The 57,671-nt window shown below is 42.9% G+C and carries 44 protein-coding genes and 1 tRNA gene (1 of these 45 only partly in view); 9 read left to right on the top strand and 36 right to left on the bottom strand.

Annotation, left to right across the window (positions count from 1 at the left end; all coding sequences use genetic code 11):
- Nucleotides 1-43 precede the first annotated feature (43 nt).
- The 12 genes from R8G66_32490 to R8G66_32435 form a co-directional block, all read right to left on the bottom strand.
- Nucleotides 44-403: a VanZ family protein gene (locus R8G66_32490; protein ID MDW3197142.1), complete on the bottom strand. Its 360-nt coding sequence runs from the start codon at nucleotides 401-403 to the stop codon at nucleotides 44-46.
- A complete protein-coding gene (gcvH, locus tag R8G66_32485) occupies nucleotides 400-774 on the bottom strand; it encodes a glycine cleavage system protein GcvH (GenBank protein MDW3197141.1) in 375 nt (124 codons plus the stop codon). The genes R8G66_32490 and gcvH overlap by 4 nt, the downstream gene beginning before the upstream one ends.
- A 93-nt stretch (nucleotides 775-867) precedes the next feature.
- A complete protein-coding gene (gene sprA / locus R8G66_32480; protein ID MDW3197140.1) occupies nucleotides 868-8,127 on the bottom strand; it encodes a cell surface protein SprA in 7,260 nt (2,419 codons plus the stop codon).
- A gap of 10 nt (nucleotides 8,128-8,137) precedes the next feature.
- The gene (ruvA, locus tag R8G66_32475; protein MDW3197139.1) at nucleotides 8,138-8,731 is read right to left on the bottom strand and encodes a Holliday junction branch migration protein RuvA; all 594 of its coding nucleotides are present in this window, start codon (nucleotides 8,729-8,731) and stop codon (nucleotides 8,138-8,140) included.
- Nucleotides 8,728-11,007 carry an NADP-dependent malic enzyme gene (locus tag R8G66_32470; protein MDW3197138.1) on the bottom strand — a complete coding sequence of 760 codons (2,280 nt, stop codon included), beginning with the start codon at nucleotides 11,005-11,007 and terminating at the stop codon, nucleotides 8,728-8,730. Before R8G66_32470 ends, ruvA begins: the two co-directional genes overlap by 4 nt.
- A 49-nt stretch (nucleotides 11,008-11,056) precedes the next feature.
- A complete protein-coding gene (locus R8G66_32465) occupies nucleotides 11,057-12,121 on the bottom strand; it encodes a DUF4837 family protein (protein MDW3197137.1) in 1,065 nt (354 codons plus the stop codon).
- Between the two features lie 235 nt (nucleotides 12,122-12,356).
- Nucleotides 12,357-13,772: a LysM peptidoglycan-binding domain-containing protein gene (locus tag R8G66_32460; protein MDW3197136.1), complete on the bottom strand. Its 1,416-nt coding sequence runs from the start codon at nucleotides 13,770-13,772 to the stop codon at nucleotides 12,357-12,359.
- Nucleotides 13,773-13,795: 23 nt separating this feature from the next.
- Nucleotides 13,796-15,226 carry an Asp-tRNA(Asn)/Glu-tRNA(Gln) amidotransferase subunit GatA gene (gene gatA / locus R8G66_32455; protein ID MDW3197135.1) on the bottom strand — a complete coding sequence of 477 codons (1,431 nt, stop codon included), beginning with the start codon at nucleotides 15,224-15,226 and terminating at the stop codon, nucleotides 13,796-13,798.
- A 73-nt stretch (nucleotides 15,227-15,299) separates the two neighbouring features.
- Nucleotides 15,300-15,500: a twin-arginine translocase TatA/TatE family subunit gene (tatA, locus tag R8G66_32450; protein ID MDW3197134.1), complete on the bottom strand. Its 201-nt coding sequence runs from the start codon at nucleotides 15,498-15,500 to the stop codon at nucleotides 15,300-15,302.
- Between the two features lie 118 nt (nucleotides 15,501-15,618).
- Nucleotides 15,619-16,239, bottom strand: a complete 621-nt coding sequence (locus R8G66_32445; GenBank protein ID MDW3197133.1) for a trimeric intracellular cation channel family protein — start codon at nucleotides 16,237-16,239, stop codon at nucleotides 15,619-15,621.
- Nucleotides 16,240-16,311: 72 nt separating this feature from the next.
- A complete protein-coding gene (locus R8G66_32440) occupies nucleotides 16,312-16,845 on the bottom strand; it encodes a hypothetical protein (GenBank protein ID MDW3197132.1) in 534 nt (177 codons plus the stop codon).
- Nucleotides 16,846-16,850: 5 nt separating this feature from the next.
- Nucleotides 16,851-17,354 (bottom strand): hypothetical protein, encoded by a 504-nt coding sequence (locus R8G66_32435; GenBank protein ID MDW3197131.1) that lies wholly within the window; start codon nucleotides 17,352-17,354, stop codon nucleotides 16,851-16,853.
- 204 nt (nucleotides 17,355-17,558) lie between these two features.
- On the opposite strand from R8G66_32435, the gene R8G66_32430 reads away from it, so the two are divergent.
- Nucleotides 17,559-18,521, top strand: coding sequence for a hypothetical protein (locus R8G66_32430; GenBank protein ID MDW3197130.1), 963 nt, complete (start codon nucleotides 17,559-17,561; stop codon nucleotides 18,519-18,521).
- Nucleotides 18,522-18,556: 35 nt separating this feature from the next.
- Here R8G66_32430 and R8G66_32425 read toward each other — a convergent pair whose 3' ends face one another.
- From R8G66_32425 to R8G66_32400, 6 genes are all read right to left on the bottom strand, one after another.
- On the bottom strand, nucleotides 18,557-19,699 hold the full coding sequence (locus tag R8G66_32425) for a peptidoglycan DD-metalloendopeptidase family protein (GenBank protein ID MDW3197129.1): 1,143 nt from the start codon (nucleotides 19,697-19,699) through the stop codon (nucleotides 18,557-18,559).
- Nucleotides 19,700-19,727: 28 nt separating this feature from the next.
- Nucleotides 19,728-20,456: a DUF4292 domain-containing protein gene (locus tag R8G66_32420; GenBank protein MDW3197128.1), complete on the bottom strand. Its 729-nt coding sequence runs from the start codon at nucleotides 20,454-20,456 to the stop codon at nucleotides 19,728-19,730.
- The gene (locus tag R8G66_32415) at nucleotides 20,449-22,173 is read right to left on the bottom strand and encodes a tetratricopeptide repeat protein (protein MDW3197127.1); all 1,725 of its coding nucleotides are present in this window, start codon (nucleotides 22,171-22,173) and stop codon (nucleotides 20,449-20,451) included. Before R8G66_32415 ends, R8G66_32420 begins: the two co-directional genes overlap by 8 nt.
- Nucleotides 22,174-22,253: 80 nt before the next feature.
- Complete coding sequence (locus R8G66_32410) at nucleotides 22,254-23,750, bottom strand: lipopolysaccharide biosynthesis protein (protein MDW3197126.1); 1,497 nt, start codon at nucleotides 23,748-23,750, stop codon at nucleotides 22,254-22,256.
- Between the two features lie 3 nt (nucleotides 23,751-23,753).
- Nucleotides 23,754-24,539, bottom strand: coding sequence for an enoyl-CoA hydratase-related protein (locus R8G66_32405; GenBank protein MDW3197125.1), 786 nt, complete (start codon nucleotides 24,537-24,539; stop codon nucleotides 23,754-23,756).
- 62 nt (nucleotides 24,540-24,601) lie between these two features.
- Nucleotides 24,602-25,543 (bottom strand): NAD-dependent epimerase/dehydratase family protein, encoded by a 942-nt coding sequence (locus R8G66_32400; protein MDW3197124.1) that lies wholly within the window; start codon nucleotides 25,541-25,543, stop codon nucleotides 24,602-24,604.
- 180 nt (nucleotides 25,544-25,723) lie between these two features.
- On the opposite strand from R8G66_32400, the gene R8G66_32395 reads away from it, so the two are divergent.
- On the top strand, nucleotides 25,724-26,803 hold the full coding sequence (locus R8G66_32395) for a cadherin repeat domain-containing protein (protein ID MDW3197123.1): 1,080 nt from the start codon (nucleotides 25,724-25,726) through the stop codon (nucleotides 26,801-26,803).
- Nucleotides 26,804-26,884: 81 nt separating this feature from the next.
- Here the strand turns inward: R8G66_32395 and R8G66_32390 are convergent, their stop codons facing one another.
- The 6 genes from R8G66_32390 to truA form a co-directional block, all read right to left on the bottom strand.
- Complete coding sequence (locus R8G66_32390) at nucleotides 26,885-27,217, bottom strand: hypothetical protein (protein MDW3197122.1); 333 nt, start codon at nucleotides 27,215-27,217, stop codon at nucleotides 26,885-26,887.
- A gap of 118 nt (nucleotides 27,218-27,335) precedes the next feature.
- Entirely contained in the window at nucleotides 27,336-27,506 is a 171-nt protein-coding gene (locus R8G66_32385; GenBank protein ID MDW3197121.1) for a hypothetical protein, read from the bottom strand.
- A complete protein-coding gene (locus R8G66_32380) occupies nucleotides 27,469-27,777 on the bottom strand; it encodes a hypothetical protein (GenBank protein MDW3197120.1) in 309 nt (102 codons plus the stop codon). Before R8G66_32380 ends, R8G66_32385 begins: the two co-directional genes overlap by 38 nt.
- A gap of 21 nt (nucleotides 27,778-27,798) precedes the next feature.
- Nucleotides 27,799-27,987 carry a hypothetical protein gene (locus R8G66_32375; GenBank protein ID MDW3197119.1) on the bottom strand — a complete coding sequence of 63 codons (189 nt, stop codon included), beginning with the start codon at nucleotides 27,985-27,987 and terminating at the stop codon, nucleotides 27,799-27,801.
- Between the two features lie 182 nt (nucleotides 27,988-28,169).
- Nucleotides 28,170-29,939 carry an ABC transporter ATP-binding protein gene (locus R8G66_32370; protein MDW3197118.1) on the bottom strand — a complete coding sequence of 590 codons (1,770 nt, stop codon included), beginning with the start codon at nucleotides 29,937-29,939 and terminating at the stop codon, nucleotides 28,170-28,172.
- Between the two features lie 4 nt (nucleotides 29,940-29,943).
- Nucleotides 29,944-30,687, bottom strand: coding sequence for a tRNA pseudouridine(38-40) synthase TruA (truA, locus tag R8G66_32365; protein ID MDW3197117.1), 744 nt, complete (start codon nucleotides 30,685-30,687; stop codon nucleotides 29,944-29,946).
- A gap of 110 nt (nucleotides 30,688-30,797) precedes the next feature.
- Between truA and R8G66_32360 the strand changes: the two genes are divergently transcribed.
- The 4 genes from R8G66_32360 to R8G66_32345 all read left to right on the top strand — a co-directional run bounded on the left by R8G66_32360 (nucleotide 30,798) and on the right by R8G66_32345 (nucleotide 35,188).
- Nucleotides 30,798-31,292 (top strand): DUF4293 domain-containing protein, encoded by a 495-nt coding sequence (locus R8G66_32360; GenBank protein MDW3197116.1) that lies wholly within the window; start codon nucleotides 30,798-30,800, stop codon nucleotides 31,290-31,292.
- Nucleotides 31,293-31,612: 320 nt separating this feature from the next.
- On the top strand, nucleotides 31,613-33,505 hold the full coding sequence (htpG, locus tag R8G66_32355; GenBank protein MDW3197115.1) for a molecular chaperone HtpG: 1,893 nt from the start codon (nucleotides 31,613-31,615) through the stop codon (nucleotides 33,503-33,505).
- A 107-nt stretch (nucleotides 33,506-33,612) separates the two neighbouring features.
- The gene (locus R8G66_32350; protein MDW3197114.1) at nucleotides 33,613-34,707 is read left to right on the top strand and encodes a Gfo/Idh/MocA family oxidoreductase; all 1,095 of its coding nucleotides are present in this window, start codon (nucleotides 33,613-33,615) and stop codon (nucleotides 34,705-34,707) included.
- Nucleotides 34,708-34,807: 100 nt separating this feature from the next.
- Nucleotides 34,808-35,188: a YraN family protein gene (locus tag R8G66_32345; GenBank protein ID MDW3197113.1), complete on the top strand. Its 381-nt coding sequence runs from the start codon at nucleotides 34,808-34,810 to the stop codon at nucleotides 35,186-35,188.
- A 118-nt stretch (nucleotides 35,189-35,306) separates the two neighbouring features.
- Here R8G66_32345 and R8G66_32340 read toward each other — a convergent pair whose 3' ends face one another.
- The 7 genes from R8G66_32340 to R8G66_32310 form a co-directional block, all read right to left on the bottom strand.
- Nucleotides 35,307-35,810, bottom strand: a complete 504-nt coding sequence (locus R8G66_32340) for a DUF456 domain-containing protein (protein ID MDW3197112.1) — start codon at nucleotides 35,808-35,810, stop codon at nucleotides 35,307-35,309.
- 27 nt (nucleotides 35,811-35,837) lie between these two features.
- Nucleotides 35,838-36,596 carry a DUF1223 domain-containing protein gene (locus R8G66_32335; protein MDW3197111.1) on the bottom strand — a complete coding sequence of 253 codons (759 nt, stop codon included), beginning with the start codon at nucleotides 36,594-36,596 and terminating at the stop codon, nucleotides 35,838-35,840.
- 127 nt (nucleotides 36,597-36,723) lie between these two features.
- Complete coding sequence (locus R8G66_32330; protein ID MDW3197110.1) at nucleotides 36,724-37,890, bottom strand: AIR synthase-related protein; 1,167 nt, start codon at nucleotides 37,888-37,890, stop codon at nucleotides 36,724-36,726.
- Between the two features lie 332 nt (nucleotides 37,891-38,222).
- Nucleotides 38,223-40,214 (bottom strand): OmpA family protein, encoded by a 1,992-nt coding sequence (locus tag R8G66_32325; protein ID MDW3197109.1) that lies wholly within the window; start codon nucleotides 40,212-40,214, stop codon nucleotides 38,223-38,225.
- 94 nt (nucleotides 40,215-40,308) lie between these two features.
- The gene (locus tag R8G66_32320) at nucleotides 40,309-40,794 is read right to left on the bottom strand and encodes a hypothetical protein (GenBank protein ID MDW3197108.1); all 486 of its coding nucleotides are present in this window, start codon (nucleotides 40,792-40,794) and stop codon (nucleotides 40,309-40,311) included.
- Nucleotides 40,795-40,895: 101 nt separating this feature from the next.
- Entirely contained in the window at nucleotides 40,896-41,687 is a 792-nt protein-coding gene (locus R8G66_32315; protein ID MDW3197107.1) for a (Fe-S)-binding protein, read from the bottom strand.
- 110 nt (nucleotides 41,688-41,797) lie between these two features.
- Entirely contained in the window at nucleotides 41,798-43,123 is a 1,326-nt protein-coding gene (locus R8G66_32310) for a (Fe-S)-binding protein (protein ID MDW3197106.1), read from the bottom strand.
- A 178-nt stretch (nucleotides 43,124-43,301) separates the two neighbouring features.
- On the opposite strand from R8G66_32310, the gene R8G66_32305 reads away from it, so the two are divergent.
- Nucleotides 43,302-43,377, top strand: a tRNA-Phe gene (locus R8G66_32305).
- A gap of 1,571 nt (nucleotides 43,378-44,948) precedes the next feature.
- Here the strand turns inward: R8G66_32305 and R8G66_32300 are convergent.
- The 3 genes from R8G66_32300 to R8G66_32290 form a co-directional block, all read right to left on the bottom strand.
- Nucleotides 44,949-45,149 (bottom strand): hypothetical protein, encoded by a 201-nt coding sequence (locus R8G66_32300; GenBank protein ID MDW3197105.1) that lies wholly within the window; start codon nucleotides 45,147-45,149, stop codon nucleotides 44,949-44,951.
- A gap of 281 nt (nucleotides 45,150-45,430) precedes the next feature.
- The gene (locus R8G66_32295) at nucleotides 45,431-45,907 is read right to left on the bottom strand and encodes a hypothetical protein (GenBank protein MDW3197104.1); all 477 of its coding nucleotides are present in this window, start codon (nucleotides 45,905-45,907) and stop codon (nucleotides 45,431-45,433) included.
- A gap of 1,682 nt (nucleotides 45,908-47,589) precedes the next feature.
- The gene (locus tag R8G66_32290; protein MDW3197103.1) at nucleotides 47,590-49,812 is read right to left on the bottom strand and encodes a hypothetical protein; all 2,223 of its coding nucleotides are present in this window, start codon (nucleotides 49,810-49,812) and stop codon (nucleotides 47,590-47,592) included.
- Nucleotides 49,813-50,400: 588 nt separating this feature from the next.
- Between R8G66_32290 and R8G66_32285 the strand changes: the two genes are divergently transcribed.
- Entirely contained in the window at nucleotides 50,401-53,910 is a 3,510-nt protein-coding gene (locus R8G66_32285) for a hypothetical protein (GenBank protein MDW3197102.1), read from the top strand.
- Between the two features lie 107 nt (nucleotides 53,911-54,017).
- Complete coding sequence (locus tag R8G66_32280) at nucleotides 54,018-55,928, top strand: hypothetical protein (protein MDW3197101.1); 1,911 nt, start codon at nucleotides 54,018-54,020, stop codon at nucleotides 55,926-55,928.
- Nucleotides 55,929-56,482: 554 nt separating this feature from the next.
- Here the strand turns inward: R8G66_32280 and R8G66_32275 are convergent.
- A complete protein-coding gene (locus R8G66_32275; protein ID MDW3197100.1) occupies nucleotides 56,483-57,148 on the bottom strand; it encodes a HupE/UreJ family protein in 666 nt (221 codons plus the stop codon).
- A 12-nt stretch (nucleotides 57,149-57,160) separates the two neighbouring features.
- Nucleotides 57,161-57,671: the 3' portion of a DUF4198 domain-containing protein gene (locus R8G66_32270; GenBank protein ID MDW3197099.1), read on the bottom strand. The gene runs 458 nt beyond the window's last position; the window shows 511 of its 969 coding nt (coding positions 459-969); its start codon lies off the right edge, out of view; its stop codon occupies nucleotides 57,161-57,163.

Here is a 57,671-nt window from a genome sequence, read left to right as displayed (position 1 = left end):
ACGATCCGGGATTATAAACGAACGGTAGGTGATATTGAGGCAATTATTTCCTGTTGAAGATCAGTTGGAAGGCTCCTAAACCGGTGAATACTCCAATGACATTGAACAGGAAATCGTACCAATCTGAGGACCTGAAGGGTACATAGTATTGAATGGGCTCAGTGATACTTGCAAAAATTAAGCCCGTGATAATTGCTATTCTTATGGCCCTTGACGTTTGTAATTTCCAATCAAATGTCATGGCCAGTATAAATAGTGAAGTCAGTCCGCAGAACAAACCCAAATGAATGAGTTTATCGTCTCCGGGAAAGAACCAATAGGATTCCGCATTGGGATTACCTGGCTTGAAAATTCCATAGGACATCAAGAGCACCCAGGTAATCAGTCCAATTGTATATCTCAACCTCCGATCAGTGAATTATATTCTTCAGCGGAAATCAATGAAGATCCCATGTCGTCGACTTTCACTTTGATCATCCAACCCTCTCCATAAGGATCAGAATTGACTAGTTCGGGATTTCCTTCAAGTGCTGAATTGAATTCTAATATTTCTCCGGAAACCGGCATAAACAGGTCAGAAACTGTCTTTACCGCTTCTACGGTACCGAATACATCACCTTCACCGATTGTTTCGCCTTCAGTTTCAATTTCTACATAAACGACATCACCTAATTCGCCTTGCGCAAAATCAGTAACGCCTACAGTGGCCGTATCGCCATCAATTCTGACCCACTCGTGTTCTTTAGTGTATTTGAGTTCTTCGGGAATGTTCATGTTGATTTCATTTAAAGGCCCAAAAATAAGTCTTCGCAATTGAAATCTGATGACCTGAAAATGAAATGTACTTGACTGGGTAAATGACTGTCGTTATTGGGCAAAATTCAGACGTGTCTGGATACCAAATGCAGTGGTCGCTCGTCTGAACGAACCGACCTGTGGATTCGTGATCGTTCTTTCAAAATACATGGTCAGGTCCAGTTGGTCGTTAAGTTTGTACCCAATCGTTGGCCGCATCTGAAAATTGGCATTACCATTGGTGATCGTATTTTCTCCTTCCAGGTTTCGCTGAATGGTCAATGCATCCCGGATGCTCAGATTCATACGGAAAGTTACATCGTTCTCGATGGTGATGGTCCGGCCTCTGGCCTTCCATGGCAACTTGAGATTATCTTTCACAAAGCCAAAATCGAAGGATATTTCATTGTTCTTTGTTTCTGTTACCTGGGCATTGGACAAGTTCAACGACAAGTTTCGGTCTCTTTTAAACTCCAATCTTGACGTCAGGTTGGTCTTGGTTCGAATATTGATCCCAATCAGCGGCGCAAACTGTTCCGAAATAGTTACTTGCTGGATATTGTAAACCGGCACCAGGTTTCCACTGTTTTCATCCACCACGGAAGCCAGAGGATAGTCAATGATATTATTCTCCAAACCAACACCCTGATCATATCTCAGTGAGTTCGTATAATTATTCACACTGAAGACACTGCGATAGCCATGGGTAATGTTGACAGAAGAAAAGATATCACTCAAGCCTGGAAGCTTCGACAATCCAGCATAGTCCACTCGCCAGTTAGGTATCGGTATCTTCGGAAATGGTGAAGTACGCGCGGTATTGGCATCCTGATTACTATAAGCCGCAACGAATGCGGGGATCAAAATGTCCTGAGACAGGGTGTCATAGGAAGCTCCCAAGCCTGCCAATTCTGCTTGTCGGTTCAGACGATCTCGCATGATTGCGATGTTATCCGCAAACTGAAGGAAGGCATCAGATATATCATTTTCCTGTTTCTCAAAGGCAGTATTGATAGAAAGGAAAGAGATGTTATAACTACCGCCCCTTGAAGGCGAAAGCGATCGGAAATTGTTGGAGGTGGTATCAAAACTAAAGATTTCCTGAAAGTTTGAGGTATTCGTCCGTTTCGCATCCAGCTTAATTTTCAAATCACGAATAGGTTCCACATTTGCCGAAATCGTCAGGTCCGTACTAATATTCTGCTCAAATGGATTTGTCAGCGCCGGGTTGGTGGTTAACCAGCCTCCATTGGCCGCACGTTGGCGGATATCAGAATTTTGACTTCCCAAAAGGAATTCCCAACCGGGCGCATTGAATCCACTATCCAATCCGAATAAATAGAGATTTGGCAGGAACCCAGGCAGCGTTGTGCCTTCCCGAACATTGTAGTTCACATTAATAGACCGGACGGACATCAACAGACGGACCAGCCCATTGACAGCTTTGTTATCACCTGATTTTTTCTCCTCTTCCTCCTCATTTTGCTGATTCCCGCGATTGGCTTGTGCCCGGCTTCTTGAGCTGCTTCGGGTACGGGTGGGACCATTCAATTTTTTGAGGTAACCCCACTTGTTATACAATTTGACCAAATCAAATTTTCCAGTGAGTGCCTGGCTTCGGTTATTACTGATGAAGTTTCCGAAGAAGTTAGGGTCATTAGCATCTGGTGGTTCATTGCTAAATCCATCCTGTCGGTTCACAAAACCAGCTGTCCAGTTGTAGCCTACCGAATACCTGAAATCCCCACTCATCCAATCCGTAATGGGCAGCTTATCCAGTGGCAACTTGTAATTCAATGAAATATCTTGCTGGAAATTTTTCATCCGCCCAAAATTGGCAATCTGCTCCCAAATGAATTGTCGTTCCAGTCGGGTATCGATATCCCCCTCAATTCGGTCATCGGGCTCATCAATGACAGCATTAGCTCTGGCGCTGTAATCCAGTCCCAGGCCGCGGAAGAGGTTCCATCGCAAATTGTAAGCGCGCTGAAAGGTGAAAAGGCGCTCATAAAACGGTTCAATTCCCTCAATGGTCAGCTGATCGTTGTACAATTGTGTCTGCCGGAAACTTCTGTTCAGATCTGCCCTAAAGGAAAGGTTAGATGGGAACGGTGAAAAATTGATGTCTTTGATCATTTTCAGAAAAGGACTTTCAGCCCATTTGGCCTTACCAAAAGGTTCCACGCTCAGCGCAGGGGGCGAATAATTGTAGGCAAGTCCTCCGGATACGGTTTTCTGAATAAAGGATTGCTGATTGACGCTGCTCGAAACAATGTCGCTGTAAGCATAGGAGAAAGTGAAATTCTCAATATCATAAATATTACTACCCGCTTCCGGATTGACTTTTTGCTTCCGGACATTGGTAAAGTTCAAGCTTCGGCTTGTCCGACGATCTTCGACCAGTCGTTTGTATTCATTCCGCTCTTGTTCCGTATCAAAACTTTCCAGCGCTGCTTCTAATCTGGTGTCAGGATCGAGGGGATCAAATTGTGGTGTGACCCTGGATTGTTCGTAGCTCGCAAACATCGGGATCTTCAATCCTGTTTTTTCCGGCCATAGGAATTTTTCCACGTTCACGGAAGTCGATACATCATATTGGATAGACTCAGCACGGGTTCTTTCAGATATCTTTTGCTGAATGGTCCCGTAACCGATGGATGTGTATCTGGTGGATGCTGAAACAGTTGCCAGGTCTGCAAGTTTTACACTCAGTCTTGCGTTGGCCGCCCAGCCTTTTCTGGAATCAAAGTCGGTAACACGCAATTCATTCGCCCACATACAGATAGATCGTGCTTCCCGATCTTCAGAGCCGGGATTTCGCACCCCAATCAGCATGGTAGTGATGTTACTGATGTCCGGGTTACCTTTTACTGTCAATACAAATCGGCCATCGTCTGTAGGTTCTGAGAAAGGAATCCCCACATCGGCTTCCGATCTCGTACGGTTCCTTTTGGATTTCAAGGCCAGAATTTCAAGGATTGAAACATCAATTTCATTGGCCTCGGGCCATACGGCCCTTCGAAGCATGTCTCCAGTCACACCAGGATTACCCGGCGTTACTTTGAGCGGAACTTCAATTTCATAGTAGTTTTCATTCTCATCTGATCCTAGTCGCAAGAAACCAACCAGTTGATCGTCTTGTAAACCTGAGCCACGATAATCCTGTGCATGCAAGAACATTTTGATGCGACCGTAGTTGATCAAGTCATAATTCAGATTGGTCTTGAAAACGGCACGCGCATCCCGATCTGCCAGTTCTTCAACACAAAGCTGCAAGGATTGCTCATTGACTCGACGGTTAATTGCCGTGGTATTATCGCGATCTCTGTCTAATCCAGGAGGAATCACATAACGAATGCCTTCACCACCGCCACCATTTTCTTCAATGTTCACCACCGAAACATCAAAATCACTAGTGGTCGTTTCGGGAAGCTCATTCAGTCCCAACTCGTTCAAAGCCGTGGTAGATTTTCTCCATTGGCTACCCACTAGCTGGAATTTCGCCATTCGCAGCACGACAGGCTGATCGAAGTTGGTCATGAACATCCGTACATATTTGATATTGTTGAATGTAGGCGTTCCTACGATTCGATAGTTCTGAGGATTTCTTATAGGAATTCTGAACTGATACCACATCACTCCGCCTCGACCTTCCACCGCATCAATGATATTGTTGGTACCAACTTGTAAGGAGCCTGGATTCAGAGAAACGCGATATTCATAATATTCCTCCAGATCGGAAATCGTATTGTCTTCATTCAGATCCTCATTGTCTGGGAACTGCGTGGATGCCGGGGTAAAATTGCCGCCACTACTGACTGGTGAGTTGCCCTCTGGCCCGTTAAAACTTTTGTATCGTTCCAGAATTTTAGCATCTCGTACGTTGAGGTTGTCACCCAGGTAATACTGGAAATTGTCCCCCGCAGGATCTTCCACCTGATCGTTGGTGTATATGGAAGGAAGAGGCCCCACCATGGAGTAGTTAAAGTCATCACGCTCTGCGGCATCATTGAGCCCATCTAAACCAATGTCCTGATTTGCTCGGGCGTTACCGTCATTGACAAAGGCATTCGTCAGGAATTGACTGTTCGTAACGCGTCCCCAGGCTGATGTGGTCGTGTTTTCAATCGAACCATCCTGAGGCAGCCCGTTTTCAAAGGCATGACGTCCATCCCGCATGATGTCTTCTGATACGCTTCCCAGGTTGAAATACAGGTCTCCACCTCGCGTGTTATTTGTCGGCGAAGGCGAGCCATCATTCACCACACCTAATGGACCATCGATGAACGGATCCAGCAACCAAAATTCCAGGTATTCGATGTTGGTCGCCACAAAGTCAACATTTGTAGTGATGGCCCGACTGATCCCCGCCCAGTTTTCGCGATCTCCCGGGATATTGAATTCTGTATGATCACTCTGAGAACGAGTGGCCATTGGGTTGAAGTTGTAGGGGCCTCTTTCGGAAGGGTAGTAGGCAATATCGAAGATTGGCTCGTTGGTGGTGACGAGCTCGGCATCTCGCTGAGTGAAAATCTCCTGTGGCAGTACAAACCTCACATAGTGATTCTCCAGGTCATCTTCATTGATGTTGGGGGGTCGGTTGACGCCCGTAGCCCGATAAAAAATAGAATTATCAATGGTATACCACGCCATCTTCGCCCGATTGTAATTCAATTCACGGCCGTTGAAATCGCCAAATCGCTCTCTGGGAGTCGCTGCCAAACGCCAGGCGGGCCAGTTGCCCAAATTCAGGGGAGTGGTCGCATTCTCAAAATCATCAATATAGGAAGTTCCTGTTCCCTGTACGATATTGGATGTACCCGGCACCAGCTGTGCCAACTCTGCGCTGAACGTGATATTGGAAGGTTCTTTGGTACTGACAAGAGGCAAGGCATCTACCAGCTTGGTCAGGAATAAGGACTCCTCCTGCCAATTAATATTGAAACCGTACTTGGTATTTCTAGTGGGTTCATCTCCAATGGCAAATCGGGAAATTCCACCAGGTCGCTCGTTGAGACGAAGTACCGTCGCTCCAATGTTGAAATTATCATTGACGCGGTAATCAAAATGAGCACCAGTCAGCCATCGGGTTTGAAAGTTGAACAGGTCCGCCTTCTCATAAGCCACACTGATGGCTTTGCCTGATTGTAAAATTGCATCATCCCTAATCCGGACCTGTCCGAGATTATAATCCACATCATAGTGCAGGCCTTCCGTCAGTAAGGTTCCTCCCGCAGTTACGGTCACGGAGCCTGGAGCAATGTTGAATCCGTCCAATGGGATCACATTCGATACACTTCCCGAGGAGCTACCTAAAATGATGTACTTGTTGAGGGCGGATACTAGTTCGGCATTGGCCTTTGTCGTTCGATAAAGGGTATCATATACGAATTGATCCACCAGATTGCCTTCATCGGGATCGAAGAAACTGGCTAATCGGCTACCAAACGGTTCAAGGACCGGAAAAATGACGTTACCATTCCTTGTATCAATCGTCACTCCCGGCACAAAGTCAAAATTTCCATCACGCTGACGGTCACCATTTCTGTTCAGTTGGTCCAGCCCCATTAATTCGATCAGTGGCTGATCTTTCGTTCTTCGACCCAGGTGGAGTGAAGGGTTATCCTGACCTGTTCTATCGTCTTTATAATGTATTCGTAACGAGAATCCATCTTCCTGAACTTGTGTGGTTCTCAGGTTATAGATGTTTTTCATCATCAGGTCCCAGGTCGGAATCTCTGTGTCAATCTGGTTGGGACGCAACATTTTGAGGATGATGGCATCATCGTCTGGTCTGCCTTGATAGTTTTCTGTAAGCTCACCTACCTGATATCGCTGACCGATCTCCGTATACTCATAAGATACCGCAAGTACTTCATCGTTTTGTAGCCGTCGCAATAAGGTTACATAACCCAACTTCTCATTGACAATGTATTCGGAAGGATCCAGTTTTCTTGCCGTATTGATCGTAACAAAATCAGTACTTTCTTCAAATCCCTGATCGTTCAGGAAACTACGGAGATCTGCTGGATCTCGTGAGCGGTTTCTCAGGTTATCATAAAGTTGGTTCGCACTATTATCCGTTTGCGCCCGACTTGAAAGGTTGCCAACCAGGGCATTGCCATCTCTGAATACCCGGTTAGGGTTGCTTTCTCCCAGGTCCATTAAGGCGATAAAATTTCGTGTCGTCCGGGTATCGTTGTTCCGATTGATCGAATAAACCTCTACTCTTCGAACCTGTACCCCGGAATTAATTTCAGGTAGGTTGCTGTGCCAGCGTTCATAGTTGTCACGGAAATAATGCCCAAGAAAGAAGTGCCTGTTCTCGTCATACTCCGATGCCTGGATATTGATGTTATCTCCTTGATTTCGGCCACCTCTACCGGACGTGTTATTGGTAATTCCCTGACCACCACCGACCGTGATCACTTCACTCCTTCCCTGCTGTCGGGAAGCAATGGTTGTCACAAACAGTTTACCGAATTGTAATTGGGTCTTTACTCCGAACAGGCTCTGGGCACCCGTTAATAAGCTGTTTTGGACCGGCATACTTACGTTACCGATCTCTATTTTCTTGATGATATCTTCTTCGTACCCTGTGTATTCTACCTTCAGCTGGTTTTGAAAATCGAACGTATTGTTGTTGTCGAAGTTGAAGGTTACTGCAAGCTTTTCACCGATCTTTCCCACCACATTGGTACTCAATTGCATATTGAAATTGAAGCCTCCGTTTCGGCGTTGCCGCTGCGGAACCTGCGGGTTGTCCACGAATTGCCATCGGCCTCCGAAATCAAGGTTAGCAAACCCCGTAGGCTGAATATCAATATAGCTTCCGCCGAAGATGCGATCAAAAACCGGACTGATGTACAGTTTCGGGATGAGTCTACGACCACTGACGGCACTCTCTCCGTCCAGTCCGGCAGACCGGTCTTTCCAGTATTGTCGATTGATCTGACTGGTGGTGTACCGGTCGAATTCTCCAAAAGACATGGAAGTAGCGGGTCGGAAATTGACCTCACTCAGTTTTTCGAAAATCGAATAATTGACGCCACTTGTATCGAAATCTACCCTAAAATCCAGCTGAGACGGGTCATTGAGCAATAACGGCGACTGACTGGTTCGATTAGAAAAAGGATCTCCGAAGCGATACTGTGGACGATAGGTTGGTGTTTTTGAAGGTTGATAAGGCTCCACGATCGTCGTGTCCTGTCTCGTTGTATCCTGTTCTTGCCGAAACAGGAATGCCGAAGCAGGGATTGTGCCCAACACTCCAAGGAATGTCAGCAACAAAACGATTGGGAAACGTCGCCTTATGTCTAATGTTCTCTTCAAAAAAAGTAGGTCAGGCTCTTTTAAGCGCTAGTTTAATCAATTCTTCCAGACGGATGTCAGAACCATACTCTTTGATGATCATATTGATGGTCTTTTCCGCAGCTGGCTTACCGATGCCAAGTGTCATCAGGGCGGATAACGCTTCTTTGGCTAAACTATTGTCGGTTTTTAATGGAATCTTAATGTTTTGTTCTAAAAGCCCTTCTTTCTTCATTTTGTCCTTGAGCTCGAGCACAATCCTTTGTGCGGTTTTCAGGCCAATACCTTTCACACCCTGGATGGTTTTCACATCCTCCTGAACGATTGCAGCCTGTAGTTCTTCCGCAGAAAGCGAGGACAAAATCATGAGAGCAGTACTGGGACCAACGCCATTGATCGAAAGCAGGTCCAGGAACCGTTTCTTCTCCGAAAATTGACTGAAGCCGAACAGGGTTTGAGAATCTTCTTTGACACTAAAATGCGTGAATAATTTAATGTGCTCCGCTTCCTTGAGATCCGAATAGGTGATCAACGAAATTTTTACCTCATAGCCAAGGCCTCCCGTATCAATGATCACATGAGTAGGGTATTTCTCACTGATCTTTCCTTGAATGTACGCGATCATAGTGTGGTTCTCTTGTCTTTATTCTGGGCATCCACTACAGCTACTGCCACCATATTGAAAATTCCTCGGATGCTGGTTCCCTGCTGCAGTACGTGCACGGCCTTGTTCATGCCCATCAAAATAGGGCCGGTCGCTTCCGCACCTCCAAGCTCCATCAGCAATTTGTAGGCAATGTTGCCAGCTTCCAAATCTGGGAAAATTAATGTGTTTGCCGGACTTTCTGCCAACGTACTGAAAGGATAATGTTCCTGAAGCAGATCTTTATTGAGTGCGACGTTGGCTTGCATGTCTCCGTCAATGACCAGGTCAGGCCATTTTGCTTTCGCCATTTGCACAGCTTTAGCCATTTTCGTTGGCACGTCGCCTTTGGCAGAACCAAAGTTGGAATAGGACAAAGCGGCCATTCGTGGTTCGTGATCAAAGAACCGGACCACTCTCGCAGTGAGGCCAATGATCTCTACCAGTTCTTCCGCTGTTGGATTCAGGTTCACAGAAGTATCTGCAAAAAAGAAGTTGCCCTTTTTATTGGAGATGATGTACAAACCAGCCACACGATTGACACCTGGTTCCACACCTATGATTTGCAAAGCGGGAAGAATAGTCCTGGGATAATCATTTGACAATCCTGAAATCAAAGCGTCGGCCTCTCCAAGCTCCACCATCATGGAGCCGAAATAGTTTCTACTTTGCAATGACTTTCTGGCCATTCGCTGGTTGACACCCTTGCGTTGACGTTTTTGGAAGAATATTTCCGCGTATTCGGCTACTTTATCTTTCTCTTCCTGCGGATTGATGATCCGCACATCACCCAGATCAAGATCATTTTCTTTGATCATGGCCAAGATCTTCTCTCGGTTACCCAACAAGATAGGCTCTGCAATTCCTTCGTCTTTGGCCATTTGTGCCGCCTGAAGGATGTTCACATCATCGGCTTCTGCAAAAATGACACGCTTTGGATCTCTCCGTGCAATCTCCACGATCCTTGTCATGAAGCGGCGATCAGAACCAACCCGCTCTTCCAGTTCAATTTTATAGGCTTCCCAATCTTCGATATTGATCCGGGCCACACCAGACTCCATGGCTGCTTTGGCCACTGCCGGAGAAACAGCCGTGATCAGTCTAGGATCAAAAGGTTTAGGGATCAGGTAATCCTTCCCAAATTTCAATGACTTGGCACCATAGGCTTTCAATACCACCGGAGGGACTGGTTGCTTTGCCAGCACAGTCAATGCCTTTACGGCAGCCATCTTCATTTCTTCATTGATAGCCGTGCTGCGGACATCCAGGGCACCTCGGAAGATGTATGGAAATCCCAGAACATTATTTACCTGGTTAGGATGATCAGATCGTCCAGTCGCCATGATCACATCCCCACGTGTATTAATGGCGAGATCATAGGCAATCTCAGGATCGGGATTAGCGAGCGCAAAGACGATAGGGTCATTGGCCATGGTCTTCAGCATGTCGGGCGTCATGATATCCGCAACCGACAGACCCAGAAACATGTCTGCATCAACCAAAGAATCCGCCAATTCATGGCAATCTCTGTCCGTCGCAAACTTGGCTTTTGAAGGCGAAAGGTTTTCACGATCCTTACGGATCACCCCTTTGCTATCCAGCATGATGATGTTTTCCCGCCTGGCACCAAGCAAGATGTAGAGCTCAGTACAGGCCACTGCCGCGGCACCAGCACCACTCACCACCACTTTTATCTCATCGATCTTTTTTCCATTCACTTCCAATGCACTCAGTAGGGCCGCGCTGGAAATGATCGCTGTACCGTGCTGGTCATCGTGCATGACCGGAATGTTCATCTTCTCCCGTAGCTCCGTTTCGATCTTGAAGCTTTCAGGGGCTTTGATATCTTCCAGGTTTATCCCACCAAAAGTCGGTTCCAAGGCTTTGACGATCTCTATGAATTTATCGGGATCGGTTTCATTGACCTCAATATCAAAAACGTCAATCCCAGCGAATTTCTTGAAAAGTACACCTTTCCCTTCCATCACTGGTTTTGAAGCTTCGGGGCCAATGTTGCCGAGACCTAATACTGCAGTACCATTACTGATAACCGCAACCAGGTTTCCCTTAGCCGTATATTTATAGACCGCATCTGGCTCTTCGGCAATGACATTACAAGGCTCTGCCACTCCTGGGGAATAGGCCAGGGCCAAATCACGCTGACTACTAAGGGGTTTGGTGGCTGTAACTTCTATTTTACCAGCAGGTTTGGACTCATGAAAGTCCAGGGCTTCACTGGCTCTTACTTTTGCACTCATGTGGGTTGGTATGGTTGGTTGCCGATGGGCTGAGAAAAATCCAGTACGCTTAGTTACCGGTCTTGAAGGTAGAAAGGATCGCGTCCACTTCTCTCACAAAATTCTTCTTACGTCCCGCCGGAGCATATACGTATCCTTCGATATAATAAAGTTTTTGGCTGGCTTCGTCCACAATCGTGTAGCTGATGAACGGTCCACCTCCGGAATTATCACTGATCTTCCAAAGCCCGCGTGCTTTCTTTGCATAATTACCCTGGAAGTTCACGGCTTCCTGAAAGACTGGTACAATTTCTTGTCGCATGATGTATAGCTCTGGTTTCTCGCTATCTCTCAAAAACTGCCCTGTGATTTCGTCCCTAAGACCGGGTAAGTCATTAAAGACACTTTGTGAGGTATATGGCTGCTGATGAATGAAAATATCCATTTCACGATCTACTTCCAGAAATCTGATCCAGGAGAAATTTGGCAGGTTTTTCGCCAGGTCCCATCCGAATGGTACCTGAATACTTACGCCTTGTGATTCAGCGATCGCTTTCTCTACTTCTGTTGCACGTGAAGCGTACAATTTCTTTTTGATCCTTTTCTGTTCTACCGACTCAAAAAACGCCCGCAGCCTGCCTTTGTTCTCATCCAGTTTTCTGACCAGGGTAGCTTCGTCCTTCGCGAAGAGATATAGTGCCACCTGCCCCTTGGCAAACTCATCATTCCGAATGGTCATCCACAAACTGGTGTCCTGTTGGATCTTGTTCAGTGACTGATTGGTGAAATATCGTCGAACCGTTTTGCTTTGATCCGTTTTGCTGTCGAGGGTCATCACAAAAACCATGTTCGTGGCTGTCTTAAGCAAATTGTTGAGCTTTCGTGGATTGACTTTATTTACCGAGAACAAAGGTTCATCCTGCGGCAACCCGATCATCGGTTCACGAAAGGCCTCTTTCAACTCATCGCCTATTGCGCCTTTCCATTGTGCCGAGTCAATAACCAGGATCATTTCCCCGATCTCACCACCAGCAGTAGGGAGCATTTCCTCCTTCAATTTCTCCGCAGCACCTTCGCAGCCAATGAGTAATACTACCAGTGCTACAAAACTCCAGGTCTGCATTCTTTTCGTCATGATCAAATAAAGATTAGTCATAGTTTATCTTGAGGTGAGAAGGCACGGAAGATTGAAAAAACCTCACAAAACAACCGCAAATTTATGTTGAATACTTGAATTTATCGGGAGAGTCAATGGACTGTTTCCCATACGTCAATACATGATCTGCCGGAAAGTCACATTTTTGACAAGATGTGAATTCCAAACCATGTAGAAATATCCTCGCGTCCAGAGGCAAATCTCTGATCCAACCTTACTTATCAGAACCGATGATCAAGGCCTGTCCAGGTTTTATGTTATTGGATTTCAGCTGATTCAACTCCTTGATGGTTTCAATTGATTGGTTGGTACTTCTGGAAATGCTCCAAAGTGAATCCCCTGATTTTACACGGTAAACTTTCTTGCCCGCCAGATCAGGCTGCCCATTCGTGCGTGCCGCATTGGTTCGCGCCGTGGTAGCATAGAGATTTTTGGTTTGGCTATTGTATGTGGGTAACACCCAAATGGCCAAACGTTGACCAACCCTGATCAGGTTCGAACGCAAATTATTCCACTTTTTGATATCACTGACTCGCACATGGTACCTGCGGGCAATTGTACCCAGTACATCCCCACTTCGCACCCGATACACTTGTTTTTGGCGACCGTAAGTACTGCCCGGCATGTTTCGCGCAAGGTATTCCAATTCTTTTTTGCCCACCTTACTTGCCGTATCGTATAGGAAAGTTCGGTTGGCCACAATGGTATCCTTCAGATCGGAAGGCACTTTCAACGCATAATTGAGGGTTCCTTCGGGTAAAGCCCCACGTTTGATGTCCGGGTTCAATGCCAGCAGATCATCCAAACATAGGTTCAGTTGATTGGCAAAAGTCTCCAAGTGAAAGTACTGGCTTACCATTACTGTGTCCCAATCCATCTGATATTCAACTTCCGTTGGAAACAGGTTGTGGTTCGCAGCGTGGTTCATGACATAAACCATTGCCACAAACTGTGGAACATAACCTCGGGTCTCTCTGGGTAGGTAACGGTAGATCTCCCAAAATCTCTTTTTGTAACCACTTCGGCGAATGGCTTTTCTCACATTGCCAGGGCCACAGTTGTAAGCAGCCATGGCCAGCTCCCAGTCGCCAAACATGTTATAGAGGTCCTGTAAGTGTCGGGCTGCCGCATCGGTTGCCTGATATGGGTCCATGCGATCATCTGTATACCAATTGCCTTTGAGGCCATACATTTTACCCGTGGATGAAATGAATTGCCATAGACCTACGGCATTGGCCCTGGAAATTGCATTGGTACGTAAACCTGACTCCACGATAGACAGATATTTGAGCTCATCGGGCATGTCGTATTTCGCCAGAATGGGCTCGAATACTTTGAAGTAGCGCTCTTTTCTATTCAGCACTTCGACGGTATAGTCCCGGTTTTTGATGGTGAAGTAGTCGACAAAACTCTTGACTCGATCATTAAAGACCAGGGGAATCGTGTTTTCCAAACAGGCCATTCGGTCCGCGATCTCATCATAAGTGACATCCGGCATGGCATCGTACTCAAACCCGCCTATTTCAGGAGCGACTACCTTAATTTCCTGCGCGACCATCACCTCCATAGAGCAAGCAATCACAGCAAGCATCACTGCCAACCGGTTCCAATTGAAGGTCTTTCCATTCATACACATATAGTAACGACTCATTCTTAGCTTAATGATACGATTTCATTTGAAAAAGACAATAACTCTCCTTCATTAAATGCACTTCCCATCACCTGAACGGCAATCGGCAATCCATCTTTGTCTGTTCCGATGGGAATAGATATGGCCGGGATGCCTGCCAGGGAAGCTAACACGGTAAAAATATCCGCCAGGTACATTTCTAAAGGCCTCTGCGTGTTCTGCCCCAGTTTAAATGCAGATGTAGGCGTCGTAGGCGACAATAAAAAATCATAGTCCTCAAGTAATGATACTGTCTGATTCCTGATCAATTGTCTTACTTTCTGTGCCTGATTAAAGTACGTCTCATAGTAACTGGCCGAGAGCACATACGTCCCCAGTAAAATTCTCCGAAGTACCTCGTTTCCAAATCCCTCGGTGCGAGTTTTCTTGTACATCTCTTCCATTGTTGCTACATCCTCTGATCGATGACCATAGCGCACTCCATCATACCGTGACAGGTTGGAACTGGCCTCTGCCATGGTAAGGATGTAATGGGTGGGCAAGAGATAATGGAGGTAATCAAATGATACTTCTTCAACCTTGTGACCTTGTCCTTCCAAACGCTCAATCAATTGCTCCGTTCCTGCTTTGATATCAGGATCAAGGCCCGGAGCATCCAGAAACGCCGAAATGACTCCTATTTTATTTGGAGCGTACTCGTTTGAAAGCACCTCCATATAGTCGGCTACCGGCTGACGAGATACCGTGCTATCGTAATCATCCTGACCTGCGATTACTCCCAGTACCTTAGCTGCATCTTCCAGGCTCTTGGAAAGCACACCTATGGTGTCAAAGGAACTGGCATAGGCCACCAGTCCATGTCTGGAAACACGTGAGTAGGTAGGCTTCAGGCCATAGACACCACAAAAAGCAGCTGGTTGCCGAACAGAGCCTCCTGTATCACTCCCTAGTGCCACCTGACACATATCCATTTGGACAGCTACTGCCGATCCGCCGGAAGAACCGCCTGGTACCCTTTCAGGGTCAATACCATTCTTCACTGGTCCATAAGCGGAATGCTCATTGGAAGAACCCATACCAAACTCATCACAGTTTTGCCTGCCGATGATGATCGCATCTTCCGCCAGGAGTCGCTTTACCGCAGTTGCAGAAAATTGTGAAATGAAACCTTTCAGAATCTGACTGCCACCAGTCACCACATGATCTTTATGGCAGATCACATCTTTGATCCCCACAACCAGTCCGGCCAGTTTTCCGGCCTTGCCATTGGCCAATTTCTGATCAATCAACCTAGCCTGAATCAGGGCTTCTTCTTCATAAACTTCCAGAAAGGCATTTAATGACCGATTGGCCTCTATGTTTTTAAGATAGTGGCTAACTAATGCTTCTACGGTGATCACACCACTCCTTATATCCTTCCGAATATCGGTAAGGGTAGTATAGTTATGTTCCACTAGTGCTGTTGGATGCAGACTGGTTGTAGTGGGATTGTCTAAATCCGATGATTATAAAAAATGAAGAAGGGGATCAGTCTTTCTTTACCTCGTTCGTTGTGTCTTCGATCTCGGTCTTGATTTCCTTGGTCGCATCTTTAAATTCTCTGATTCCTTTACCGAATCCTCGAGCAATTTCAGGGATCTTTTTAGCGCCAAAGAAAATGATGATGACAAGCACGATCAGTATCCATTCCGGGCCGCCAGGTAATCCTAATGCTATTACATTTTCCATTTTGACCTTGTTTTTGTCTTCAAATGAAAATCAAAGATAGTTATTAAATCATATCCGAATAGCCCTCAATGGATTTTTAACGGCTTTTGTTACGTAATCGGTAAGAAGGAGCAAAAGATCAGTTGTTAGAATCCGATTCGTGCTGTCCGTTTAGTTGCCAATTGAATCTGACTGCCAGTAAACGGAAGGTCACGATGAAAGCCACCGTGATCAGTACGTTCCAAAACTGCATGATGTCCAATGCTCGCAAAGCGACATACAAAATACCACCACTCAAGCAGGTAAGGGCGTAAATCTCTTTTCGGAAAATCAATGGGATTTCGTTACAAATGATGTCCCGGATCACCCCGCCAAAGACGGCACTGACCATCCCCATCATGGTTGAGATGAAAGGATCGATCCCAATCCCAAGGGCTTTTTGTAAGCCCAGGACCGTAAATACGGAAATACCAATGGTATCGAAAAGGAAAAAGGTGCGTCTCAGGTTTTGAATGTGTCGGGAAAAAACCAATGCCATGATGATCCCTATCCCTATAATGAGGATATACGAGAGGTCCAGCATCCATCCAACTGGTGTACTCCCGATAAGGATGTCACGGATCGTGCCGCCTCCGATAGCTGTAACGAAACCAACAGCCGCAATTCCAAAGAAGTCCAACTTTTTGTCAGCAGCAGTCAGCGCACCCGAGATCGCAAAGACCATCGTTCCAATGATATCAATGATGTACAAGAGGTTCACGTCGCGAAAATACATCGCAGCAGTGAACCTTTGTACTCAACCAACCAGCAGTGAGTCTATTTTCCGGTCAGCTTAAAAAGTCTTTCCTATTCCGACACTTAGCCCCATGGTTCCACCAGTGACCTTTGCGATGAATCGTTTTGCGGGGTTTTCATATCGCCAACCCATTTCAATCAACAGGGGATTCAAGCTCCTGGCCTCACCTCCGTAACCCATTGATTCCTGGGCAATGATCCTGCCTCCACTCATCAAAAATCGATTTTTTCCTTTTCCAAAGATCATGTTTGCTCCTGCTAGTACACCACGGAGGGCATAGTAATCACTTCCGTAACTAAATCCCGTACCAACGCCTATGCGCGCATTCAGACGGAATCCATCGGAGGCAGCCCTCAGTAGTTCACGTTCATAGTTCAGGGTCAAAACACTGGCAATCGTCCAGGTACCTAATTCAGCATAAACTGCGTTTTTATAAGTTTTCTTCTCCTCTGGAGTTTGGCTCCAGGAAACCTGATATGAAAAGCACCATATGGCCAGGAGAAGGCAAGTTCTTTTAATGATTTGCATGTTGTTTTTCAGAATGATGTGGTAATAAATAATGATGGTCATAGCGGCTAAAAAGCATAGCCTATTCCCACACTCAGTCCGAGTGTTCCTCCGGCGATTTTATAGGTCACGCCACCGGTAGGTTTTTCAAATCGCCAACCCATCTCCATCAGCGGTGCAGTCCCGAGTCGATCAAACTGCACGGATATATCATCAATTTCGTTGAAATTGTCGCTTAGAATCATTCCTGTGCTTAACAAAAAATGATTGTTTCTTTTGCCAAAATCCAGGGTAACGCCACCCAATACTCCGGAGATGCCATGGTTGCCATCAAATCCCAGCACAAAGCCTAAACCCAGGCCCATCCTTCCATTGATCCTGAAATTCTGTGCATCACTTTCAAAAAGTGTAGGCTCATAGTTTAGGGTTAGTGAATTCACAAATAGGTAAGAACCTAATTCCGCGGACACCCGATGTTTTGATCGCGGAAGCACCTCTTGATCTTGCGCGTGAACCATCATCGGAAGAATCGTCCCAATGATCAGTAAGCATATTAATATTTTATTCGTCATGTGGATTTCTATATGGTGGCTAAACTAGAAGGCCTGTGAGCAGTGATAATAAGGAAAAAAGCTACACCGTTACGAGCATATTGCATAATTCCGTAATGAATTAAGTCTGGCACGAAATTTTCAAATAACCGATCAATACCATGTTTTAACTGAAAGTCATTAGCTTCACTTTTTTTTCGCCTGACTTCTATCCGCTTAGCAATCATGATTGCCAGACAAAAGCAAGTATTGTTTTTCGAGAACCTGATTGAAAAAATCGGTGACAAGAACAAATTCGTCAATTCCTTATCAGAAACACTCTCCATCAGCAGAGATGGGGTCTATCGTAGGTTGCGAGGAGAGACTCCTCTAACCATTGATGACCTGGAGTTACTCAGCCGAGAATTCCATTTTTCGGTGGATGAGATGCTGCAGGATAATAATCCGGGTCTGCTCACTAAATATGAAGCCTTCGAAACATTCGATTGGGAGCGCTTTTTGCAAGGTGTAAAATCCTACTTTAATCACCATGATAGCCGTGACGAATTTCATGTTTATTACAATGCGAAGGAGATTCCCATCTTCTATTTGTTTCAGTTTCCTGAATTGATGGCTTTCAAATGCTATTTCTGGGATTACACATTTTTTGCGGACAAGCCTTTGCCTCCATTCAATCCTAATTCCTTATCCATCACCGAAAAGTCGTTGGGGAGTGAAATCCTGAAGAACTATGGCAAAATTCCCAGCGATGAGTTATGGGGAAAAGAAATGCTCAATGCCACGTTGAAGCAAATCGTGTACTTCTACGAAATCGAAGAGATCCAAAAACCACAAGTGCTCTTGCTCAAGGAGCGGTTACTCGATCTCGTTGATTTTCTGGAGGGCATTGCCGAAGCGGGCGAAAAAAATTGGGTGGAGGACCCGGCCAAGGTCAACATCTACCTGAATGAACTTTTGATTGGAGACAATACACTGATTGCCAAGAATCAAAATCACTTACGAGCGTATTTATCCCAAAATATCATCAGTTCGGTCATTGTGGAAGACGAGCAGTACTGTGCTCAGACCTTGAAGACGTTTCAAACCATCGGGAAAAAGTCAACACTGATCAGCGGTAGCTCTGAGAAGGTTCGTAAAAAGTTTTTTAAGGAATTGAGGAAGGAGATCGAAAGTAACCTGATCGCTTGAGCGAGTTGAAAGTAATCAGATTACTAGCGCTGACGCTAGTTCCTTAACCACTTCTCTGGATCGAGTTTGGTGGTGTCTTTCCAAACTTCAAAGTGCAATTCGGAAATGCCTTCATTATCTGTGTAAACTTCACCGATCTCATCCATGGCCTGAATGGTTTGACCTTTCTGGACCGAAACGTTTTTCAATCTCGAGTAGACCGTGAAATAGGTGCCATGCTTAACCATCACAAAGTTATTCATGCCCTGTAGGTAGCCTACCATTTTGACCTCTCCATCAAAGACCGTACGTACAGTCTCTTGTTCATTGGTCTGAATATCCACACCATTATTTTCTGTACGGATACGCTTCAGAACGGGGTGTGGTTGATTGCCAAATTTTTTTGAAATGAACCCCGATGCAACTGGCCAATCCAGTTGGTTTTTTCGTTGCTCAAAAGAAGTCGTTACTTCTTCCAAACTTAAGGAAGCCACAGAAGAAGGCGCGTTATTGCTTTCCAATTCCCTTCTCACGATTTCAGCAATCGTAGCATCGAGCCGATCGATGGCCTTTTTACGATTGGTTACCTCTTTCCGCAATTGCCCTTCTTTTTTGGTCAATTCGGCCACCAGGCTACTTTTCTGATTTTTCAGTGCTTGAAGCTTCCTGCTTTCCTTCAACTGATAATCCAACAAAACACTTTGTTCATCCCGCTTGATTTCCACCTCACCACGTTGCTGGTTCAATTCCTCTGTTACCACCTGGATCTGCTCTACCTGTACTTGCCTGGCATCCGAATATTGCTCCAGGTATTTCAGCCGCATGTACAATTGATTGAAGGTTGCCGCCGAAAAAAGGAAGGTTAGGATATTGAAGCCACTGTTGGCCTTGTAGGAGGCATAGATCATCTCCGCATACTCATTCTTCAAGTCCTTTAAGTCTCGCTGGAGAGCCGTCACCACGATGCTCAGGTCCTGGATCTCACCATCGAGCAGGCTGATCTCTTCGGTCAGGCCACTGATCAAGGACTCGCGTGCTTTGATCTGCTGATTGAGGGCTTGCAACTGCCCTACGTTAGCTTTCTTTTCAGATTGTGTCTCCGTTAGGATCTTCTCTGCTTCTGCAATTTTTCGCAGGTTTTCTACTTTTTCCTTTTCAAGCTGAGCTTTATTCCGCTGCGCGGAAGAGAGCAGGGGCAAAAAAAGAAAAGCAACGAGAATAAGAAGCTTAGAAGCGACGATATTTCGAAGGAGTACTAAATGGGAATCGGAGCGGCTCTTCAGCAATTTCCGCTTTACTAAATCCGATATTGATTGCGATGTTCTGACGTGTTTTTTCCACATAATTGATGGATGCTGCAATCGTAAAAGGAAAGATTTCTGCATTGACCTCCTTAAAATCACCGTAATTTACTGAAATCGTACTTTTTGTATCTACGTCCTCCACCAGCAATTTTTCAAGTTTACGTGTATCGACGCCTATGTAGTTGTTAAAGAGGAAATTGGCCAGTCTTTGATCATAATACAGGTATTCTTCTGAGCTCTCCAGCCGTTCACGCTTATAAGGATAGATCAGATTGCCTAGAATGACCGATTCGATGAGATTGTAATTGATCTCAAAATCAAACTGCTTACTCAACGCATCAAATCCCTGTTTGGAATATCGTTTTTTCAGCCGGTCGAGAACGAACAAAGAATCTTTAGTGATGAGAATTCGTGCCGCTTCCACACGCACTTTGGAAACAGACATCCAAATAAGGCTGTCTTTCTTAATTCGAATATTGGCTGTAGCCGCCAGGTTCTGCCGGGCATCCTTATAGTTGATCTTGGCCTTGGCCGTCATGTAGTCAAAGGTGAAATAATCTACGGTCAGGTCCCGATTATAGTTGACCAGTTTGTCCTTGCAAGAAACTAACGCGAATCCTAAGCAAAAAAGAATGACAAGATGCTTATTCATAGATCTGACGATCATTGATTTTCTGTTCAATTTGATCAGAAGCTTCATCCGTACGACTTGCTTTTTCCCACTGGATCACAGCCTCGGCCACCTCACCCAGTCGAAAGAGCACATCACCATAATGTTCTAGGACTGTGCCATCGGAATCGTCCAATTCGACGGCTCTTTTAAGGTACTTTTTAGCTTCCTTATATTCTTCAGAAACGTACAAAACCCATCCATAAGTATCCAGATAAGTAGGATTATCCGGCTGTAACTTCAACAAGCGTTCGCACATGGAAATGGCCAATTCGAGCTTCTCCTTACGCAAGGAAAGGAAATAACTGTAATTATTTAGCACATGATCATTCTTCGGGTTTCTTTCCAGCGCTGCTTCATACGACTCATCGGATTTCTTGTGGTTTTGTAATGCGTTGTACGCATCGCCTAACTGACCGTAAAACTCACCCAATAAACTGGGGTCCGAGGTATACTTCTTACCGGTTTCCAATGCATTTACCGCCGCCCGATAATTCTTCTGAACGTAATTACCCAGTCCGTTAAAGAAGTAGAAAATGGCCTGATTCGGAAAGTATTCCAGAGCAGTCTCGGAATGAGCGACCATACTATCAAACTCCGAAAGTTGAAGCTCCAAATTGATCACATTCTGCCAAACCGAGAAATTACCAGGACTCAGCTTAATCGCTTTCAGGTAATAACCAACGGCACTTTCTTTTTCATCTATTTGGTAGAGTACATCACCAGCAAAAGCCTGTGCCTGGTATTCTTCAGGATACTTTTCAGCCAGGATTCTGGTGCGATTCATCAATTCCTTTTCTACGTCTTCATTTGGGAGATAACTCAGAAACCCTCCCAGTAATTGAAGTTTTCTGGAAATGGCAATGTCCGAGCTCTCCAGCGGCGTTTCCAGCAGATTGAGTGACTGGGGTAGATTCCCTTGTTTCCGCTCGATTTCAGAAAGCAGTAAGTCAACCTGTGCCACTTTAGATTCATCGTTCCGGACAATCAGTAAGCGTTCCCGGGCCTGCTCATATCGGCCATTGGAGATCAGTATCTCAGCCACTTTGAATCGGTACCGGTATTCGGTAGGTGCTTCTTTGATCAGTTCATCCCAATCAGAAACCAACTGGTCCAGGTTACCTTGTTTCAAATAGATCTTTTGCTTCTCGTATAAAACAGCCTCTGACAAACCATAATAGCCCTCTGCCCTTTCATAGGCTTCCAGGGCTTTCGCAAATTCATTTTGATATTGATAAAGCTGGGCCAACTCATACAGGTACTGTTGCGTCCCTTCAATCTTGTTTACCAGATCCTCATAAATCTCTGCAGACTTCTGCAGGTTCCCCATGCTTTTGTGGATCTCTGCTGCCAAGAGGTGGTAGTATTTATTTTCAGGATCGATATCGCGGGCTTTTTCCGCATAAGGCAATGCCTTTTCAGTTTCGCTGGTTTTTACCAACACTTCAGCCAGTTTATAGTGAATCGCGGCACTGGAAGGATTGAGCTCCAGGGCAACTAAAAACAATTCGTAAGACTTGGTGTAATTTTCGAGTATAAGCTGCTTTTCTGCTTCGATCAAGGCGCTTTCAGCTTTCAGGTCAGAATTTTCCGTACGGTCCCGCAAAGTAGTTTTCTTACCCTTCTTCCCTTTCTGAGCAAACGAAACGGATACGGCTACAAGCAAAACGCATACGAACAGACTGAGCTTTTTATGCATATCAGCAGATTGAAACTTCAACTAATGCTTAACGTTCATTGACGTTTTTAGTTGATACAATTCTTTGGCAAGCTGCAAATTTACGAGAGCCGACGCAGATTCAAGACATCTTTTAGATTCTCTAGTCTGAAAACCACGAAAAAGTAAACAATCACGACAATTCCGCCTAACAGATAGCGCATCCATACTGAAAGCGGAAAAAACGTAAAAAACATAACCACCAGGAATGCTAACCCCAAATACAGGACCCCTTTCCCAACCTCATAGGGAATTGGATAGTGTTTTCTACCCATAAAATAACTGGCAATACTCATGGACAAGAATGTGATGAATGCCGCCCAGGCACTGCCATGATATCCCCATATGGGAATCAATACGACATTGAGTATGATCGTTGTAAATGCTCCTCCAATGCTTATCATAGCTCCCAGCCAATTGTTATCGGTTAGCTTGTACCATACAGACAAATTATAAAAAACACCCAAAAAGACACCTCCTCCCAATAATATGGGTACAATAGACAGGCCTTCCAGATAATCAGGCCTCCTTAGAAAGATGGGTGCCAGTTCCGGCAAAATAATCGTAAGTAAAATCCAGCTGATGCACGTGAAGTAGATGAAGCCCGTCATCACTTTGCTATTCATCCGTTTTGAATCAGCATCTGCGGCCTTTTTAAAGAAAAATGGTTCATAGGCATATTTGAAGGCCTGAACTGCGAGTGTCATAAAAATCGACAGTTTATATACTGCTCCAAATATTCCTAAAGCCGCCAAATTGGTACGACCTTCATAAAAGCCCTCCGGCAAAATGTATTTCAACAATGCCCTGGAAAGCATTTCATTCGTAACACCTGCCAGGCCAAGTACCATGATTGGTAGGGCATACTTCACAACAGGGGTGAACACTTCCGTTGAAAAGGAAAATCGGAACTGAATCCAGGTAGGGATAAAAAAGAGCAGGAAAAATCCATTTGCGATGAGATTCGCCAGAAACACATATTCTATTCGCCACTCAGGCTTGTAAATCCATTGAATACTTTCTGCTGATACAATTTCATGTTCCAACAATGCCGGAATAAGTACAAAGTAGAAGACATTAATGCCCACATTCAGCAAAATACTAGCTATTCGGAATGTTGCAAATTGTTTGGCTTTACCCAATAATCTCAGCCTCGCAAACGGGATGGCTACAATCGTATCAATGCACAGGATCAAGATCAGCCACCTAACCACATTTAACTGCTCCGGGTATCCCAAGGAATTGGCGATCCCGAAACTGGAAAAATATAGTGCCAATCCTCCGATTAGCGTAGTAATAAAAATTGAGGATTGCGCCAGATTAAAATACTGGGCAAGCTTTTCTCTTTCTTTAGTGGCGTATCGAAAGAATGATGTCTCTAAACCATAGGTGAAAATAACATTGAGAAAAGCGATATAAGCATATAATTCGGTGAAGGTGCCGTATTCACCTGGCGGAAAGAACTTCGAATGAATTGGAACCAAAACGTAGTTCAATGTACGGCCCAGAATGCTACTCAACCCGTAGATTGCCGTATCACCGAGTAGCTTTTTTTGCATGACTTATTTACCCTGAAAATTCGGCTTTCGCTTTTCAATGAATGCTGCCGCTCCTTCTTTGAAGTCCTCGGTGCCACAACATTTTGAGAATGCCTTGGCTTCTGCCTGATAGCCGTCTTCTCCGTCTTTGTAATAGGCGTTGATGGATTCAATCACCATTTCAATGGCAATTGGTGCTTTCTGAGCAATTTTCGCGAGAATTCCCTGCGCAATTTGCATGGCTTCCTCTTTACCAGCTCCCACATGGTTGACCAGTCCCCAATTCAGGGCCGTATCAGCATCGATCATGTCACCGGTCATGGAATATTCCAGGGATTTACCTTTGCCAATAAGTTGGGTAAGTCTTTGGGTCCCTCCATATCCTGGGATGATCCCAAGATTGACTTCCGGCTGGCCAAATTTTGCAGCTTTGGACGCTACTCTCATGTGACAGGCCATGGCCAATTCACATCCGCCACCAAGGGCAAAACCTCCGACCACTGCGATGACCGGCGTATGACACGCTTCAATCATTTGGAAGATCTCCTGACCAGCTTCAGAGAATTTACGGCCATTCACTTCATTGACACCCTGAAATTCAGAAATATCAGCACCTGCAACGAACGCTTTTTCACCAGCTCCTGTGAGGATGACTCCTCTAATATCATGATCTTCATAAATCCCCTGAAAGGCTTCTTTCAACTCGGCCAGGGTCTCCTGATTAAGGGCATTTAATTTGGATTCACGGTTAATGGTGATGGTCAGCAGTACACCTTCTCTTTCGAGCAACAGGTTTTTATATTCTTCCATGTAGTCCGGTTATTGGTCGGCACCAATATAGTGTAAAATAGGATTCTGACAACTGAGATTGATCAGGCAACCTCAACTTTTAAATGTTCCAGGATGTCTTGCGTCATGCGACTAAGGTCAAATTGCGGAGCCCATCCCCAGTCTTTGCGCGCTTCTGAATCGTCAATGGAATCAGGCCAACTATCTGCAATCGCCTGACGGAAATCAGGTTCATACGCAATCTTGAATTCAGGTACTTGCGCCACAATAGCTTCGTACAATTCCTCCGGGCTAAATGACATGGACCCCATGTTGTAGCTCGTTCGGATTTTCACGTCCGACTCGGGTGCATCCATTAAATCAATGGTACCTTTTACGGCATCATTCATGTACATCATGGGCAGTCTGGTCCCCGACGACAGAAAGCATTGAAATGTTTCCCCTTGAAGAGCTTTCCAAAAAATATCCACTGCATAGTCGGTGGTTCCACCTCCTGGTTTTGATTTGTAACCAATCAAACCAGGATAGCGCAAACTCCGCACATCTACCCTATATTTTTCATGGTAATAGGCACACCACTGCTCTCCGGCCTGCTTGGAGATGCCATAAACCGTGGTTGGGTTCATGACCGTATGTTGTGGGGTTTGTTCCTTGGGCGTATCAGGTCCAAAAACAGCAATGGAGCTAGGCCAATATATTTTCAAGCCATAAGTTTTGCCAGCCTCCAACACATTCAGGAGTGAATTCATATTAAGGTCCCACGCAAATTTGGGCGAGGACTCCCCTTTTGCTGATAAAACGGCCGCCAAATGATAAACCTGACCAATATCATAAGATTCAATCAGGCTATTTAATGCGTTAGCGTCCATGGCGTCCAATATGGTCGTGGGCCCGGCCAGCAACACACCAGAAAGGGGTCGTATATCTGTTGCAAGTACTTGATCAGCGCCAAATTTTTCTCTAAGGGCGAGGGTTAGTTCAGAGCCCAGCTGGCCACCGGCTCCAATGATGAGAATACGCTTCATAAGAGGGTTAATGTTGTGATTCGCAAAATAAACGGAATTTTCGTCAACCTGAAAGATATTTTTATAAGCCAAACACAATAATCTTCTTTCAGTGTTACAATCGCCAAATAAAAATCTTTTCGGATCAAAGCAAACCTTCTGTAAGCCTTTCTTGTAATGTATACTAAATAAGATGCCCTCATGTTAACGAAAAAATTAAGAATTGCGCTGATTTTAAGCTTGTTGGTCCTCGGATTTAGTTGTTCGGAAGAAGAAGATCCGGCGCCAACAATCACTGTCAGTATTTCTGAATTTACTGGAAGCATTGACGAGAATCCGGAAAATGGTGCTTCTCTTGGAACCGTTTCTGCGTCTACTAATAGCGGTTCTGTTACATATGAAATCGTATCCCAGACACCAGCCGGAGCGGTAGCCATTAATGCCACGTCGGGTGCATTAACCGTGGCCGACGCTTCCTTATTTGTGGCTGCGGATAATCCGACCATTACGGGGACGATCAGGGCAACAAACGGTGATGTATCTGAAGAAGGGAATTTCACAATTACAGTAAATGCAGTTGTCGTTGAAGTATCCATTGATGACTTTCAAGCAAGTATTGATGAAAATCCCACGAATGGAGATGTGATTGGTACCATCACCGCTTCTACAAACCAGGGTGAAGTATCCCTGGCAATTGCCTCGCAAACTCCGGTAGGAGCAGTAGCCTTAGATGCTACTACTGGTGTACTAACAGTAGCCGATGCTTCCTTATTTGTAGCTGCGACTAACCCTACCATCTCGGGGACAATCACTGCTACCAGCGGTGATGTGACGGCAGAAGCTTCTTTTGAAATCACCGTGAATTCTGGCGATATCAATGATGGATTTACTGTTTACGCGGGCGATATCATCACCTTCACCAAATCGGATGGTGCAGATCCGACAGAAGAAGCCAATCAGGATCGCATTACGGACAATGTATGGATCACTAGAGGTAACACGGGTGGGCAGATCTACAATGCAGCAACAGAGAGCATGTCTGATAAAGATAACAGCCCGGTAGATACAGAATGGGCTCTCGGAACAACCGAGCAAGGCATTGCAAATTTAACTTTCGATAAATTCAGAACTACGGTCAAACCTAAAGAAGTAGTAGACAAAAACATGGTGCTTCACCTGATCACCGATGATGTTTACATTGACATCAAATTCACCTCCTGGAGCGAGGGTAATAATGGAACAGGCGGAGGATTCAGCTACGAACGTCGTTCCGCTGAATAAAGAAACATTTTAGATTTGGTTAGCAAAGAGCCATCCATAAGGATGGCTACTTTTTTATTCAAGACTTCAATCTCGTAGGATTTAGTTGAATCTGGGAACTTCAACTTCAATTGGACCTGTGATGAGGAACGAGTAATTAACACCAATATTATTCAAGCCAGGAACTCCATATACAACGCGGTGACTGCTTTCGATTGATCTGCGATTCCTTCTGGAAACATTGTCCCGATAAACGCTCCACTGAAATCCCGAAACAGTTGTGGTAACATGGGTAAATCCGACAGCTTCCACGAATGGTACCACGCCGGGATTGCCATTGAGAAATCCGGACCCTCCTCCAAATGGTGTAACCCACTGATTATGAATGAAATTTCCATAAGTATCAAGATCCCTTAATTGCAGAGTCGTCCCCATTTTAGCTCTTGAACCAAATCGGGTATACTCTTCATTAAAAACAATCAATCTGAGCCAAATACGTGCAGGAGTATTTAAGAAAGGAGCAGGAATATATTGGAACTCTTGCGCTAAATATTCACGGGGAGCTATCCCCCTGAACGTTTCTTCTTACGATGGGAATAACGAAGCCATCGTAATCTTCCAATCGACCATTTTCGCCTGCATTGGACATGCCTTCATATAATGCAATAGCCGACGGGTTTTTGAATTCATATGCTTCTAACAATTCCAGCTGACCAAAATTCATCGACCATTGCCGTTTCCTTTAAACTAGCATCGCCTTCAATGCCATAATATTCAGAAATCTCCCAATTACCCGTTTCATCCGCAATAAAAAGTGTGGTGTTAGTAGCCTTAAATTTTTCATTTTCTACTTCAATTTCTCCACCATTATCGAAAAGACTAATTTCAAAAGGAGTAAAATAATGACTCGACCTCTGGTAAAGGTCCTTATTCAAGGTTATGGTGCCTTCTGTTTCAACGGCAATTAATGCTACCTCTTCGTCATACTCCTCCAATGTGTTGAAGGATCTGAACTCTTATTCTATGTTGTTTCTTAATTGTACGATGATGGCGTTTCCCTCCTCATCAATGTAAACCACTTCCGAATCAACATCGCTATAAATAGTGGGAACTTGTTCATTACAACTTAGGAGGACGGTACTCAGAATAATGCATAAATACGCATTCTGAAGGACAAGAATCCTCCAATTTTTAATTGAATTCATGATTTTGATATTTTAGTTTCCTATTGGTTGCATCATGAATTCAATGGTAATCAGTAAATAAAAAGTTTATTTTCAAATGACTAATCACATTGAAATTAGGGTCAATTAAGGGGTTATAGAAGCATAAATTCCATGGATCCGTCAGTGTATTTGAAACCAATAAAATTGAATCTACGCCAGGTTCAACTGGCTAGCACTTCCCGGTACTGCATCTGGTGCAGTTGATGATAATGCCCCTTTTGCTTCAGCAAGGCCTCATGATTGCCACTTTCAACAATCTCACCTTTATCAAGTACCAGAATATTGTGGGCATTTTGGATCGTCGAAAGGCGGTGTGCAATGACAATAGATGTACGTCCAGTCATCAGCTTTTGAATAGCTTTCTGGATCAATTCTTCCGTTTCACTATCAACGGACGAAGTAGCTTCATCCAGGACGATCAACTTGGGATCGTAAACCATGGCGCGCACAAAAGAGATCAGTTGTCTTTGCCCAACCGATAAGGTAGCCCCACGTTCCATCACATTGTAATCAAACCCTCCAGGTAGCCGCTCAATAAACGTGCGCGCTCCGACCAACTCTGCAGCTTCGATCACTTGCTGCCTGCTAATGTCAGGATTTTTCAAGGTAATGTTATTGTAGATGGTATCGGAAAACAGGAATACATCCTGCAATACCACGGCAATGTGACTTCTTAGATTATCCAGGTCATACTTGGTCACATCCACACCATCCACCTCGATCTTCCCTTTATTGATCTCATAAAATCGATTTAGCAGATTGATGATGGAAGACTTTCCAGCTCCGGTTGCCCCAACAATGGCCAGGGTTTCTCCTTGCTTAACACTGAAATTGATGTTTTTTAGTACCCAGTCTTCTTCTTTGTAAGCAAACCAGACATCATTGAAGGTCACCTCACCTTTCAGGTTTGCAACAATGTGTTTTCCTTCATTCGGAATGTGATCATTATTATCCAGCAGGTCCAAAATTCTGTTGGAAGAAACGATCCCCATTTGCAGTGTGTTGAACCGGTCAGCAATCATCCGTATGGGTCGGAAAAACATTTGAATCCACATGATGAATGCGATCAACACGCCAGTCTCCACCACATTGTCAATAACTAAACCGGCCCCGTACCAGACAATCAGACCGATGGCAACCGCTTGCACCACTTCCGACACTGGATAGTACACGGAATAATACATCACCGACTTCAGGTTGGATTTGCGATGCTCTTCATTGATCTCTTTGAACTTTCTGTGTTCTTCCTGTTCGCTATTGAAGATCTGTACAATGTTCATACCCGTCACATGTTCCTGCACAAAGGAATTGAGGTTGGATACAGCCGTTCGTACCTCGTTGAAAGAAGCTTTGATCTTCTCTTTAAAAATGTAGGTAGCAATGACCATCACTGGGATGGTTGACATACTGATCAACGCCAATTGCCAATCAACGGCGAACATCCAGATCATGATTGCCAATAATTGTAACAGGTCACCAATGATCATCGCTATGCCCTGGCTAAAAACTTCAGCCAGGGTCTCAATATCCGAGACATTTCTTGTAACCAATCTACCTATAGGCGTATTGTCAAAGAAAGTTAGTCTCAATTTCTGCAGGTGTCGGAACAATTTGATTCTTAGGTCACGGATCACATATTGCCCCAACCAGCTGGAAAGAAACGTATGAGAATATCGCATGAATGACTGAATGATCAATAAGACCACCAAAATGATGATCATCATCAACATTCCCTGATAATCTCCGGAAGCAATTTCTTCATCGATCGTCAGCTGGATCAGGAATGGACGCAGCGGTACCACGATGGCCATGGACACGGTCAGGAAGATCAGAATATAAAATTGCTTCATGTAAGGCCTGGCGAATGTGAAAAGTCGCTTCAGAATCTTAAAATCAACAATATTGCCGCTTATTGCTTTTTCTTTTTCCAAAATGCTATAGATATATGTCGTTTGGATAAATCACCGATGAAAGAAAAAGACCTTGTGGCGGTACCGATCGGCTCGCCGCTCGACGGTCCTTCTTTTCCAAAATAGTGACCAACTGGCCGGGAGTTAGTTTGCCGATCCCAATGTCCAACAATGTCCCCACCATAGCTCTAACCATTCCACGAAGAAAACGATTCGCTGAAACAAAGAAAATATATCCGTTGGACTCCATTTGCCACTCAATTTCGAAGATCTCACAATTAAAATGGTTCACTTCCGTCTTCACTTTACTAAAAGACTCGAAATCGGTCCATTGTTTAAATATTTTGCAGCCTTCTTCAATGCTTGCTAAATCCAACGCATGTGGAAAGAAAAAGGACTGATCTTTTTTGAAAGGGGTCTTTTTCGCATGCAGATAGTAGTGATAGCTTCTTTTGGTAGCGTCAAAACGTGCGTGGGCCTCTTTATTTACTGCTCGAATTGCATTTGCAGCAATGTCTTCAGGTAAGACCGCATTGAGTTTGTAAAGAAAACGGTCAAGGTCCAGAGTTTCTTCTGCATCAAAATGGATGATCTGTTGTTTCGCATGAACACCGGTATCTGTTCTGCCACTACCCACACATTTCGTTTCGGTCCTAAGCAATTGCGAAAGCTTGTCATTGATCACCTGCTGCACCGTGATCGCATTGTTTTGCTCCTGCCAGCCATGGTAGACCGTCCCCTTGTATGAAATGTCGACAAAGAACCGCATTGGAGTGCAAACTTAAGGGTTCAATCACCGAATGAATCACCCTTTTTTATTCGGATCAGGAAAATTTCGCACTATTCCCTAATTTTGCCCTCCTTAAAAATCCACAGCGAATGATCCAGCGAGTACAATCCATCTTTTTGCTAGTAGCCGCCATCCTTTTGATCGCTGCTTTGTTTTTTCCTTTCTGGTCAGAAACAGACACCCAAAAGCAAGAAAGAGCTGAGCTCAACGTGTATGAGCTGCGCTATGAAAAAATCAATGCAGATGGTTCCAGAGGTGAATTGATCAATGTGAAGCAGACGTTTTATCTGTCCATCTTTCTGTTTGTAGGAGCTGGCATCGCTTTGTTTTCTATCTTCCAATACAAAAACAGGCTCAGACAAATCCAATTGGGCGCACTCAATTCATTGGTGATCGCTGCTTCCTTTTTGGTTGCTTTGTTCGTCTATATCAGTAAAGCAGAACTTTTGGTAAATCAAGAAGCCAGAGGAGAATATGAGATCGGATTTTACCTTCCTATTGTTGCCCTGATCTGCAATTCTATTGCCAACCGGTTCATCCGGAAAGACGAAAACCTGGTTCGTAGCGCGGATCGATTGAGGTAGAATCCCAGCTGTACTTGCGTTTTTTGACCATCAACTATAGCATCTTCCGTTCCTTCGACAGTAATAGTGCCGTAGAGGACTAATGCGATCATTTGAGTCCTCTAAAACGTTCTTAATCCTACTTCAATGCAAGTTTGTGAAGACACAAACTTAGGCAACTTATTATCTCCCAATCCAGCCACAATGTAACCCACAAAACAGGTTTTCGACATTTTGTCATCCTGACAGGACCGTTGCAAACTGACAAAAAGTCACTTTTTCGCTGATGGAACAGTATTTGGTGAGCAGGAAACCAAATTCAAGCAATCCAATCAAAAGCGATGAAAGAAAAAGGTTCGATTTCTATACACACGGAAAATATCTTTCCGATCATCAAGAAATTCCTCTATTCCGATCACGAAATCTTTTTAAGGGAGTTGGTTTCCAACGCCGTTGATGCCACACAAAAAATCAAACGCCTTGCTTCCCTCGGTGAATACCAGGGTGAATTGGGTAACCTGACCGTTGATGTGAAGGTCGACAAAGACAAGAAGACCATCAAGATCATTGATAAAGGCATCGGTATGACTGCCGAAGAGATCAAAAAATACATCAACCAAATCGCCTTCTCAGGAGCCACCGAGTTCCTGGAGCAGTACAAAGACAAAGGTGAAGACCAGCAGATCATCGGTCACTTTGGACTTGGTTTCTACTCTGCCTTCATGGTAGCGAAAAAAGTAGAAATCAAAACGCTTTCTCATAAAGAAGGCGCTGAAGGTGCCAAGTGGGTTTGTGATGGTAGCACAGAATTTGAAATTTCTGCGGTCAAAAAGAAAACTCGTGGAACGGAGATCACCCTCCACATTGCCGACGACAGTGAGGAGTTTTTGGAAGATCACAGAATTCAGGGCATCCTGGATAAATATTCCAAATTCATGCCTGTGCCGATCCGCTTCGGAACCAAAGACGAAAGCGTAGAAGATGGCCAGGATGAAGAAGGCAAGCCTAAATACAAGACGGTCAAGAAGGACAACATGGTCAATGATACCGAGCCTATCTGGACCAAGTCTCCTAACGACCTGAAAGACGAGGATTACCTGAAGTTCTATAAGGACCTGTATCCTTTCTCAGAAGATCCATTGTTCTGGATCCATCTGAATGTCGATTATCCATTCAACCTGACGGGAATCCTGTATTTCCCTAAGTTGAAAAAGGATTTCGAGATGCAGAAAAACAAAATCCAACTGTACTCTCGTCAGGTGTTCATCACCGATGAGGTAAAGGATGTTGTTCCTGATTTCTTGCAATTGCTGCACGGAACCATCGATTCTCCGGACATTCCTTTGAACGTATCCCGAAGCTTCCTGCAAGCCGATGGTAACGTGAAAAAGATCAATGGCTACATCACGAAGAAAGTAGCGGATAAGCTGGTCGAGTTGTTCAAGAAAGACCGTGAAGGGTATGAGAACAAGTGGAATGACATTGGTTTATTCGTAAAATACGGACTGATCTCTGAAGAAAAATTCCAGGAGAAAGCCAAAGATTTTGTCTTATTACAGAACATCGATGAGAAGTTTTTCACCATCGAGGAGTACAAAGAACATATCAAAGCCACGCAGGTAGATAAGAGCGAAACTTCGGTCTTCTTGTACACGAACGATCAGGCGAAGCAGCACACCTATGTGGATGCGGCGAAGAAACGAGGATACGATGTGCTGGTTCTAAACGAAGTTTTGGATAGTCACTTCATCCAGAATGTAGAGCAGAAGTTTGAGAAAGTAACTTTCAAACGAGTAGATTCTGATGTTATTGATAAACTGATTGATAAAGGCGAGACGCAGGAGTCTGTATTAAGCGATGACGAAAAAACCAGCGTGAAAGAGCTGTTTGAAAAAGCGATCAACAATACAAGCAACATGGTAAGCGTAGAAGCGATGGCTACTGATGACCTACCCGTTGCGGTGACTTTGCCAGAATTCATGCGACGTATGAAAGACATGCAGGCAACTGGCGGTGGCGGACCCATGATGTTTGGAGATATGCCTTTGAACTTGTCTGTAGCGGTGAATGCGAACCACGCCATTACCCGTAAAATCATCGATGCTGAAAATGAAGATGATAAAGTGGCCCTGGCCAAGCAGGCCTATGACCTTGCACTGCTTTCGCAAGGCATGCTGGATGGAGAGAGCCTGACCAACTTCATCAAAAGAAGCGTCGACTTAGCAGCGAATTAAATTTTGTTTACATAAATGTCTTAAAAATCCCGGCTCATAGTCGGGATTTTTTATTTGGAAGCAACGTTGATTTTGAAGGATCACAACTAGCCTTTAGATTGCTAATTATGATCCGATTTTTTTTACCCCTCTTGATGCTCCTGAGCATGGTTAACCTGAATGCTCAAAACAAAAAACCATTAAAAGTTGGTGTTGTAGGACTTACCCATACACACGTTCATTGGATTCTCGGCAGAGAAGACCGTGGCGACATTGAAATTGTCGGGATTGTGGAACCGAATCAGGACCTGGCACAACGATACATGAAACAACACAATATGTCGATGGACCTGGTCTATCCAACGATGGAAGTCATGGTTAAGGCAGTGAATGTAGAAGCCGTAACTGCATTTGGTTCCATTTATGAGCATTTAGAAGTGGTGCAATTCTTCGCACCCCGAGGTATCCATGTGATGGTGGAAAAGCCTTTGGCAGTAAGCATGGAGCATGCCACAGAAATGGCCCGATTGGCCAAGCAGCACAATATCCACTTACTCACGAACTACGAAACTTCCTGGTACGCTACAAATAAGGAAGCCTATGAAATGGTCCGGGCTGGCAAACTTGGCACACTTAGAAAAGTAATTGTCAGAGATGGACATGAAGGTCCGATTGAAATAGGTGTCAATCAGGAATTCCTCGATTGGTTAACGGATCCCGTACAAAACGGAGGCGGAGCTGTAACGGATTTTGGATGTTACGGCGCGAATCTGACGACCTGGCTCACACAGGGCAAAAGACCTGTTTCAGTGACGGCCATCACTAAAACTTACAAGCCTGAAAAATATCCCAAGGTCGATGATGAAGCAGTGATCCTGCTCGAATATGAAGACATGACGGCCATTTTGGAAGCTTCGTGGAACTGGCCTTTTAACAGAAAAGACATGGAGGTGTATGGCGCCACCGGATATGTCATCAGTGACAATGGCTCAGATATGCGCGTAAGACTGGCCGGCGAGGACCGGGCAACGGCCATGAAAGCCGATCCTTTACCCGCAGCAATCAATGATCCTTTTGCTTTGCTCACCTCCGTAATCAAAGATGGATTCAAGATTGAAGATCATGATGTCTCGGCCTTAGCAAACAACCTACTGGTCGTCGAAATTCTGGATGCAGCAAAGGAAAGCGCAAGGACGGGGAAGAAGGTATTGTTGGAGAAATAACTCTTCGAGAAAAAAAAGAGCAACCCGATAAAAATCAGATTGCTCCCAAAACAACTAAAGGCTACAGTCGGGCGACTGTAGTGACACAAAATTAAAGGAGTTGTCTATAAATAAAAACTTTAAAGATCAGTTTAATGCTAAGAAAAATGCAGGAACCCATGGAGAAGACCTTGCAGAAGCATTTTTGATCGATGCTGGCTATGAAATCCTGGAACGAAACTTCCGACATGGAAAAGGTGAAGTGGACATCATCAGTCTTTTGGACAATTCTCTATTGGTCTTCGTAGAGGTAAAACTTCGGAAGACTGGGGATTTTGGAGAACCGGAAGCTTTTGTGTCCCAACAACAAAGCAATCGCATTATTCAAGTCGCCGATCACTACATCCACGCCATCAATTGGCAAAGAGACATCCGTTTCGATGTGATATCCATACGTTCAGATACGGGAGAGGTGAAGTGGTTTAAGGATGCTTTTTATTGATAATAGTACACCTCGAGGACCTCAGTGTACTTGTAAGCTATTAAACGCTGAGACGGACAAGGGCCTTAACCTTCGAGAATCTCAAGGTGCGGTAGGGCGTTGAGGTGCTCGAAACGCCCTAAAACAGCGCATCATACGCAAAGCCACCCAGGCGGATCAGGATTACCACGCCTATCCAGACGGAGATAAGCACCTTTAGGCTAGTGGCGAGTATAAATCCCATGAAGGAACCAAAGCCTGACTTCACGGCTGCCTGAATGCGGTTACCACCGATCAGATCACCGATGATCGCACCGCAAAGTGGGCCTAGAATAATGCCGAATGGAATTGGTACAATGATCCCTGCAACTGTACCAATTATACCGCCCCAAATGCCTGCTTTCGTGCCGCCAAATTTCTTGGTGGCCATGACGGGAAGGGAGTAATCGGCAATAAGGATCAGCAGCACGACGATGGCCCAGATAATTAAAGTAGTATTCGTAAAAGCAGCCTCAGGACTACTGTTATGCGCACAAATCAGTGCGAGGTAGGATAATATTGGACCCGGTATTGGTGGCAAAACCGAAAATACGATCCCTCCTGCAAGGAGCAGAAATGCCAGGAAAATTAAGACGTAAGTCATATTTCCAAATATACCCGAAATAAGAACTTAAATGCTCGAAAGTGCGATCTGCTGAGCGCCTACTATTTCGTAATTACTGGCTTTCTGGAAATACACTACTAAAGAACTATTGGATTCATCCAGGTCAGTTGGAATACCAATAGATAAGCCCAGGTTCTTTTGGCTTACAGGTTGAATGTCGTAAGCGCGAACCACGTTATCGTGACTCAATTTTCTGCCTCGGTTTTCGCCACGTGTCACTTGTTGGGAGAGTCCTCGCTCTATAATAGCCACATTTATCAACAGGTCTTTTTGATTTTCGGTACTTACGGAAAACGACAATTGATCTTTACTTTTAGTAATTGTGCCCAGTTCGTATTTGAATGATGGATTTTCGCTACTTTCTGTAGTCAGCACTCTTGCCCAGGTTCGTCGGTCCGATCCAACAAACTCATGTTTACCATTTACAACCATCTGTGGCGTGTAAACCTGATAGCTTCTGAGCTTGGTTGCATAGGCTCTTTGACGGTCCGTAAATGCCCTGCGTGCGTACGGATCTTTCCATCCGATGTAATCCCAGTAGTCGACGTGAAAAGATAGACCGATTACTTCTACATCCGATTGTTGTTCATCTACAATTTCGGAAAGCAACTTATCTGCCGATGGGCAGCTGGAGCATCCTTCGGAGGTGAATAATTCAACAATGACAAATGGCTTTTCAGCGGGAGTCTCATCAACAGGAGCGATGAATTGCAGCAATAGAAAAAAGACAGAAGTATACATACTTCCAATAACGGGATTCCTCAATTGAAAATTTACCTCAAGAGCTTATTCTGGGTAGGATTGTTGGCTGGTGGACAAATTTTTGTATCACCCCGTCTTCGACCACCCCCTTTTTCAAAGGGTGAATTTTCTTAATCAAATGCCTGGACGATTATTCATACAAGAAGCTGCCTTGCTTGCCATGGATCTCTACGCTGGTTTTATCCGCGGCTTCTACCCTGCCGACGATTTTGGCATGTACATTGAAACTTTCTGCGATCTCAATGATGTCATCTGCAGAATCTTCGGGCAAGTAGATCTCAAAGCGGTGGCCCATGTTGAAGACCTGATACATCTCTTTCCAATCGGTTCCGCTTTGCTCATGAATCAATTGAAACAGTGGCGGAATTTCAAATAGGTTATCCTTGATGACTTTCAGGTCTTTGATGAAGTGCATCACTTTGGTTTGTGCTCCTCCGCTACAATGCACCATCCCATGGATTTGACCGGAGAGCTCCCTCAAAACTTGTTTGATGATTGGTGCATAGGTTCTTGTTGGAGAAAGCACCAGTTTACCAGCATCTAATTCAGATCCTTCAACAGCATCAGTCAACTGCTTATTCCCAGAATAGATGAGGTCTTTGGCGATTGATCCATCGTACGTCTCAGGATACTTATCGAAGTAGCTGTGATCAAATACATCGTGTCGGGCTGACGTAAGACCATTACTGCCCATTCCGCCATTGTACTCCATTTCGTAAGAAGCTTTCCCATAGGATGATAATCCAACGATCAAGTCACCGGGACGGATGTTGTCATTGCTGATCACATCCGCTCTTTTCATCCGGGCTGTGACGGTACTATCCACGATGATGGTACGCACCAGGTCACCTACATCCGCCGTTTCACCTCCGGTTGAGGTAATGCCAATACCATTGTCACGCAACATCTGTAGTACTTCTTCGGTACCATTGATAATCGCCGAAATGACCTCTCCGGGGATCAATTGCTTGTTTCGGCCAATCGTGCTTGACAAGAGGATATTATCCACGGCACCTACGCACAACAGATCATCCACATTCATGATGATCGCATCTTGGGCAATGCCTTTCCAGACACTCAAATCACCTGTTTCTTTCCAGTAAGCGTAAGCAAGAGAGGATTTCGTGCCTGCTCCATCCGCATGCATAACGATGCAGTGTTCTTCACTGTTGGTCAGGTGGTCAGGAACGATCTTGCAAAAGGCCTGTGGGTACAAGCCTTTGTCGATTTTGCTGATCGCAGCGTGTACATCTTCTTTTTGGGCGGAAACTCCCCGCTGGGCATATCGACCACTCATGCGTGTTTTTTTGCTGCAAAGAAATCAGAAATTATGGGTATGTGAAAGCTTGCAGGGAATTACGAACTGTCCTAAAGTAAATTTTCAATTCACTAGAGTACTATGTTAAGTTGATCGGCCCTAAATAAATTCTGTATTCATCTATCAACTTTAGCACTATAATAAAAGTATTCGTCATTCTGATGGCACCGGCCACCGGCGAATGCCGGAATCTCAATATCATTTAGTACTTCTAATTTTGAGATTCCTGAACACAGTCCCATCCGGGAACGGCAGGAATGACGCTAAAGTTGATTCAAAATTTTGGACAAAATTAAATTGAAGCCTTTGCGTTAAGGCTTACCGTCTTCCAGTAGCTCGTCTCCGAAGAAGAATCGGTCATACTCGTCACGTTCGCCATCCTTAGGAATGTCTTCCTCCCGGTCCCGCGGATTGTAGCGCAATACCTTGAACTCTGTTCGACGGTTTCTCTGGTGCTCTTCTTCTGTAGTAGCTTCTGCGATCAATAACTCAGACTCACCGTAACCACGTGCAGTTACCCGCGCGGCATCCACTCCAGCGTTAATGATGTAAGTCACTGCGGATCGGGCACGTCTCCAGGAAAGATCCAGGTTATATTCGTCAGTTTGTCGGGCATCTGTGTGAGAACCCAGCTCAATATAAATCTCTGGATTATCGTTCATGATTGTCACCAGGCTATCAAGTACTAATGCGGCATCTGATCGAATGTCCGACTTGTCCAGGTCGTAGTAGATGTTCTCTAACACAACTGGTTTTTCAATTACAATTCGTTCTAGCGGGATCTCTGTTTCAAAGTCCACATTTGTAATGGTTTCAGTCAATTTTGTGCGATCCACAGACTTACCAACGGTTGAGAAATTGTCTCGGACTGTGAAATAATCGGTTTTCTCTGCCAAAAGTTTGTAGTTTTCTTCACCGTATACCCGGAAGCGGAATTCTCCCTCTTCACCAGTAAAGGCCTCATCGAGTATGGTGCCATCCTCTCCAATGAGCGTCACCTTTGTATTCGACACAATGATCTTTTCACCACCATCGTCTTTGGTCACGGTTGTACCAGTCAGGTAGTAATTGACGATCTTCAAATCGGGATCATCATTGATGAAGGTATAAATGTCATCGTCCCCTTTACCTCCTTTTCGATTAGAGGCCAGGAATCCTCGAGTCAGGTTGAATTCGAAATAGGCGAAATCATCGGCATGCGAATTCATGGGTTTGCCCAGGTTCTGAACGGTGATATGTCCTCTTCGTCGGGTGGCTTTGAAAATGTCCAGATTTCCAAACCCTGGATGTCCATCTGAAGCAAAGTAGAGACTACCATCTTGTGACACAAAAGGAAACATTTCATTCCCCGGTGTATTGATGTCAGGACCCATGTTGCGGATGTCTACCCATCGACCTCTGCGATTAAGTTTTGCAGAGTATAAATCTGCTCCACCATGGCCACCGGGCCTGGTACTAGACCAATACAATGTTTTGCCATCATTGCTCAGAATAGGCGTAGAATCCCAGGAATCTCCTTCGTTAATAGAAAGAGGTCTAGGCTCCAGCCATTTGCCATTTCTATAACGCGTAAAGAAAAGGTTTACTTCGTTGGTACCAGTAGCCTTTCCTGTGTTCCCTTTTGCATAGATAATGGAGAGACCGTCTGGTGAGATCGTAATAGAACCTTCATTTACCGTAGGATCATTGATCAGCGGATCGAGTGCTTCGAGGGTTTTGAGGTTCACATTCGCACCTCTGGTTCTGATGCGGTACAAGTCTGTGAACGGGGTTCCTGTACTGCGATAGATTTTTCCTCCGTCACGATTGGAGGTGAAATAGAGGTAATTATTTTTATAGACCGGAGAGTATTCCGCATTTGGGGTATTGATGTCTTCCAAATTCTTGACCCGGTAATAATTGTCTTTTTTGGTCAGGTCATCTACATCATTGAGGTTGCTCAGCTCCTTATCGGCCAATTCCATCACCTGATCATTACGACCATCTTTCACATAGGTTTGAAGCACTTTCTCCGCTTCATCGTATTGCTGATTGGCTTTAAGGGCTTTGGAATAGTGGAAATAAGCCGTTTCATCATCGTGTCCCTGATCGATGGAAGTTTTATAGAACGGAACTGCTTCCGCGATCCGATTGGATTTCCGGAAAGCTTCGGCAATCTGATAATTTACTTCGGAATCATTCTTTTCTGGTGATGTTTCAGCATAACGACGAATGACGTCATCATAATCACCTTTGGTCATTGATTTTTCCAGCGACCCGCAAGCAGAAAGGATCACAATCATGATCAGGGCAAAAATCCTCATAGCTTCAATAGGTTTGTAACTTTAAATAAACGGCGAAATGACGCAATTGGATGTGTTTTAAGACAACTTTACAACAGCACAGTATGCAAAAACCCTACCGGAAATAGCGTTTCAACCAGGAATCTCCTGCAGGAACCATCCATGACTCGCGGTATTGTTCCATACTAGCCACCGAATTATTAAATACGACTGTGCTTTTGGTAAGCGTTCCCTGAGTAGCCAGGTTTTTCAAATCGGCCAATGGTTCCAGGGATACTTTGTCCTCTTGTAGTAGCGCTACTTTGCTGCGATCCAGGAATGATAAATTCAATTCCTGCTCCAGTGTCCGGATCAATTGTACCGAACTATCAATGCTACAGCCAGTCGCTCCATTGTAAGACTCATCAACAGCAAGGACCAGGAACTGGTCGTAACGCACCTCAAAGGAAGCCCTCAAAGACTTGCCATGCGCTTGCCATTGTTCCACGAAGTTCGCCGTGATATTCGTAAGAAGCTCTACTTCTTCCTTGCTCAATGAACGATCGGCCTGGTACACCCATAACCTGGCGTGCCCGGGTAATTCCTCAAATTCCGCTCTCATGATTCAAATGTAGTGAAAAGACTTTCGTAAACGTATTACAAAGGAGTCTGGCGGAAAGTTTCCAAAGGGAGTTTTTATTCAGAAACTATGAACTTCAAGCTTTAGGCGTCTACCGATTCGGCAATAAGCTCTGCCAAATCCCGGACCTGTACCTGATCTTCTTTTTCCTTGTTTTTCACGCCATCGCTCATCATCGTCATACAGAAAGGACAAGCTACGGCAATGGTACTGGCACCAGTATCCAGGGCTTCTTCCGCTCTTTCGATGTTGATTTCTTTGTCTCCTTGCTCTGCATCTTTGAACATCTGAGCTCCGCCAGCACCACAGCACAAGCCTTTGGTTCGGCAACGCTTCATCTCTACCAGCTCTGCGTCCAAAGCTTCCAGCACTTTTCGAGGGGCTTCATAGACGTTGTTAGCACGTCCCAGGAAACAAGAATCATGATAAGTGATTTTCTTGCCCTTGAAAGTTCCTCCTCCTTTCAGGGACACCTTTCCGGAATCGATCAGCTGCTGTAAATAGGTAGAGTGATGGATTACATCATAGTTTCCACCCAGATCAGGGTATTCGTTTTTCAGCGTATTGAAACAGTGTGGACAAGCCGTGACAATGGTTTTGATCCCGTAGCCATCCAATACCTGAATATTGGCCATGGCCTGCATTTGGAACAGGAATTCATTTCCTGCACGTCGGGCCGGATCACCCGTACAAGTTTCTTCTGGTCCTAAAACCGCGAATTTGATGCCCACATGGTGCAAGATCTTCACAAAGGCTTTGGTAACGCTTTTATAACGGTCGTCATACGAACCCGCGCATCCTACCCAAAACAATACTTCTGGGGTCTCGCCTTTTGCGGCAAATTCTGATGCGGTGGGAATAATGATCTCTGACATAATTTCTTTTTCTTATTGGGTTATGATCCTATTTGTTAATATCTGTCACACTTCCTGCCAAGCCGGCTGGCTGGCGAGAGCCTCAGTGTGACGATAATTTATCAATAGGATTAAGCTTTATCTTTTAATTCTTCCGCCCAGTTGAAGCGGTCTTGTGGCGAAAATTTCCATGGTGCGAAATTGGTTTCTACATTTTGGAACATGGAGTTCCATGAAGCAGGCGAACCAGACTCTTCCATGGCAACATATCGACGCATCTGCAAAATGATGTCCAGGGGATTGATGCTGACCGGGCAAGCTTCTACACAAGCATTGCAATTGGTACACGCATTGATCTCTTCTTTGGTGATGAAGTCACCTAATAATGACTTACCATCCTCCAAACCTTTTCCACCTTTATCGAGCGACAATCCGACTTCTTCCATTCGGTCCCGGGTGTCCATCATCACTTTTCTAGGGGACAATTTCTTACCGGTCAGGTTCGCAGGGCATTCTGAGGTACAACGTCCACATTCCGTACAGGAATAAGCATCCATCAGGTTTTTCCAGCTCAGATCGTTGATGTCTTTCGCTCCGAATTTCATGCCTTCAGGGGGTGGTGCCTGATCTCCTTCGGCTGGCATACCCAACATCATTTTTACCTCATTGGTGATCTCAGGCATGTTGTCCATTTGGCCTTTTGGCTGAATTTTCCCGAAATATGTGTTAGGGAAAGCCATGAAAATGTGCAGGTGCTTGGAATAGGTAACATAAAGGGCAAAAGCGAAAATGCCTACAATATGGAACCACCAGGCGGCCCGCTCCACAATTACAAGGGCTCCATCTCCCAATCCCGAAAATAGTCCAGTCATGCTACTGCTGACCAAAAAGGCTCCGGTCACCGGATAATGATCTGCTCCCCGACTTTGTAACACCAAATCCGCTGCATTCATCGACAAGATCGCCACCATCAGCACAATCTCGATCACAAGGATCAAATTTCCGTCCATGGCCGGCCAGCCATTCATTTCAGGTTTAGTGAACCTAGGTACTTTCATAACGTTCCTTCGGATCAAAAAGACCACACAAGCCACCAGTACCAAAACAGCCAACACTTCAAAGAAGGAAATCAGCGGGGCGTAGGCTGAACCGAGCAAGGGAGCAAAGATCCGGTGGCTACCGGTGACACCATCAATGATGATCTCCAGTACCTCCAAATTGATCAATACAAACCCCACATAAATAAAGAGGTGGAAAATAGCGGGAATGATGCGCTTGAACATTTTCTTCTGTCCAAAAGCAATGAGGATCAGGTTAGACCATCGCTCCGGATCCGGGGCAATGTCCTGGTCTCTTCCCATTTGAATGTTTTTTCGAATCCGCGTGACGCGTTTATAGATCAGGAATCCGAAGAAACCAGCGATTAAAATGAAGGCGATTTGTGCAACGATAGCCATGTCTGATGAAGAATGGATTTGGATTAATGTCCTCAAATATAAAGGAGACGTGAAATAATAGTATGCATGCAGAGTAAATTTATTATGCATGCAGAGCATTTTAAAATTACTTTGAGCAATTTTCTCACAAGGCTTGGTAGTTAAATAGTTTTATCTACTTTTGCATCCACTTTTTCAGGGTGCTGTAGCTCAGTTGGTAGAGCATCGGACTGAAAATCCGTGAGTCGGTGGTTCGAATCCACTCAGCACCACCAAATGGGGGAAAGTATTTTTAGAGTACTTTCCCTTTTCTTTTTCCTCTCTGTAATGAGCTGATAGTGTGGGTATTACACTGAAATATATGTTTACTCTTTCGGTTCGAACTTCGTCTTTTTCTCGATTATACCTGACTCCCTCTGGAAATACCAGAGATTGAATATTTTGCTTGCCCAGAATATCTGCTTCTCGCCACATTTTCAGCAAGTTACCGCTTAAATTGACGGTGTATTCTACGCATTGCTCAAGGTTCGAACTGCTAATTGAGGCATTTTCTAACATTCCCTCGATTTCCAGTTTCTCCCCTTGGTATTTAAGATGATATTTCTCGAATATAGGACGATCTATTTCCCCAATGGCAAATCTCTCTTCTATGGTTTCCAACCTGCCTGTAACCTCTGTTAAATTGGCTTTGTAAGCCTTTAATTCCTGTAGCTTATCCTCATTCAGTTTGAAGAACAGTTTCTTCATCTGAGCCGCTAATATGTCCTGATATCTGCGATCTAATTGAAAGCTGCTGAGTAGCGATTCAAATCCCTGTTTGACTACATCTGCGTTTCTGTTTTTGCTGCAGCCTTTCGTTCTGCACTTGTAGTAGTACAGTCCTTTCTTCTTGACCAAGTAACCAGTCATAGGCGCTCCACAATCATCGCACTTGGTGAATACTTTCAATGGCAGTCTATCATTGTGTAATTGCACCTTGTATCCCTTCTTTCTCGGATGATTATGGTCTGGATCATTAATCTTCCAGAATAGCTCTTCAGTAATCAAAGGGATGTGTTTTCCTCGATATACTTCTCCGGGTAGCAAGCGACTGGTTAGTACGCCACAGTAAAATGGGTTCTGAAAGATCTTGGACAGTTTCTTGTCTGTCATCTTCAATCCCTGATTGGTTAACCGCTTAGCAATATCAACGGTCGGCATATCTCTTTCAGCCTTCCAATGAAACGCTTGTCTGAGTAACTCTCCTTGCTCTGTGATAATGAGTTCATGTTTATCGGCTGTTTGTCCCTTGTTTAAGTTCTTATAGCCAATTGGAATAGCCCATACCCAATGTCCTTCTCTGATCTTTTCGCGCATCCCTGTGATGGATTTCTCTGTTCTTTGGGTATTGTCAAACTTGCCGAACAGATAGAACATGTCTCTTTGAAAAGCCCCTGTTGCATTTTCGGGATTGACTTCCTGTGTGACTGATAAAGTAGAGACACCATACTTCTTTTGTAAGTCCTCACTGATCATCGCTCCATTATTGCCAGAGCGGGAAAATCGATCATAGGAATAGACAATGATGGCCGCAACGTTCTTTGATCGCTTTACATAGTTGATCATGCGTTGAAACTCCTTTCGGTCATCTGATTTCGCTGATTCGTAAGTGCCACCAAAGAAAGCAACAACATTCAATTCCTTTCTGCGAGCAAATTCCTTACAGTACTTCATCTGTGTATCCAAACTTGCCCCATTCTCCATTTGATCTCTGGAGGATACACGGGTATAAATGACGACATCTCTTGAATTCCTGATGGGTACACGAACGTTTTTGTTAGCGAACTTCAGGAACCGGTCTAAGTTTTTATTGCTCATAATGTTGTGATGTCTTGGGTGTACTAACGTAGTTTTCGTAGATAAGGATGCAAAAGCCATGGAGAAAATCGATGAGTTCCTGCCCTTGTTCTTCTTCAATATCCTCAAAACCATCAAACTGTCTTAGTTCTTCGATGGTGAGCTTCGTCTCCTGTAAGTCTTTCTTTTCTGATATTGAGCTTTGCCTCATGATGTCGTTTAGCTATTCCTTTCACTGTTGTTATGAGGATAAGATTAGCTGTGAGGAGGAAACAAGACAAGGTTCGCTTTTGTACCAAGGGTATAAACTAATGTTTGACAAAAAAATCTTGATTCATCCTCACTAAGGATGATAATACCCGTTTTATCGTGTCAAAATGCCCCATTTTGTTGCAATTCATAGCGCGTCAAAAAGTGCTCCATATTTTCAGCCGAAATTGAACCTGTTTTTGTGTCCTTTTTTTGGCTCAACCTATTTCTTATATCAGCATTTCAATTATGATCTTCAGCCTTTGGAGATAGTTTAGAAATGAATTGCAGGAAAGTGCCTTCAAGCAAGTCGTATTTCTCAACAAATCCTTCATAGTAGTAAGGCACCGATAGCTTCTCCTCACACTTTTTAGCCCCGTAAAGGATGTTCCGTTTTGTTAATCCAAAGTCTTCAGCGATTTTGGAATAGCTCAATCCCGTGTATTTTTTGAGTAAATGATAGCAAACCATCCTTGCGTCTCTGTATTCCTGGATGTTGGAAGTAAAGAACAGTTTGTCATTGAGTTCGAAGACGCGGATGCATTCTGTAATCAGGTAGCGGGATAGCATCTGGAACTTCTGAGGTTGAGAAACGGCAATGTCTGAGGAGTCGATAAAACTTGACAGTAAAAAGATGGTTTTGTCTAATCCGATCTTGCCGATTACCTGGTCGATTTGTTGTTGTAATTTGCTGTAATTGTTCAGGGTTTTGTTACTCATTGTAAATTAGATGTAAAGCGAGATGAAACTCATTGTAAACTATTTGAAAACTGAGGTGAAAGAAATTGTAAACTAGTTCAAGTATTTGTCTATCAATTACTTACAAGTATAATTAAGCTGCTTTCTAAAGTCAATTTTCGACGATATTTCTGTGCCTGAAAATGGCAAATCGGTACAAAAACATACCTTCACACTTACCTTAACTACACCTATTTAGTGGTGATAATTGATGAGAATGTTCGGAAGGATACCTGGAGGCTACCAATAAGTGATATTAGAATTGTTCAATTTCCAAGAAGGGTGCTATGAGTTTTCCTCACAAGGCAACTGGTGGTAAGAATAATTGATGGGAAGATCAGCTATCCCTTTTTTAGAATTGTGATCAAAGTACTTCCATAATCTAAGAACTTGACCGTTCTTCGATACGGTTGGCTCTCTCAATGATCCTTTTTAAGGAGATTAGAGGCTCCGTGTCTTACGCTTATTTAGCTACCTCCTTAATTGAACTTTAATTTATCCCACATATAAATTACTGCCCACTAATAAGTGTTGAGGTAGATCATCCGAACGCCTTTTAGTTGATGGAGTCAGATTGGAATATCACATGCCACCAGTCATTATTTATGAGCAGATCGATAAGGTTTAAGGAAAGCTATTTGCTAGAAAAGTGAGATTCCGTTCCTTTCTTGAAATGAAATATCTATTAAAATATAATTTTTCTAAGCTACTCCTCAAGAAACCTCATCAAATAATTGTACTTGGCTAAGAAGTCGAATAGAAATGTCATGCCCATTCCTTAAGGAACTTGTTTTCATTGTAAGTGCATGCTGATATGAAGCCCCCCGCATTTCCTTAAGAAAACTTGATATTTCCTAAGGAAACCTTTTTGATGTAGCTACATTCAATATCTTGCCATTTTCAGCTTCTCCCTACTTTAGCGATGAGGTGCATTTGCTAAGGATTTTTAAGAAATGCTAAGGTCTTTTTATTCGCACACTGCTTAAGGTGGGTGTGTTGAATTTTGAAAGCTCTTAAGGAAACTCACACCACGTAAGCGCTTTTCCTAAGCAAGTTCGCCTTGTTGAAGTCAATGTTCATACATGGTATTTTAAAAAAGCGGAGGTGCGCTTAAGAAGCTCGTTATGATTGCAGCGCATGCTGATAAGAGAATCACCGTATTTCTTAAGAAAACTAGATATTTGCTAAGGAATTTTAAAGAACGCTTAGGATTTTTTATTCCGAAACTCCTTAAGGCGGGTGTGTTGAATTTTGAAAGCCCTTAAGGAAACTCGACTATGTAAGATCCTTTTCCTAAGCAAACTCGCCTTAATGAATTCATACCTCTTACATCCGTTAAAAAATCGCAGGAGCGCTTAAGGAAGTTGTTTTGACTAAAGCGAATTCTGACATGTAAATCACGGCAATTCCTTAAGAAACCTTGATAATTCCTAAGGAAACCTCTTTGATGTAACTACATTCAAGATCCCGCCATTTTCAGCTTCTTTCTCCTTTAGCAAGGAGATGCATTTGCTAAGGAATCTTATGGACTTAGAGATATTGGAGATTGTAAATAAGGATACAGCTTGATATTCCTAAAGTTCAACGCAGCGGCTTGACTTTTTTAAAAAACATCAGATTTTGGCAAAAAAGATGATCCGATATACTATTTGACATTGACAGGTTTAGGAATTGTAGCTGAAATAGCCCACTAGATTATATGGATAACGTTCATTGCTTTTATTGAAACCAATTGCAGCAAACTCTAATATTCCCTTTTCTTCTTTGAGCTGATTCATTACCTGATACATGAGTTCGTCTCTTTCATCTTTATCAGATAAATCGTGAAAATAAATCATCAATATATAGTCTATCCCAAGTAATCGGTAACGATAGTTCGCATAAATAAATTGGTGATTCTTTAAATTTTCTTCTCTTAAGCTAAGAATACCTTTTTCAATTTCTTTTTGATCGCCATGAGGGATGTTTAGTAAAAAGGAAGTGAGCACAGACCATCCTGGAGTCGATCTATCCTGCAACGAATTGATGATATCCATGAAGTATTGGGTGGTATTAATTGATGGCTTTTCGTCTCGATCATTCAAGAATCGTCCTGTACTGTAGATTTTATATATAGAGCTTGCTAAATCGCTTATGATCCAATTCGTTTCTGAGTTCTCCGGCAAATTGAAACTTGTTTTTAGATATAATCCTAAGAGGTCGAGTTCATCACCGAAATAGTTGAATGATTCTTCTACTACTTTTCTTTTTTGCAGATAATGAATTTTGTGAGCCTGATTTGGTAGGAGGTTCATTATTATCTGTAAATCAGGTAGTGAAATGGTTGAAATAAGATCCCTATCAGAGATGTCGAGCAGTTCTGCTTTCTGCAAAGTTGGTGTATGCGCGCTCAGAAAACCCATTGGTTTTAGTGTAACAATAAGTTTAATCCATTGCTTGATAGCACTTGTATCGAACTCATTAAATCCGCCCCCCTTTTTTGGCAGACGTATCGGCCCCTGATTCGCTTTGAGATACGTCGTAAATGACTCTAATTGAGTATATGCTTTGATAATGTTTTGTTTAAAGTCTTCTTTTAACCTTCTAAGACTTCCTCTTTTTGATGAATCAGAAAGATCAGCCGATTTACATTCAACCAAGATTGCCGTATGATCTAATATTAATAGAATATCATTTTCGGTATCTGTATTCTTCTCATTTCTAAGTTCACTACTTGTAAAAATTGAGGCTTGCGAGAAATTATCCTTTAGTAAATTGAGAGTGGCTTCTTCAAGAAATTTACCTTTTATCTGTTTGTCTAAGTAATACTTGTTCAAGGGTGGAGAACTGCGTATAAGTTTTTCGATTATTTCTATCCTGTAGTGAGATAAACTCCAATAGCAAGGGATTTGTAATTCGTCTTTCTTTAATGAAATGAATGGTTTTTTTAAGACTGGATTATCCATAAAAAAATGGGCAGTCTCTTTATCATTTAAATCACCAAATGATATTGATACAGCTTCAATAACATTCCAAGTATCTGGGTTTTTCAAATCTGTTGGATGAATTGTAAAAACTTCAGATAATTTCAAATCATGATGACTTGATATGAAACCTATTGTAGTTGCTAGCTTCTCCTCATCGGATTTTAGGCCAATTTTCAAAAACTCTGATTCCATCTGTTTTGGGTCTGGAGTTACACCAAGCCGAGTCCAATAAACATGGAGTGCTTCTTGCCAAGTTTTTGCATTATAGGCAGGATTTATCAGTTCAGAATGTTTGATTATCCTATCTGAAATCATCCTGTTTATGTTATCAAATTCCTCTAATAAATCCTGGATAGATACATTATAAATTTCATGAAATTTTTGGTTGAGGGGTTTAAATAATTCTTTGGCAAATTCTACTACCTGAAAAGAGAATGCCCAATCTCGTTCGATTTTAGTTTTGCCTTGTACATGGCTCTGAATGTACTTTTTATAATTTTCGGTATTTTGTTCCTGATCGCTGAGTTCCTTGTATGCTTTAGTTAGGTCTGCATGGAATAAGTCTGATAGTGATTTTTGAAATTGCTCTATGTGCTTTCCAAGCATTGGATGTTCTTCGAACTTTTCTATGGGAAGTTTAAGGGTTAAAGCCTGTACGAATTCCACGTATGCGGGTAAAAGAAAATCTTGGGGTCGTTCTTTCGTCTGATGAAAAATTGAAGTGTAATAAGCTAAGACCGATGGAATTTGTAAAGGATCAAATTGAGTTATGATATTCTGGAGTGTATTGAGACTATCCTTGAATATCTTCTCTGATTTTTCTCCAATAACTTTTAGCTTCTCTGTGTCTGACTCCTGATCTAATAAGAAGAAGTTGAGTTCTGAACTGCCTTGGTCGTCTTTGTTTTTCCCCTTAAACATATAGGTAACTGCATCTGGCTTTCCAAGCGAAAGTAGTGCTGAATACCAGAAAGGTAGCTACGAATTAACGCCGAGTCGTTGTTTTTAAATGAAAATAAGATCTAGTTATATGAATTCCACTCCAAGAAATGACCCAATTACTGTCACAGGTAAAGAAAGCCAATCAAATCCATAGGACTTCAATAATCCTAAGTAGCTGTGTACCTGACGAATAAATGTCTGCTGTGAATTCAGTTTGGTGAGGCTCAGTAGCTCGAATATTCCTAAGCCAAACTTTACCCAATAATTAACTCTTATAGGTCAATTTACCCCTTTTCCTGAGTTCTTATCTCACTGAAGGTCCAAGTTACTTGACTAATGTACCTTCCAGAAGAATATTTAAAAACAACTACGACTTAAGTTGGAGTGAGTTGATTGATAGTCCATTTTAAGAAGACAAATTCTGGATATCTGTTTGACTACAGGGCTGGTTTAGTCTACCCTATGGCGAGGAAAGTAGAGAAATTCAGCGAACTAATTGAATTAGGAGTACTTCATCAAAGATAAAAGTTTCTAAATTTCCAATTACCTGTTTCGAAAGGTTCTTTTATGGATCAATTACTCAATAAATACTGCTCAGACGAAGTAAGTAAGCATGGACTTTTTTTGCTAGATCTTCCAACCGGATTTGGAAAGACTTACCACATCTTGAATTACATTTTCGAGAACCTTGAACATCTTGGCAAGAAGAAGATCTTTTTCATTACTTCCCTAAAAAAGAACCTTCCTATAGAATCTCTTAGAACAAGATGCTATGATAATGGGAAGGGAGAAATTTTTGATAAATCAGTTCTATTTATTGATTCAAACCAGGAATTGGTCATCAATAACCTTCTCATAGTAGAAAGTGATATCCCTGACTACTTTAAGAAGAACAGTTCATTTCAAAATTTGCGATCTGAAGTAAAGTATTTACAAGATTACAAAAATTCAAGAACAGGTAAAATCAAGTCTTTTGAGCTTAAGATGATTGAGCAATCAGAAAAGAATATCAGAGAGAAGTTAGAGCCTAAATTCCGGAGGTTTGTATCCGAAATGTTGTCTAAAGATTTTCCGAAAAAAAGAGATCGCAAGAAAGCAGTTAAGAAGAATTCCGACTTTCAATGGATTGGAAAGCTTTATCCTCCAGTTTTCACAGACGAGAGAAAAGTATATTTTCTAAGTATTGATAAATTCTTTGCCAAGAATACCACGATCATAGAACCATCTTATTTCTTTCATGAACACGAAATAACAAAAGACGCTCTCATTTTTATCGACGAATTCGATTCAACTAAAGAGCGAATTCTGAATAGGATCATAGAAAATGGTTTAGATAAGAAAACAGACTTTATTCATCTTTTCAATGAAATTCATACTTGCCTGGAAACAAACAGATTTCCCTTTAGCTTATTAGAACCTAGTCGGGAAAACTTGGAGTGGGATAGAAAAAACGAAGAGGAAGGCCTCCCTCCAGTGCAAATGCCGGAAGACATTCTGGAGCAATTCAAAGTGAAAGCAAACGAGATCTCAGAAAGGTTTAGACTTCCTTACAGTTACAAAACTGTAGATGCAGAAAATAATACTAGAAATCTCTTATTTCATGATTTCACCTATCACACGGTACTCCAAGATGAAAAGAGGTTTGTGGCAATACGCTATAATTCAAATGAGCAGTTTAATGCGATTCATTTTGTAAATGAAAAACCAAAGTTAGATGAACAAAGTGTATTGTGGTTATTAAATCAAATACGAGGATTTTTGAACTATTTCCAAAATGGAGTTAGGCTCATTGCTTCTAATTACGTTCAGAGGAGAAAAGGTGAAGACCAAAGGCGAAATGAAGATTATACATTTGAAGCTGCTTTACATACCGTACTAGATGAATTTCGGCTTGAGAGACGTCATCGAGATTTTATCATTGACAACATTGTTACTGAGAGTAAAATTCAGCAAGATACTGACAGAGACCTCTCTGTGAATCTTACTGTTTATGATCAGGGGTTTCGGTACTATGATTTTGTAGACAGTGATGAACACGCCACACAATCCAAGATATTTATCTATTCTTTTCAGAATACACCAGAGAAGTTTTTACTGAAACTTTGCAAAAAGTCGAAAGTAATAGGTGTGTCAGCAACTGCAAAGATCGATTGCGTAACCGGGAATTATGATCTACAATACCTTAAGCAACAACTCGGTGAAAGATACCTAACATCAAATAAGGAGGAGTTGACTTATCTGCAAAAGATATATGATAACGCCACTTTAGGTTATGACCAGTTGAAAATACATATTAACTACTTGTCGAATGCAAAAAAACTTACAGATGCGGCATTCGAAGAACTATTTGAAAACAAAGAGATCGCCTCTGATGTCTTGAATAGATTAAGGTCTACACTTGATAAGGATTACAATATCAATCGATATTTAAAGATCGCCAGATGCTATAAGGCCTTTCTTTTAAAAGATGACATTAAGGCCTTTTTGTGCCTCTTAAACAAAATGCCCAAGCCGAATGATTATCAGTTAGACTTAAACATTCTGGAAATAATCTTCAAATATCTAATCGCTACAACTAAATACGACAAGATTAATCCTGAAGAACCAGATTCGGTGAAACGTACTTACGATTTACTCTATGGAGTGGATTTTGATAATCAGAAGAAGGAGTTAATTGCGAATCTTGACACAGGTAAAAAGATTTTCATCATATCCACATATCAAACTATGGGTGCCGGTCAAAATCTGCAATTCCATCCAATGGATGATCAAGGTCTGATAAGAATTAATGATTTCAATCAAAGAGAATTAGAAACTGATATTAACGGGCTTTATCTCGATAAGCCTAGCCACTTATTAGTTAATATCTCACCAGACTTGGATGAAGAGAGTTTTGTTAAATATTTGTTTCAACTGGAGTTTCTTCAAGATCACGGAGACATTTCAGCTAGGAAACTTAAAAACGAAGTTAAATATGCGTTTCAGAATCTTCAGGCAAATCCATATTCTGGGAACAAACCGGAAAGACCTGAAGATTTTGAAAAAGGGATGTATAACAAACGGAATTATGCCAATCATTTAGCAAAGGTTATTATTCAGGCAGTGGGCAGGATTTGCAGAACCAATTTGAAAGAGCCAAATATTTTCATATATGCCGATGAGGATATATATCCCTTTATAAAAGGAATTAATAGTGAGGAAATGCTAGTTCTTCACGAGTTCCAAGCGATGCTTCTCAATCCTCCGATTTCCCCTGTAGAAAAGAATTTTGAAAGTGAAAAGCTAGAACGTTTAGTGAATCTGGGTAATCTCTTTGCTAGAAAAACAAATAGTAAGATTAAAGCAATATTGAGTAAGGACTACTGGAATCAAGAGTCCATAACAACTTGGAAATTCTTTCGAGAGCAAGCTTTAAAACATCCCTTTATTGAAATTGAGGAAGTTCAAAGGTTTCACAGAGAGCTAAAGCTATATACACAACTCCCAACGCTCTCGGATCAATATTCTTACACAGAAAAACAGGATTTTGATACAATACATGTGAACTTCAATGGGGAAGGGAAAAATTGGGTCTCTGCAAAAGCGGCGAGGTTGTCGAGTCTATTACGTATTCCTGGCTTAGAAGCCCATTTCGGTTCCATGGGGTGGAAAAAATCCTTTGAACAAAGCTTTTATCTTTTAAACCCTCCTATGTTCAGAAACATTTATTTAGGAGCATTGGGGGAGGAAATTGGTAAGTTCATTTTTAACGAGTATCTCAATATTCCTCTTCTGGATATGCCAGATCAATATTTTGAGTTGTTTGATTTTTGTATCGAGGAAGGAATATATGTGGACTTCAAACATTGGCGTGAAAGTACTGTTTTTGATGCCAGTGGAGAATTGGAGAAGATCAATGGGAAGCTAAATAAAATCGGAGGAAAAAAGGTGTTCATCATCAACATCCTAGCGGAAAGTGATTATCAAGTCACATCATCATCAGATGGCAGAGTCGTTGAAATTCCATATTTGTTTAGTATCACCCAAAATAAGGTTAATGAAGAAGCACTTATTCATCTTAAATCCGAAATTGTCTAATGGTTGAATGTAACAAACTAGATGTCGAATTTAACTACAATGCAATAGCTGAGCGATTCATGGTTTTTAAATTCTCAACCGGAGGAAGGTTCATAAAATTTGGAGCCATGATTCTGGATCTGGTAGATAATTCTATAAGAGCGAACTCCATTGTATTTGAAAAAGGAAATTCATTTTACGCTCTGTTAGCTGAGAATACTTCACTTTATGAGGTTCGATCCAAAATTTCAGATTTAGATGAAGCTGACCAAATTATGGTCACTGATGAATCTAAGAACTTAAGACAATTACCAAAAAATACTCTCTTAAAGCTCTTACTCAATTCTTTAGCGAACTATGATCATCCGTTTCTCCAATTCAATAATCTCACTGGACATCTATATTTAATTCATCCTGATAACCTTCAAAGATGGAGAGGTAGAGATAACTTAATAACAAAGGTTATGGCTTTGAAAATTGATGTTTCTCCTGACATGCTGCTAAACCTAAATGTCTCCACTTTCACCAACTTGAGTTTGAAAAATAAACTTCGATTTGAGAAGAAGAAATTGAAAGACTATGCGAGATATACCATTCACGAAGGGAAGCTAGTAATGAGGAGATTGATGCCTTCAGATTCCTTAGACTTGGATAAAACATATATTATAAAACAAGAACCTGGCAAAAAATCGGTAATTCCATTCATGAATTTTGAAACCCCGGAGGCTTATAATAGCTCCAAATTGGGTTTATATTATGAGTTATGGAAACAAGTAGAAGAAAGATTAAATCCATTCTTAAGCCTGCGCTTTTCCAAGGTTGATAAGATCAATAATCTACCTTTTTCGAAAAGTTTAAATGATTTTAAAAATGAAGCAATTCTCAAGAGCCTGAATAAGCAAAAACTACGATTGATAGATACAATATCCGATGAAGATTCCAATGAATTTCTATCGGATTTAATTGATCAATTGAGCGAGTTGGTGCCTGGTCTGAATTTAGAAAAAGCAGATACTTTGGATGAACAATCTCTAAATATCAGGTTAATCCATAACAAAGAATATTATGAAAAATACAAAGTAGAGGACCCGTACAAAAATACCACTGATTCTACAGTACAGCATCTCACATATGAGGACTTTCGGTTTTCTGCAAAGGCAGCCATTAACAATGTATTCAAGGAGTTAACAATAAAGTCAGATATTCGAAATGCTCAAATAACGATGGTTGATTGGGTGGAATATGGATTTGATAAACCATGGGTCTTTGTTATAAAAGAAGATGACCTTTATTATACTCTTACAGTTTCACCGAGAGGAGAATTGGAATTTAGTTGTTTAGAATCCGATATTTTTTCTGATCACAAATATCAGGATTTCTTGGACGTCTATGATCTACATGAGCAAGCAGAGGGATTAGTAGTGTCTGATCAAGGGCATATAAATGTTATAGAAAAAACAGGACTCTTTACTATTCCAAATTTTAGAGAAGTGGGCAAAGAGTTCGATTTGGTTCGAAAACCTCTGGTTCTTAGCTCCAAACGACTTTGTCAGTATTTGAATGAATTTCGGACTCAGATCACTGACTTAAAAAAGCAAGAACAAGTGGATGCGTATGTCAGTCACTTTTTGATTGACCCCCAGGAATTGAGCAGGGTCCAGATCTTAAAAGTCATAAAAGATAGATCACTACGCAAAGCTTTTAGTAAATGGCTTTTTGAAAATACTGGCGAATTACTACACTACTACTTTCGAGACCAGCGTCGTTACGAGCTTTTCGAAGGTAACATGGATATCGGCTATTGGATAGATGGAGAAGGTCTTTCTTATTTCGTAGGTGAAAAAAGTAAAGGGATCCAAGCCAAATTCCCAAAGGCTTCAATTATTAGAAATATAAAACCGTACGGCGATAGCGAACTTTTCTTTGATAAATTGATTCCTACATTGAACGTGGATTTCGTCAGAAACGAAACTTTGACAGTTGTTCCTTTTCCATTCAAGTATTTGAGAGAGTTTATAAAAAGTAATTCTGCCGATTGAATACTTGCGATCTATTCAAAGAAGTTTGAACATTTTGGATAATAAGCAAGCATTGGAATTATGTAAGTTTTCGCAAATCAACTTCAGAGGAAGCCAACAGAAATACAACACCCTTCATTCACGGTTAATTCTATTATATACTCCAGAACCCTTAGGTAACACGGTAAGATGTTCAGCGGTTGTTGATATCGGCTAAAATGAAAAAATAGAGCCGTTCATCGAAGTTATTGCTCTGTCCCTCGTCATGGAATTAATTTCACTTCATAAATAGTGAGTAACTATTTTCCATAGCTGGTTCTTAATGAGAAGCGATGCGTATTTGATGTGTCGCTTTTTTTGTCGCTGTAATAGAAATGATGATAAAGTAGTGGGTGAGCCTCCTTTCCCGCCAGTCTTCGCAGCCCTGGCCAATGCGATCTACGGAGCTACAAACAATCGCCTTTATCAGCAGCCGTTTCTCGCTAAAGAGGTGAAGTTGGGTTAGGGTTACATATTGAGGGATTATATATTCAAGTCAAAACAGGAATACAATTTTTACCTGAAATGACTTCTCATCAGCTACCCCACTGAAGTATTTGGTAAATGGCCAATGCAATACCTGCCAGGATAAGGTATGTATTCACCGCCTTAAATAATGGCTGGAAACTTTCCTTGGTCCGCCAATAATTAATGATCAGTACAATAGGGATCAATGCCAATATCTGGCCTAATTCCACCCCCAGATTGAAACTTAGAATCTTAAGTATGAGACCTTCCTGATCCATGGCAAATGATTGTAAGCGTGCTGATAACCCTAGTCCATGGATTAATCCAAATAGGAACACCATCCACATTAAATGGGGTGGGTTTGATTTGAGTAATTTTTGAAATAGCCCTAGGTTTTCAAAACCTTTGTAAAGGACACTCAATCCTATAATTGCATCGATGAGATGCTCGTTGACGGCTATGTGTAAATAGGTGGCTGAAATAAGCGTTATGCTATGGCCGACCGTAAAAGCGGTAATGAATCTAACGATATCTCGGAAATGCTTGAGATGAAAAATGACGCCCACAAGGAAAAGCAGATGGTCATATCCTGTGAGCATGTGCTTTGCGCCAACCCAGATATAAGCTAGTAGACCTCCACTCTCTAGTAACGCTCGATCACCTCCGGACACATCGTGGGCAAAAGTTGCAAAAGGCAGGACGGCTAACAGGAAAAGAATGATTTTGAGACGCACTTCCTGATTTTGTTACTTTCGATTAAACCAAAAATATAATCCGACAATAACAAGTAAGCTCAATAATCCATATAGGTAGCCAGATATTCCCTCTTCATGGCTGTGTGAATCTTCGTCATGATCATGTGCGTGACCGCTGCCAATACCAAAAGTAACCGTTGCCCAGTTTGACTCATGAGTAAGGCGCTCTGTATTCACTTCCACCAGATGTATCGTTCGCAAGTACCAAATGCCTTTGTCGGTAATTGGAACACTTACTATTCCCTGAGGGTCTGTCCTCAACTGGAGCATTTCATCGTGTTGGTGGTCAGTTTCAAGGACATGAGAATGTGTATGTCCATCATGCGTGTTTTCATGTGATGCTGCCTGGTGACCAACATATACCAATTGATTGGCAAGAGGTTTTTGTTCAAACAATAGTTTGACTGGTAGGTCATGACCTGGATGCAGGTCATAAGGATTTCTGAGAAGGATAAACTCAATAGGATAGCCAAGTTCCGTTTTGTAATCATCAGTGAGTCGA

Source organism: Cytophagales bacterium (assembly GCA_033344775.1).
GTDB lineage: Bacteria > Bacteroidota > Bacteroidia > Cytophagales > Cyclobacteriaceae > JAWPMT01.
This window is presented reverse-complemented; position numbering and strand designations above follow the sequence as displayed.

Bases quoted from the DNA above. Each gene is read 5' to 3' on its own strand.
- R8G66_32290 (MDW3197103.1), bottom strand. From the start codon at position 49,812: ATGTTTAAGGGGAAAAACAAAGACGACCAAGGCAGTTCAGAACTCAAC.
- R8G66_32330 (MDW3197110.1), bottom strand. From the start codon at position 37,890: ATGAGTGGTCGATATGCCCAGCGGGGAGTTTCCGCCCAAAAAGAAGAT.
- R8G66_32435 (MDW3197131.1), bottom strand. From the start codon at position 17,354: ATGACGAATAAAATATTAATATGCTTACTGATCATTGGGACGATTCTT.
- R8G66_32310 (MDW3197106.1), bottom strand. From the start codon at position 43,123: ATGGCTATCGTTGCACAAATCGCCTTCATTTTAATCGCTGGTTTCTTC.
- R8G66_32470 (MDW3197138.1), bottom strand. From the start codon at position 11,007: ATGAGTGCAAAAGTAAGAGCCAGTGAAGCCCTGGACTTTCATGAGTCC.
- R8G66_32415 (MDW3197127.1), bottom strand. From the start codon at position 22,173: ATGCATAAAAAGCTCAGTCTGTTCGTATGCGTTTTGCTTGTAGCCGTA.
- R8G66_32430 (MDW3197130.1), top strand. From the start codon at position 17,559: ATGATTGCCAGACAAAAGCAAGTATTGTTTTTCGAGAACCTGATTGAA.
- R8G66_32440 (MDW3197132.1), bottom strand. From the start codon at position 16,845: ATGACCATCATTATTTATTACCACATCATTCTGAAAAACAACATGCAA.
- truA (MDW3197117.1), bottom strand. From the start codon at position 30,687: ATGCGGTTCTTTGTCGACATTTCATACAAGGGGACGGTCTACCATGGC.
- R8G66_32405 (MDW3197125.1), bottom strand. From the start codon at position 24,539: ATGGAAGAATATAAAAACCTGTTGCTCGAAAGAGAAGGTGTACTGCTG.
- R8G66_32410 (MDW3197126.1), bottom strand. From the start codon at position 23,750: ATGCAAAAAAAGCTACTCGGTGATACGGCAATCTACGGGTTGAGTAGC.
- ruvA (MDW3197139.1), bottom strand. From the start codon at position 8,731: ATGATCGCGTACATTCAAGGAAAGATCAGTGAGAAATACCCTACTCAT.
- R8G66_32325 (MDW3197109.1), bottom strand. From the start codon at position 40,214: ATGAGGATTTTTGCCCTGATCATGATTGTGATCCTTTCTGCTTGCGGG.
- R8G66_32300 (MDW3197105.1), bottom strand. From the start codon at position 45,149: ATGAGGCAAAGCTCAATATCAGAAAAGAAAGACTTACAGGAGACGAAG.
- R8G66_32285 (MDW3197102.1), top strand. From the start codon at position 50,401: ATGGATCAATTACTCAATAAATACTGCTCAGACGAAGTAAGTAAGCAT.
- R8G66_32385 (MDW3197121.1), bottom strand. From the start codon at position 27,506: ATGAATTTTGGTCAGCTGGAATTGTTAGAAGCATATGAATTCAAAAAC.
- R8G66_32280 (MDW3197101.1), top strand. From the start codon at position 54,018: ATGATTCTGGATCTGGTAGATAATTCTATAAGAGCGAACTCCATTGTA.
- R8G66_32400 (MDW3197124.1), bottom strand. From the start codon at position 25,543: ATGAAGCGTATTCTCATCATTGGAGCCGGTGGCCAGCTGGGCTCTGAA.
- R8G66_32320 (MDW3197108.1), bottom strand. From the start codon at position 40,794: ATGAGAGCGGAATTTGAGGAATTACCCGGGCACGCCAGGTTATGGGTG.
- R8G66_32465 (MDW3197137.1), bottom strand. From the start codon at position 12,121: ATGACGAAAAGAATGCAGACCTGGAGTTTTGTAGCACTGGTAGTATTA.
- R8G66_32375 (MDW3197119.1), bottom strand. From the start codon at position 27,987: ATGAATTCAATTAAAAATTGGAGGATTCTTGTCCTTCAGAATGCGTAT.
- R8G66_32295 (MDW3197104.1), bottom strand. From the start codon at position 45,907: ATGAGTAACAAAACCCTGAACAATTACAGCAAATTACAACAACAAATC.
- R8G66_32360 (MDW3197116.1), top strand. From the start codon at position 30,798: ATGATCCAGCGAGTACAATCCATCTTTTTGCTAGTAGCCGCCATCCTT.
- tatA (MDW3197134.1), bottom strand. From the start codon at position 15,500: ATGGAAAATGTAATAGCATTAGGATTACCTGGCGGCCCGGAATGGATA.
- R8G66_32350 (MDW3197114.1), top strand. From the start codon at position 33,613: ATGATCCGATTTTTTTTACCCCTCTTGATGCTCCTGAGCATGGTTAAC.
- gcvH (MDW3197141.1), bottom strand. From the start codon at position 774: ATGAACATTCCCGAAGAACTCAAATACACTAAAGAACACGAGTGGGTC.
- R8G66_32395 (MDW3197123.1), top strand. From the start codon at position 25,724: ATGTTAACGAAAAAATTAAGAATTGCGCTGATTTTAAGCTTGTTGGTC.
- htpG (MDW3197115.1), top strand. From the start codon at position 31,613: ATGAAAGAAAAAGGTTCGATTTCTATACACACGGAAAATATCTTTCCG.
- R8G66_32315 (MDW3197107.1), bottom strand. From the start codon at position 41,687: ATGTCAGAGATCATTATTCCCACCGCATCAGAATTTGCCGCAAAAGGC.
- R8G66_32340 (MDW3197112.1), bottom strand. From the start codon at position 35,810: ATGACTTACGTCTTAATTTTCCTGGCATTTCTGCTCCTTGCAGGAGGG.
- R8G66_32390 (MDW3197122.1), bottom strand. From the start codon at position 27,217: ATGGGGACGACTCTGCAATTAAGGGATCTTGATACTTATGGAAATTTC.
- R8G66_32460 (MDW3197136.1), bottom strand. From the start codon at position 13,772: ATGAATGGAAAGACCTTCAATTGGAACCGGTTGGCAGTGATGCTTGCT.
- R8G66_32420 (MDW3197128.1), bottom strand. From the start codon at position 20,456: ATGAATAAGCATCTTGTCATTCTTTTTTGCTTAGGATTCGCGTTAGTT.